This window comes from Neisseria sp. WLZKY-1, from assembly GCF_046546535.1.
GTDB lineage: Bacteria > Pseudomonadota > Gammaproteobacteria > Burkholderiales > Neisseriaceae > Neisseria.
Map to the genome: position 1 here is coordinate 1 of NZ_JBKGTW010000010.1, position 54,863 is coordinate 54,863.

Annotated in this window: 55 protein-coding genes, 1 tRNA gene and 1 pseudogene (1 of these 57 running past the window's edge); 22 read left to right on the forward strand and 35 right to left on the reverse strand. The window is 58.3% G+C overall.

Translation table 11 applies throughout. The annotated features are described in order from the left end of the window. Window positions 1-350 precede the first annotated feature (350 nt). Window positions 351-1,151 (forward strand): annotated as a pseudogene (locus ACLD9W_RS04450) (SDR family NAD(P)-dependent oxidoreductase); the annotation flags it as partial. A 162-nt stretch (window positions 1,152-1,313) separates the two neighbouring features. On the opposite strand, the gene cysS reads toward ACLD9W_RS04450, so the two are convergent. The 6 genes from cysS to purD all read right to left on the reverse strand — a co-directional run bounded on the left by cysS (window position 1,314) and on the right by purD (window position 7,769). Then, window positions 1,314-2,735 (reverse strand): cysteine--tRNA ligase, encoded by a 1,422-nt coding sequence (gene cysS, locus ACLD9W_RS04455; RefSeq protein WP_410840887.1) that lies wholly within the window; start codon window positions 2,733-2,735, stop codon window positions 1,314-1,316. Between the two features lie 26 nt (window positions 2,736-2,761). After that, entirely contained in the window at window positions 2,762-3,382 is a 621-nt protein-coding gene (locus tag ACLD9W_RS04460) for a zeta toxin family protein (protein WP_410840888.1), read from the reverse strand. After that, window positions 3,363-3,578 carry a hypothetical protein gene (locus ACLD9W_RS04465; protein ID WP_410840889.1) on the reverse strand — a complete coding sequence of 72 codons (216 nt, stop codon included), beginning with the start codon at window positions 3,576-3,578 and terminating at the stop codon, window positions 3,363-3,365. The genes ACLD9W_RS04460 and ACLD9W_RS04465 overlap by 20 nt, the downstream gene beginning before the upstream one ends. A 40-nt stretch (window positions 3,579-3,618) precedes the next feature. Continuing rightward, entirely contained in the window at window positions 3,619-4,767 is a 1,149-nt protein-coding gene (obgE, locus tag ACLD9W_RS04470; protein WP_410840890.1) for a GTPase ObgE, read from the reverse strand. A 145-nt stretch (window positions 4,768-4,912) separates the two neighbouring features. Continuing rightward, window positions 4,913-6,367, reverse strand: coding sequence for a pyruvate kinase (gene pyk / locus ACLD9W_RS04475; protein WP_410840891.1), 1,455 nt, complete (start codon window positions 6,365-6,367; stop codon window positions 4,913-4,915). A 130-nt stretch (window positions 6,368-6,497) separates the two neighbouring features. Next, complete coding sequence (purD, locus tag ACLD9W_RS04480) at window positions 6,498-7,769, reverse strand: phosphoribosylamine--glycine ligase (protein ID WP_410840892.1); 1,272 nt, start codon at window positions 7,767-7,769, stop codon at window positions 6,498-6,500. 142 nt (window positions 7,770-7,911) lie between these two features. On the opposite strand from purD, the gene lptB reads away from it, so the two are divergent. From lptB to waaA, 4 genes are all read left to right on the forward strand, one after another. Next, on the forward strand, window positions 7,912-8,646 hold the full coding sequence (gene lptB, locus ACLD9W_RS04485) for an LPS export ABC transporter ATP-binding protein (RefSeq protein ID WP_410840893.1): 735 nt from the start codon (window positions 7,912-7,914) through the stop codon (window positions 8,644-8,646). A 20-nt stretch (window positions 8,647-8,666) separates the two neighbouring features. Beyond that, window positions 8,667-10,019, forward strand: coding sequence for an RNA polymerase factor sigma-54 (rpoN, locus tag ACLD9W_RS04490; RefSeq protein ID WP_410840894.1), 1,353 nt, complete (start codon window positions 8,667-8,669; stop codon window positions 10,017-10,019). Between the two features lie 58 nt (window positions 10,020-10,077). After that, the gene (gene hpf, locus ACLD9W_RS04495; protein ID WP_410840895.1) at window positions 10,078-10,434 is read left to right on the forward strand and encodes a ribosome hibernation-promoting factor, HPF/YfiA family; all 357 of its coding nucleotides are present in this window, start codon (window positions 10,078-10,080) and stop codon (window positions 10,432-10,434) included. A 218-nt stretch (window positions 10,435-10,652) separates the two neighbouring features. Further along, window positions 10,653-11,909, forward strand: a complete 1,257-nt coding sequence (waaA, locus tag ACLD9W_RS04500) for a lipid IV(A) 3-deoxy-D-manno-octulosonic acid transferase (protein WP_410840896.1) — start codon at window positions 10,653-10,655, stop codon at window positions 11,907-11,909. A gap of 163 nt (window positions 11,910-12,072) precedes the next feature. Here waaA and dapD read toward each other — a convergent pair whose 3' ends face one another. The 10 genes from dapD to ACLD9W_RS04550 all read right to left on the reverse strand — a co-directional run bounded on the left by dapD (window position 12,073) and on the right by ACLD9W_RS04550 (window position 20,397). Next, window positions 12,073-12,894, reverse strand: a complete 822-nt coding sequence (dapD, locus tag ACLD9W_RS04505; protein ID WP_410840897.1) for a 2,3,4,5-tetrahydropyridine-2,6-dicarboxylate N-succinyltransferase — start codon at window positions 12,892-12,894, stop codon at window positions 12,073-12,075. Window positions 12,895-12,986: 92 nt separating this feature from the next. After that, a complete protein-coding gene (locus ACLD9W_RS04510; RefSeq protein WP_410840898.1) occupies window positions 12,987-14,183 on the reverse strand; it encodes an acetate kinase in 1,197 nt (398 codons plus the stop codon). A 107-nt stretch (window positions 14,184-14,290) separates the two neighbouring features. Next, the gene (locus ACLD9W_RS04515; protein WP_410840899.1) at window positions 14,291-14,848 is read right to left on the reverse strand and encodes a YhcB family protein; all 558 of its coding nucleotides are present in this window, start codon (window positions 14,846-14,848) and stop codon (window positions 14,291-14,293) included. A 74-nt stretch (window positions 14,849-14,922) separates the two neighbouring features. Further along, window positions 14,923-15,852, reverse strand: coding sequence for an ACP S-malonyltransferase (fabD, locus tag ACLD9W_RS04520; RefSeq protein ID WP_410840900.1), 930 nt, complete (start codon window positions 15,850-15,852; stop codon window positions 14,923-14,925). A gap of 224 nt (window positions 15,853-16,076) precedes the next feature. Beyond that, on the reverse strand, window positions 16,077-16,565 hold the full coding sequence (locus ACLD9W_RS04525; RefSeq protein WP_410840901.1) for a hypothetical protein: 489 nt from the start codon (window positions 16,563-16,565) through the stop codon (window positions 16,077-16,079). Between the two features lie 212 nt (window positions 16,566-16,777). Next, the gene (locus ACLD9W_RS04530) at window positions 16,778-17,737 is read right to left on the reverse strand and encodes a beta-ketoacyl-ACP synthase III (protein ID WP_410840902.1); all 960 of its coding nucleotides are present in this window, start codon (window positions 17,735-17,737) and stop codon (window positions 16,778-16,780) included. Between the two features lie 197 nt (window positions 17,738-17,934). Continuing rightward, a complete protein-coding gene (plsX, locus tag ACLD9W_RS04535; RefSeq protein ID WP_410840903.1) occupies window positions 17,935-18,993 on the reverse strand; it encodes a phosphate acyltransferase PlsX in 1,059 nt (352 codons plus the stop codon). A 74-nt stretch (window positions 18,994-19,067) separates the two neighbouring features. After that, on the reverse strand, window positions 19,068-19,601 hold the full coding sequence (locus tag ACLD9W_RS04540) for a phosphoribosyltransferase (protein WP_410840904.1): 534 nt from the start codon (window positions 19,599-19,601) through the stop codon (window positions 19,068-19,070). A gap of 86 nt (window positions 19,602-19,687) precedes the next feature. Beyond that, window positions 19,688-19,867, reverse strand: coding sequence for a 50S ribosomal protein L32 (rpmF, locus tag ACLD9W_RS04545; RefSeq protein WP_003773931.1), 180 nt, complete (start codon window positions 19,865-19,867; stop codon window positions 19,688-19,690). 29 nt (window positions 19,868-19,896) lie between these two features. Continuing rightward, on the reverse strand, window positions 19,897-20,397 hold the full coding sequence (locus ACLD9W_RS04550) for a YceD family protein (protein ID WP_410840905.1): 501 nt from the start codon (window positions 20,395-20,397) through the stop codon (window positions 19,897-19,899). A 51-nt stretch (window positions 20,398-20,448) separates the two neighbouring features. Between ACLD9W_RS04550 and ACLD9W_RS04555 the strand changes: the two genes are divergently transcribed. The 3 genes from ACLD9W_RS04555 to ACLD9W_RS04565 all read left to right on the forward strand — a co-directional run bounded on the left by ACLD9W_RS04555 (window position 20,449) and on the right by ACLD9W_RS04565 (window position 21,910). Next, window positions 20,449-21,039 carry a Maf family protein gene (locus tag ACLD9W_RS04555; RefSeq protein ID WP_410840906.1) on the forward strand — a complete coding sequence of 197 codons (591 nt, stop codon included), beginning with the start codon at window positions 20,449-20,451 and terminating at the stop codon, window positions 21,037-21,039. A 42-nt stretch (window positions 21,040-21,081) separates the two neighbouring features. Continuing rightward, complete coding sequence (locus ACLD9W_RS04560; protein WP_410840907.1) at window positions 21,082-21,786, forward strand: SAM-dependent methyltransferase; 705 nt, start codon at window positions 21,082-21,084, stop codon at window positions 21,784-21,786. Between the two features lie 47 nt (window positions 21,787-21,833). After that, window positions 21,834-21,910 (forward strand) — tRNA-Pro (locus tag ACLD9W_RS04565). Between the two features lie 103 nt (window positions 21,911-22,013). On the opposite strand, the gene carA is transcribed toward ACLD9W_RS04565, so the two are convergent. The 7 genes from carA to rlmD form a co-directional block, all read right to left on the reverse strand. Next, window positions 22,014-23,147, reverse strand: a complete 1,134-nt coding sequence (gene carA / locus ACLD9W_RS04570; RefSeq protein WP_410840908.1) for a glutamine-hydrolyzing carbamoyl-phosphate synthase small subunit — start codon at window positions 23,145-23,147, stop codon at window positions 22,014-22,016. A gap of 199 nt (window positions 23,148-23,346) precedes the next feature. After that, complete coding sequence (locus ACLD9W_RS04575) at window positions 23,347-23,709, reverse strand: roadblock/LC7 domain-containing protein (protein ID WP_410840909.1); 363 nt, start codon at window positions 23,707-23,709, stop codon at window positions 23,347-23,349. A 116-nt stretch (window positions 23,710-23,825) separates the two neighbouring features. Further along, entirely contained in the window at window positions 23,826-24,461 is a 636-nt protein-coding gene (locus ACLD9W_RS04580) for a peptidase M23 (RefSeq protein WP_410840910.1), read from the reverse strand. Between the two features lies 1 nt (window position 24,462). After that, on the reverse strand, window positions 24,463-24,999 hold the full coding sequence (locus tag ACLD9W_RS04585; RefSeq protein WP_009426309.1) for a GTP-binding protein: 537 nt from the start codon (window positions 24,997-24,999) through the stop codon (window positions 24,463-24,465). Window positions 25,000-25,011: 12 nt separating this feature from the next. After that, window positions 25,012-26,115 (reverse strand): response regulator, encoded by a 1,104-nt coding sequence (locus tag ACLD9W_RS04590; protein ID WP_410840911.1) that lies wholly within the window; start codon window positions 26,113-26,115, stop codon window positions 25,012-25,014. 12 nt (window positions 26,116-26,127) lie between these two features. Continuing rightward, window positions 26,128-27,591 carry a tetratricopeptide repeat protein gene (locus tag ACLD9W_RS04595; protein WP_410840912.1) on the reverse strand — a complete coding sequence of 488 codons (1,464 nt, stop codon included), beginning with the start codon at window positions 27,589-27,591 and terminating at the stop codon, window positions 26,128-26,130. A gap of 167 nt (window positions 27,592-27,758) precedes the next feature. Beyond that, on the reverse strand, window positions 27,759-29,081 hold the full coding sequence (gene rlmD / locus ACLD9W_RS04600) for a 23S rRNA (uracil(1939)-C(5))-methyltransferase RlmD (protein ID WP_410840913.1): 1,323 nt from the start codon (window positions 29,079-29,081) through the stop codon (window positions 27,759-27,761). Window positions 29,082-29,190: 109 nt separating this feature from the next. Between rlmD and ACLD9W_RS04605 the strand changes: the two genes are divergently transcribed. The 4 genes from ACLD9W_RS04605 to ACLD9W_RS04620 all read left to right on the forward strand — a co-directional run bounded on the left by ACLD9W_RS04605 (window position 29,191) and on the right by ACLD9W_RS04620 (window position 31,630). Then, on the forward strand, window positions 29,191-30,162 hold the full coding sequence (locus ACLD9W_RS04605; protein ID WP_410840939.1) for a L,D-transpeptidase: 972 nt from the start codon (window positions 29,191-29,193) through the stop codon (window positions 30,160-30,162). Between the two features lie 89 nt (window positions 30,163-30,251). Next, window positions 30,252-30,707 carry an acyl-CoA thioesterase gene (locus ACLD9W_RS04610; protein ID WP_410840914.1) on the forward strand — a complete coding sequence of 152 codons (456 nt, stop codon included), beginning with the start codon at window positions 30,252-30,254 and terminating at the stop codon, window positions 30,705-30,707. Between the two features lie 12 nt (window positions 30,708-30,719). After that, window positions 30,720-31,316, forward strand: coding sequence for a hypothetical protein (locus ACLD9W_RS04615; RefSeq protein WP_410840915.1), 597 nt, complete (start codon window positions 30,720-30,722; stop codon window positions 31,314-31,316). After that, window positions 31,313-31,630, forward strand: a complete 318-nt coding sequence (locus ACLD9W_RS04620; RefSeq protein WP_410840916.1) for a DMT family transporter — start codon at window positions 31,313-31,315, stop codon at window positions 31,628-31,630. Before ACLD9W_RS04615 ends, ACLD9W_RS04620 begins: the two co-directional genes overlap by 4 nt. A 62-nt stretch (window positions 31,631-31,692) precedes the next feature. On the opposite strand, the gene ACLD9W_RS04625 is transcribed toward ACLD9W_RS04620, so the two are convergent. Continuing rightward, entirely contained in the window at window positions 31,693-32,418 is a 726-nt protein-coding gene (locus ACLD9W_RS04625; RefSeq protein ID WP_410840917.1) for an amino acid ABC transporter ATP-binding protein, read from the reverse strand. A 48-nt stretch (window positions 32,419-32,466) separates the two neighbouring features. Next, complete coding sequence (rsmA, locus tag ACLD9W_RS04630) at window positions 32,467-33,246, reverse strand: 16S rRNA (adenine(1518)-N(6)/adenine(1519)-N(6))-dimethyltransferase RsmA (protein WP_410840918.1); 780 nt, start codon at window positions 33,244-33,246, stop codon at window positions 32,467-32,469. Between the two features lie 107 nt (window positions 33,247-33,353). Here rsmA and ACLD9W_RS04635 point away from each other — a divergent pair, with 107 nt between their 5' ends. After that, complete coding sequence (locus ACLD9W_RS04635) at window positions 33,354-33,482, forward strand: hypothetical protein (RefSeq protein WP_410840919.1); 129 nt, start codon at window positions 33,354-33,356, stop codon at window positions 33,480-33,482. Window positions 33,483-33,563: 81 nt separating this feature from the next. Here the strand turns inward: ACLD9W_RS04635 and ACLD9W_RS04640 are convergent, their stop codons facing one another. Further along, window positions 33,564-33,773 carry a glycine zipper 2TM domain-containing protein gene (locus tag ACLD9W_RS04640; RefSeq protein ID WP_410840920.1) on the reverse strand — a complete coding sequence of 70 codons (210 nt, stop codon included), beginning with the start codon at window positions 33,771-33,773 and terminating at the stop codon, window positions 33,564-33,566. 143 nt (window positions 33,774-33,916) lie between these two features. On the opposite strand from ACLD9W_RS04640, the gene ACLD9W_RS04645 reads away from it, so the two are divergent. Both ACLD9W_RS04645 and ACLD9W_RS04650 read left to right on the forward strand, forming a co-directional pair. Beyond that, entirely contained in the window at window positions 33,917-34,366 is a 450-nt protein-coding gene (locus tag ACLD9W_RS04645; RefSeq protein ID WP_410840921.1) for a CopD family copper resistance protein, read from the forward strand. Window positions 34,367-34,568: 202 nt separating this feature from the next. Then, entirely contained in the window at window positions 34,569-34,742 is a 174-nt protein-coding gene (locus ACLD9W_RS04650; protein ID WP_410840922.1) for an SEL1-like repeat protein, read from the forward strand. A gap of 54 nt (window positions 34,743-34,796) precedes the next feature. Here the strand turns inward: ACLD9W_RS04650 and ACLD9W_RS04655 are convergent, their stop codons facing one another. The 5 genes from ACLD9W_RS04655 to ACLD9W_RS04675 all read right to left on the reverse strand — a co-directional run bounded on the left by ACLD9W_RS04655 (window position 34,797) and on the right by ACLD9W_RS04675 (window position 41,360). After that, a complete protein-coding gene (locus tag ACLD9W_RS04655; protein ID WP_410840923.1) occupies window positions 34,797-35,594 on the reverse strand; it encodes a methyltransferase domain-containing protein in 798 nt (265 codons plus the stop codon). Between the two features lie 119 nt (window positions 35,595-35,713). Next, window positions 35,714-36,349 carry a glutathione S-transferase family protein gene (locus tag ACLD9W_RS04660; protein ID WP_410840924.1) on the reverse strand — a complete coding sequence of 212 codons (636 nt, stop codon included), beginning with the start codon at window positions 36,347-36,349 and terminating at the stop codon, window positions 35,714-35,716. A 346-nt stretch (window positions 36,350-36,695) separates the two neighbouring features. Continuing rightward, window positions 36,696-38,057, reverse strand: coding sequence for a serine hydrolase domain-containing protein (locus tag ACLD9W_RS04665; protein ID WP_410840925.1), 1,362 nt, complete (start codon window positions 38,055-38,057; stop codon window positions 36,696-36,698). A 155-nt stretch (window positions 38,058-38,212) separates the two neighbouring features. Next, a complete protein-coding gene (locus ACLD9W_RS04670) occupies window positions 38,213-39,088 on the reverse strand; it encodes a protein C- splicing region (protein WP_410840926.1) in 876 nt (291 codons plus the stop codon). A 118-nt stretch (window positions 39,089-39,206) separates the two neighbouring features. Then, a complete protein-coding gene (locus ACLD9W_RS04675) occupies window positions 39,207-41,360 on the reverse strand; it encodes a TonB-dependent siderophore receptor (RefSeq protein ID WP_410840927.1) in 2,154 nt (717 codons plus the stop codon). A gap of 59 nt (window positions 41,361-41,419) precedes the next feature. On the opposite strand from ACLD9W_RS04675, the gene ACLD9W_RS04680 reads away from it, so the two are divergent. Next, window positions 41,420-41,761, forward strand: coding sequence for a hypothetical protein (locus tag ACLD9W_RS04680; RefSeq protein ID WP_410840928.1), 342 nt, complete (start codon window positions 41,420-41,422; stop codon window positions 41,759-41,761). 87 nt (window positions 41,762-41,848) lie between these two features. Here ACLD9W_RS04680 and smc read toward each other — a convergent pair whose 3' ends face one another. Together smc and ACLD9W_RS04690 are read right to left on the reverse strand one after the other, a co-directional pair. Beyond that, window positions 41,849-45,337: a chromosome segregation protein SMC gene (smc, locus tag ACLD9W_RS04685; protein WP_410840929.1), complete on the reverse strand. Its 3,489-nt coding sequence runs from the start codon at window positions 45,335-45,337 to the stop codon at window positions 41,849-41,851. A 536-nt stretch (window positions 45,338-45,873) separates the two neighbouring features. Then, window positions 45,874-46,680 (reverse strand): inner membrane protein YpjD, encoded by an 807-nt coding sequence (locus tag ACLD9W_RS04690; protein WP_410840930.1) that lies wholly within the window; start codon window positions 46,678-46,680, stop codon window positions 45,874-45,876. A gap of 108 nt (window positions 46,681-46,788) precedes the next feature. On the opposite strand from ACLD9W_RS04690, the gene ffh reads away from it, so the two are divergent. Then, on the forward strand, window positions 46,789-48,156 hold the full coding sequence (ffh, locus tag ACLD9W_RS04695; RefSeq protein ID WP_410840931.1) for a signal recognition particle protein: 1,368 nt from the start codon (window positions 46,789-46,791) through the stop codon (window positions 48,154-48,156). 272 nt (window positions 48,157-48,428) lie between these two features. Here the strand turns inward: ffh and ACLD9W_RS04700 are convergent, their stop codons facing one another. Together ACLD9W_RS04700 and ACLD9W_RS04705 are read right to left on the reverse strand one after the other, a co-directional pair. Further along, window positions 48,429-49,112: a pseudouridine synthase gene (locus ACLD9W_RS04700; RefSeq protein ID WP_410840932.1), complete on the reverse strand. Its 684-nt coding sequence runs from the start codon at window positions 49,110-49,112 to the stop codon at window positions 48,429-48,431. A gap of 128 nt (window positions 49,113-49,240) precedes the next feature. Further along, complete coding sequence (locus ACLD9W_RS04705; RefSeq protein ID WP_410840933.1) at window positions 49,241-49,927, reverse strand: hypothetical protein; 687 nt, start codon at window positions 49,925-49,927, stop codon at window positions 49,241-49,243. Between the two features lie 70 nt (window positions 49,928-49,997). Between ACLD9W_RS04705 and dnaQ the strand changes: the two genes are divergently transcribed. The 5 genes from dnaQ to ACLD9W_RS04730 all read left to right on the forward strand — a co-directional run. Beyond that, window positions 49,998-50,807 carry a DNA polymerase III subunit epsilon gene (dnaQ, locus tag ACLD9W_RS04710; RefSeq protein WP_410840934.1) on the forward strand — a complete coding sequence of 270 codons (810 nt, stop codon included), beginning with the start codon at window positions 49,998-50,000 and terminating at the stop codon, window positions 50,805-50,807. Beyond that, complete coding sequence (ispD, locus tag ACLD9W_RS04715) at window positions 50,804-51,496, forward strand: 2-C-methyl-D-erythritol 4-phosphate cytidylyltransferase (protein ID WP_410840935.1); 693 nt, start codon at window positions 50,804-50,806, stop codon at window positions 51,494-51,496. The genes dnaQ and ispD overlap by 4 nt, the downstream gene beginning before the upstream one ends. A gap of 138 nt (window positions 51,497-51,634) precedes the next feature. Continuing rightward, window positions 51,635-53,014, forward strand: coding sequence for a Na+/H+ antiporter NhaC (nhaC, locus tag ACLD9W_RS04720; protein WP_094030858.1), 1,380 nt, complete (start codon window positions 51,635-51,637; stop codon window positions 53,012-53,014). 238 nt (window positions 53,015-53,252) lie between these two features. Next, on the forward strand, window positions 53,253-54,683 hold the full coding sequence (locus ACLD9W_RS04725) for an MFS transporter (protein ID WP_410840936.1): 1,431 nt from the start codon (window positions 53,253-53,255) through the stop codon (window positions 54,681-54,683). Window positions 54,684-54,716: 33 nt separating this feature from the next. Then, a protein-coding gene (locus ACLD9W_RS04730) for a hypothetical protein (protein WP_410840937.1) crosses the window boundary here: on the forward strand, window positions 54,717-54,863 show its 5' portion. 228 nt of this gene lie beyond the right edge of the window; only the first 147 of its 375 coding nucleotides appear in the window; its start codon is at window positions 54,717-54,719; its stop codon lies beyond the right edge, outside the window.

A 54,863-nucleotide genomic window follows, 5' to 3' on the forward strand; every position in this document is an offset into this window, starting at 1 on the left:
GTCTATTTCTGCTTCTACCGCCTCGGCCGGATTGACCTGAACGACTTCTGCTAAACTGCCCGAAAAACTGTTACCCATGTCCCCGCACAGGTGTTACCTATGTATCCGGTCTGTACAGCGCCGCGCGGGGGAGGGTCGGGGTGGGGGTGGCAGTTCGCAGAAGTGCTTTGCGTAGAAACCCTGCAAACATTGCCGAAGCGGCATAAGCCCCCACCCTAGCCCTCCCCCGCGAGCGGGAGAGGGAACGCAGTTGCCCGACAAATTTCAGACGGCCTCAAAGGCAGCCTGAAACCCTTTTCAACCCCAACCCCGAAAGGAATCCCCAAAACCCATCCCAAGTCTGGCTCGTAACCGGCGCGTCCGGCGGTCTCGGACTCGCACTCGTCAAAGCCCTGCTCGCCGCAGGACACCGCGTCGCCACCACCACGCGCAATGCCGACAAACTGCGCGCCGAAGTCGGCGACAACGAAAACCTGCTCGCGCTCACCATGGCGCTCACCGATGAAGCCGACATCCGCCGCGGCATCGCCGCCATCACCGAACGCTTCGGGCGCATCGACGTAACCGTCAACAACGCGGGCTACATTCTCGTCGGCGCGATTGAAGAGCTGTCCGATGCCGAAATCCGCGCCAATTTTGACATCAACGTCTTCGGCATGATGAACGTCATCCGCGCCGTGATGCCCGTTTACCGCGCGCAAAAGAGCGGGCGTTTTCTCAATATTTCGTCCATTTCAGGCAGCGTTACCGACCCCGGCCAAGCGATTTACAGCGCCAGCAAAGCCGCCGTCATCATGCTCACCGAAGCCGTGGACGACGAAGGGCGCGATTTCAACGTGCGCGCCACCGCCGTCTGCCACAGCGGACTGCGCACTTCGTTTCTCGGCGGCTCCGCACGCTTCCCGCAACAGCCGATCGCCGACTACACCAGCGTGCGCCAATACGAAGAAAACTACCGCCGCCTGAACCAAAGCGGCGACCCCGCCAAAGCCGCCCGCGCCCTAATCGCGCTCGCCGCCGCCGACAACCCGCCCAAACGCATCTATCTGGGCGCCGACAGCTTCGTGGCGATGGAGCGCAAAATGGGCAAAGTGACAGCGGAAATGGCGGCGTGGGACGAGTGGTCGCATAGTACGAAATATGAGGATTGAGGCCGTCTGAAAACGGGAAAGGCCGTCTGAAAGGCATGGGTTTTTCAGACGGCCTCTGCCGATGATGCAGGCACAAGCGCCCTGCCCCGCATTCTGCTCAACAAAAAGGCCGTCTGAAACCTTAAAAGCAGGTTTCAGACGGCCTTTTTGCCAAACGCTGATTTAACCGCGCCGCCAGCTTGTGCCGCCCGCGCCGTCTTCGAGGATGATGTTTTGCGCGGTGAGCAGGTCGCGGATGCGGTCGGATTCCGCCCAGTTTTTGTCCGCGCGGGCTTGGCGACGTTGGGCGATGAGGGCTTCGACTTCTTCATTTGAGAGGCCGTCTGAAACTGCGCCGCCTTGTAAAAATTCGGTCGGGTCGCGCTGCAACAGGCCGATGATGCCGCCCAAGGCTTTCAGGCAGCCGGCCAGTTCGGCCGATTGGGTTTTGTTCACTTCGCCCGCGAGTTCAAACAATACGGCTACGGCTTCGACCGTGCCGAAGTCGTCGTTCATCGCGGCGTAGAAGCGGCGCGTGTAGTCGTTGGCGTTTTCGCTTAAGGCAAATTCGGCCGACGGCGTGTGTTTGAGCGCGGTGTAAAGGCGGGTGAGTGCGCCTTTGGCATCGTCAAGATGCGCGTCGGAATAGTTCAGCGGGCTGCGGTAGTGGGCGCGCAGGATGAAAAAGCGCACGACTTCGGGGTCGTATTGTTTCAATACGTCGCGGATGGTGAAGAAGTTGCCCAGCGATTTGGACATTTTTTCGCCGTCCACGCGGATAAAACCGTTGTGCAGCCAGTATTTCACATGGCTGGCAACGGGTTTGCCGTGGTGCGTTACCGCATGGTCGTGGCCGCAGGTATGCCCGCTTGCGCCGACGCTTTGGGCGATTTCGTTTTCATGGTGGGGGAACTGCAAATCCGCGCCGCCACCGTGAATGTCGAATGTGTCGCCGAACAGTTTTTCGCTCATGGCCGAGCATTCGATGTGCCAGCCCGGACGGCCCTGCCCCCACGGGCTTTCCCACGCCGGTTCGCCCGCTTTAGCTGCCTTCCACAACACGAAATCCAGCGGGTCGCGTTTGAAACCGTCCACTTCCACGCGTTCGCCCGCGCGCAGATCATCGAGCGATTTGCCCGAAAGCTGGCCGTAGGCGACAAACTCGCGCACGGCGTAATACACGTCGCCGTTGGCCGCCGGATAGGCTTTACCGCGTGCAATCAGGCTTTCAATCATCGCAACCATCTCGGCGATGTTTTCGGTGGCTTTCGGCTCGAGATCGGGGCGCAGCACGCCCAGCGCGTCGGCATCTTCGTGCATCGCCGCGATAAAACGCGCGGTCAAATCGCCGATGGTTTCGCCGTTTTCCGCTGCGCGGGCGATGATTTTGTCGTCGATGTCGGTGATGTTGCGCACATAAGTGAGCGGATAGCCGCACTCGCGCAGCCAGCGGGCAATCATGTCAAACACCACCATCACGCGGGCATGGCCGAGATGGCAGTAGTCGTAAACCGTCATGCCGCACACGTACATGCGCACGTTTTTCGGGTCGATGGGGGAAAAGGCTTCTTTTTGGCGGGTAAGGGTGTTGTAGAGGTTTAGCATGGGTTTTATGTTGGATGATGGAAAATCTAATGTCCGTCGGCAGGCAGAAAATCTTCAAATATCAATTTTCTCGCCAATATGGCTTGTTCTATCGGCCGTATCCATTCAGACGGCCTTTCGCGTTTCAAATAGTGCGTGCCGCTAATCCACAGTTGCAACACCGGCTCAAACCATGTGTTATCAAAGATAAAACATTCGTCGGCATATCCGACAGCGGTTTGCAGATTGCGCAGGCTTTCGCTAAATCGTTTGCGGATCAAACCGGGATCGATCCGGTGGCCGCCGTTGCGGACGCGTTCTTCTACGCGGCAGACGTTCAGTTCGGGAGAAGACAGGCCGATATAGTTCAAAATGATATGGAACCCGGCCGCTTTGGCGGTCTGCATCCTTTTTAGCGACGAAACGCCGACCAAAGTGGATTCCAGTGAAAAAGAGGTGCGGCTTTCGATAGCCTGACGGAACAGACGCAGCGCCTTTTTACCTGCCTCCATATCGGCCGCACGCGGATTGGCGGGATTCAGTTCGGCAGCAATGCGGTCTGAATCGATCACGACGGACACGTCGTCCTGATTCAGACGGCGCAGCGTTGATTTTTCCGCGCCGTTGGTGCCGCAGTAAAACACTGCCTTAGGACGGGTGTTTTGCATATTCGACTATCTTTTCCGTACCGTCCGGCTGTAATTCCACAATATTGCCGTACTCGTCGCCGACATACACCGATGTGTATTTGCGCTTTTCGGCCATCCATGCGCGGTAGAGGCTTTGCAGGGTGTCTTGTTTGCGCTTGAGGGCTTGGATTTGTTCGGGCGTAATCATGTTTGTCCTTGCGTGGCTGTCGGGCATAAGGCCGTCTGAAAACCTTTCAGACGGCCTTTGCCGTTGTTCACTCCGCCTTCAACACCGAAGTATCCGTCTGCGGCTGTGCGGCGGCGATGTCGGCAGCGACTTTTTCGGCGGCTTCGGCTTCGGCGGCAAGGCGTTTTTTTTCGGTGAGGTATTGGCCGATTTGGTGCACCAGGTTTTGCGTACCCTGATGGGTTAAGGCGCTGATTTTAAAGAGGCGCGGGGTAGTCATGTCGAAGCCGAAGCGGTCGTCGGGTTCGGGATAGTCCCAGCCGATGGCTTCGAGAAAGGCGGCGGCGCGTTCTTGGGCTTCTTCTTCGCCCAGCATATCGAGTTTGTTGAGCACCAGCCAGCGCGGTTTGTCGAACAGTTCTTCGTCGTATTTTTTCAGCTCGTGAACGATGGCGAGGGCTTCGGCGGCGGGGTCGGTTGCTTCGTCAAAGGGGGCGAGGTCGACCACGTGCAGCAAAAGGCCGGTGCGCGAGAGGTGTTTGAGGAAACGGTGTCCCAAGCCTGCACCTTCGGCCGCGCCTTCAATCAGGCCGGGGATGTCGGCCATCACGAAGCTGTGGTTTTCGTCGATGCGCACCACGCCAAGATTGGGGTGCAGCGTGGTAAAGGGGTAGTCGGCGATTTTGGGGCGGGCGGCGGATACGGCGGTAATCAGGGTGGATTTGCCGGCGTTGGGCATGCCGAGCAGGCCGACGTCGGCCAGCACTTTGAGTTCGAGCATCAGCGAGCGGGCTTCGCCTTCTTCGCCGGGGGTGGATTGTTTGGGGGCGCGGTTGACGGAGGATTTGAAGTGGATGTTGCCGAGGCCGCCTTTGCCGCCACGCGCGAGGCAGACGCGCTGACCGTGGTGGGTGAGGTCGGCGACGATTTCGTCGGTATCGAGGTCGCGGATAAGGGTGCCGACGGGCATTTTGAGCACGATGTCGTCTGCGCCTGCGCCGTAGCGGTCGGAACCGTGGCCTTTTTCACCGTTTTTGGCCTGGTAGCGTTTGACGAAGCGGTATTCGACGAGGGTGTTGGTGTTTTCGTCGGCTTCGGCGTACACGCTGCCGCCGCGTCCGCCGTCGCCGCCGTCGGGGCCGCCGCGCGGTACGAATTTTTCGCGGCGGAAACTGGTTGCGCCGTTGCCGCCGCGTCCTGCGGCCACTTCGATTTTGGCTTCGTCGATGAATTTCATGTGTCGGATTCCTATGGTTTTCAGACGGACTTCATGGAAGATGGGAGGCCGTCTGAAAAGCGTATGCAAGCGGGCGGGCATTATAAGGGATAGGCCGTCTGAAAGCCGAAACTTTTTCAGACGGCCACCCCCTGCCCCGCCCGCTTTATTTGGCGCACATGATTTGCAGGGTGTCGGTACTGCCCGATTCGCGCATTTTGGTGCCGCTGGTGATGATGTAGCGCTCGCCGCTTTTGAGGATGCCGAGTTTGACGAGTTCGGCTTCGACCTGTTCGAGTGCGGTGTCGCGGTGGAGGCTGGTTTGCAGATGCAGGGGGCGCACGCCGCGGTACATGGCCATGCGGCGCTGGGCGGCGGGGTGCGGTGTGAGGGCATAGATGGGGATTTGGATGCCGTAGCGGCTGATTTGGAAGGCGGTTGTGCCGCTTTCGGTAAGGGTGACGATGGCTTTGGCGTCTACTTCGCGGGCGACGTGCACCGCGCCGCCTGCTATGGCGTGGTCGGTGCGGCGGCTGTCGTCGAAATCGTCTACCGTGCCGATGAGGGAGTCCTGCTCTTTTTCGGCGGCGGCGCAGATGGCGGCCATTTGGCGCACGGTTTCAAAGGGGTAGGCGCCGACGGCGGTTTCGGCGGAACACATCACCGCGTCCGTGCCGTCGAGCACAGCATTGGCGACGTCGCTGACTTCGGCGCGGGTGGGAACGGGGTTGGTAATCATCGATTCCATCATCTGCGTGGCGGTGATGCTGAAACGACGCAGCTCGCGGGCGCGGCGGATCATGCGTTTTTGCAGGGCGGGCACGGCGGCGTTGCCCACTTCCACGGCCAAATCGCCGCGCGCCACCATGATGCCGTCTGAAGCTTCGATGATGCTGTCGAGGTTGCGCACGGCTTCGATGCGCTCGATTTTGGCAACCAGCCCGGGAGGCAGGCCGCCCTTCCCGCCTGCGGCGGCGAGGTCGCGGGCGATTTTCATGTCTTCGGCGTTTTTGACGAAGCTGACGGCCAGATAGTCGCAGCCGATGTCGAGGGCGGTGTTGAGGTCGCGGAAGTCTTTTTCGGTGAACGAACCGGCGCTGAGGCCGCCGCCGCGTTTGTTGATGCCTTTGCCGCTTTTGAGGAAGCGGGCGTTTTCGGCGACGGCGCGGATTTCGCTGCCGGACACGGAATCCACGGTCAGCGCGAGCAGGCCGTCGTCGAGCAGGAGGACGTCACCCGGCTGCACGTCGTCGGGCAGTTCGCGGTAGTCGAGGCCGATGCGTTCGCGGCCGCCTTCGCCTTCATAGGCGGCGTCGAACACCAGCATATCGCCCGTGCGCACGTCGAGGCCGCCGCCCGCGATTTTGCCAATGCGGATTTTCGGCCCCTGCAAATCGGCCATCAGGGCGACTTCCTGCCCGGCCTGCCGCGCGGCTTCGCGCACGGTTTCGGCGGCGGCGCGGTGGCTTTCGGGCGTGCCGTGGCTGAAATTGAGGCGGACGATGTTCAGGCCGCCTGCGGCAATCATGTCGCGCAGCAACTTGACATTGCAACTGGCGGGGCCGAGGGTGGCGATGATTTTGGTGTTGTGGCGGATGCGGGAGAGATCGCGGATATGCATGGCGCTCCTTGCGGGAAAACGGCGCCGCACGTCTTTCAGACGGCCTGCGGCGCGGGAGATGTGGAAAAGAGGCCGTCTGAAAAACGGTGCAGAGCTTGGGCGGCGCTTTCAGACGGCCTTGTACGCTTAATCAGCGTTTGACGGCCTTATCGGCAATGTCTTTGCGGTACTGCATGCCCTCGAAGCGGATTTTTTCCACGGCGCGGTAGGCCGTTTGCTGCGCTTCTTCCACGCTGTCGCCGAGGCCGACGACGCAGAGGACGCGGCCGCCGTTGGTGGCGGTGCGCCCACCTTCGGCAAAGGCCGTGCCCGCGTGGAAGACTTTGCCGGTTTCGTTGGCTTCGTCTATGCCTTCGATGATGTCGCGTTTGCGCGGGCTGTCGGGATAGCCTGCGGCGGCAAGGACGACGCCGACGGCGGTTTGCGGCTTCCATTCGGCCGACGCTTCGTTCAGACGGCCTTCGATGCCCGCCTGCACAAGAGCGGCGAAGTCGCTGTCGAGTCGGCTCATCACCGGCTGGGTTTCGGGGTCGCCGAAGCGGCAGTTGAACTCGATAACAAAGGGCGCGCCGGTTTCGTCGATCATCAGCCCGGCGTATAAAAAGCCGGTAAACGGAATGCCGTCTTCCTTCATGCCGCGCACGGTGGGCAGGATGATTTCGTCCATCACACGGCGGTGCACTTCGGGCGTGACGACGGGCGCGGGGCTGTACGCACCCATGCCGCCGGTGTTCGGGCCGAGGTCGCCGTCGAGCAGGCGTTTGTGGTCTTGGCTGGTGGCCATCGGCAGCACGTTGTCGCCGTCGGCCATCACAATAAAGCTGGCTTCCTCGCCGCGCAGGAAATCTTCAATCACAACCCGCGCGCCCGCGTCGCCCATTTTGTTGCCCAGCAGCATATCGTCCACGGCGGCGTGCGCTTCGTCTTCGTTCATGGCGACAATCACGCCCTTGCCCGCCGCCAAACCGTCGGCCTTAATCACGATGGGCGCGCCTTTTTCGCGGATGTAGGCATGCGCCGCTTCAGCATCGGCAAAGGTTTGGTACTGCGCGGTGGGAATGCCGTGGCGCTGCATAAAGGCTTTGGCAAAGTCTTTCGAGCTTTCGAGCTGCGCGGCGGCGCGGGTGGGGCCGAACACGGGCAGTCCGGCGGCGCGGAAATCGTCGACGATGCCCGCCGCCAGCGGCGCTTCCGGGCCGACAACGGTAAAGGCGATTTTTTCGGCGCGGCAAAAGGCAATCAGCCCCGCGTGCGGCAGGAGCGGCACATTGCGCAGCTTTGGCTCGACGGCCGTACCCGCATTGCCGGGTGCGACGAAAACGGTTTCCACATCGGGCGACTGCGCCAGCTTCCACGCCAGCGCGTGTTCGCGGCCGCCGCCGCCGATAACGAGCAGTTTCATGACAGAATATCCTTGGTAAACGGGGAAAAAACGGAATTATAGACCAATCCGCAGAGGCCGTCTGAAAAGCCGCCGCAGGTTTTCAGACGGCCTGAAAACACAGTACAATAAAGAAACATCATAAAAAAACACCCGTCAAAATATGTCAGCAGAAAACAGCCGCCTGGTTGCCCGCAACCTGCAAAAAACCTTCAAAAAACGCCAAGTCGTCAAAGATTTCTCGCTCGACATCGAAAGCGGCGAAGTCGTCGGCCTGCTCGGCCCCAACGGCGCGGGCAAAACCACCAGTTTCTATATGATCGTCGGCCTGATTGCCGCCGACGCGGGCAGCATCACGCTGGACGGGCGCGAGCTGCGCCATCTGCCGATACACGAACGCGCGCGCATGGGCGTGGGCTACCTGCCGCAGGAAGCGTCGATTTTCCGCAAAATGACCGTGGAACAAAACATCCGCGCCATCCTCGAAATCAGCATCAAAGACAAAAGCCGCATCGACGGCGAACTCGAACGCCTCCTCTCCGACCTCAACATCGAACGCCTGCGCCACAGCCCCGCCCCCGCCCTCTCCGGCGGCGAGCGGCGGCGCGTCGAAATCGCCCGCGTGCTGGCCATGCAGCCGCGCTTCATCCTGCTGGACGAACCCTTTGCCGGCGTCGATCCGATTGCCGTGATCGACATCCAGAAAATCATCGGTTTTCTCAAATCGCGCGGCATCGGCGTGTTGATTACCGACCACAACGTGCGCGAAACCCTGCGCATCTGCGACAGAGCCTTCATCATCAGCGACGGCGCGGTGCTGGCCACCGGCCGTCCGCAAGAACTGGTGGAAAACGAACAGGTGCGCGCCGTCTACCTCGGCGAAAACTTCCATTATTAAAACAACGAAAACAAAGCATTATGGGCGGACAATCCTTCCATCTCAAACTCAAACAGACGCAGCAGCTCAACCAGGGCTTGCAGCAGTCGCTGCGCGTTTTGCAGATGTCGGGGCTCGAACTCGAACGCGAAGTAGACGACTGGTTGCAGGACAACCCCCTGCTCGAAAGGCGCGAACCCGCCGACGATGGCCGTCTCGAACCGCAGCACCTCTCCGCCGCCGTCTCCTCCCGCAACCAAATTGGCGGCGACGAAGCCGAAGACGTATGGGCAACCGTTGCCGACGAAGAAGACTTCAACCGCTACCTGCACAAACAGGTCTGCGAACACCCCCTGTCGGAAGAAGAAGCCGCCCACGTCCACATCGTCATCGACTTTCTCGACGACCAGGGCTACCTCACCGACACCCCCGAAGAAATCGTCGAACACACCCCCCTCGAATGGATGCTCGACGAAGACGACATCCAAACCGCCATCGACCACCTGCAAAACTTCGATCCCCCCGGCGTCGGCGCCGCCGATTTGCGCGAATCCCTCATGCTGCAACTGCAACGCCTGCCCGCCAGCCCCTCGCGCCAGTGCGCCGGACAAATCGTCAGCCGCTTTCTCGACGAACTCAACCGCAGCAGCAGCCGCAACGTCGAAAAATTCAAAAAAGCCCTGCCCGACTACACAAGCGACATCATCGAATCCGCCCTTGACCTCATCGGCAGCCTCAACCCCTATCCCGCCTACGGCTTCGCCGCCGCCGAACCCACCGCCTTCATCCAGCCCGACGTCTTCGTGCGCGAAGGCGAAAACGGCTGGGAAGTAGTCGGTAACGAAGCTGCCTGGCCGCACATCGCCCTCAACGAAGAACTGGCCGACGCCCTCAAAGAAGAAGGCATAGACGAAGTGTGGCGCGAAAAAATCCAGGAAGCCAAACAGAAAATCGACAGCCTCGAATTGCGCAAAAGCACCGTCGTGCGCCTGGCCGAATACATCGTCGCCCATCAGGAAGACTTCTTCGTCTTCGGCGAAATCGGCCTCACTCCCATGCTGCTCAAAGACGCCGCCGCCGATTTGGGGCTGGCCGAAAGCACCGTTTCCCGCGCCGCCGGCAACAAATATCTCGCTTGCCCGCGCGGCCTGTTTGCGTTACGCTATTTCTTCACACAGGCCGTCAACGCCGAAGACGGGCAGGAAGGCACCAGCCAGAGAGCCGTCAAAGCCGTACTGGCGCAACTGATAGAAAACGAAGACAAAACCAACCCCCATTCCGACGAAGCCCTATCCAAACTGCTCAAACTGCAAGGCATAGACATCGCCCGCCGCACCGTCGCCAAATACCGCGAAAGCTTGGGCATCGCACCGGCACACCAGCGCAAGATATAGTTTTTCCGTGCCGCCTGAACCTTTCAGACGGCCTCAACCCCAACGAAGGAGTAAGACTATGAACTTGAAAATCACCGGTTTGAATTTCGACGTCAGCGAAGCCGTCAGAGAACACGTCGCGCTCAAGCTCAACCGTATCAGCCGCCACGCAGGCAACCTGATATCCGTTACCGTCACCCTCTCGCTGGACAAACTCAACAACAAAGCCGAGGCCGACGCCCACCTCTCCGGCAAAACCCTCCACGTCGAAACCGTCGATCAGGAAAACATGTACGCCGCCATCGACGCCATGATGGACAAACTCGACAGAGCCCTCATCAAACACAAAGAGAAAAACAAAAACGTGCGCGGCGCGCCCAAGCCCGCAGCCGAAGCGGGCAACGACGACGAAGCCGACAGCGCGGCACAAGCCTGAGCGGCAGCATCAAGAAGGCCGTCTGAACACCGTTTCAGACGGCCTTTTTCCCGCCCTCCGCCCCACCCTTTTACACACTGCCGAAGCCGCAGACGGATTTGGTCTGCGGCAAAACCGTTTAAGCGAAAGACCGTCTGAAAGCGCAGCTTCAATGAAATTAAAAGCTACAATACGCTTTTTAACTTCGTTGAAACTACACTTTCAGACGGCCTCTTTTTATGTTGCTCCCCTTTCTCTACCGCAGCCTGTGGCGCATCGCGCCGCCGCTGATCCGCCGCTATCTGCGCCGCCGCGCGCGCAAAAATCCCGCCTATCTCGAACACTGGGGCGAACGCTTCGGCGCGCCACATCCCGCGCCCGTGCAGCATCCGATTTGGCTGCACGCGGTGTCGGTCGGCGAAACCCGCGCCGCCGCGCCGCTGCTGGCCGCGCTGCGCCGCCGGTTTCCCGACGCGCCGCTGCTGCTGACACAAATGACGCCCACCGGCCGCGCCGCCGCCGAAAGCCTGTATCCCGACGCGCAGTGCCGCTATCTGCCCTACGACAAGCCCGAATATGTCGCGCGGTTTCTTGCCGAACACCGGCCGCGCTTGGGCATTCTGATGGAAACGGAAATCTGGCCGCATCTGGCCGCCGCCTGCGCCGCGCAAGGCGTTCCGCTGTTTCTCGCCAACGCCCGCCTGTCGGAAAAATCGCTGCGCGGCTACCAAAAAGCCGCCGCCCTCATCCGCCCCGCGCTGCAATCGCTTGCGGGCTGCTACGCGCAGAGCACGGCCGATGCAGGCCGTCTGAAAAACCTCGGCGCGGCCGATCCTGTGGTGTGCGGCAATACCAAATACGACATCGCGCCGCCGCCCGATCAGCTCGCCTTGGGCGCACAGTTCCGCGCACTGGCGGGCGGGCGCAAGGTACTGGTGTGCGGCAGCACGCGTTTTTACCACGGCGAAGACGAAGCGGCTTTGCTGCTGCGCGCGTGGCGGGAATACCGCGGCGATGCGCTGCTGGTTGTCGTGCCGCGCCATCCCGAACGCTTCGATGACGCGTTTCAGACGGCCTTGTCGCTCGGTTTCCGCACACAGCGGCGCAGCAACGGCCAAGCGATAGCCGCCGACACGCAGGTATGGATAGGCGACAGCATGGGCGAGCTTTACGCCTATTACGCGATGGCCGATGCGGTATTTGTCGGCGGCAGTCTGGTGGACAGCGGCTGCCAAAACCCCATCGAGCCGATGGCCTGCGGCAAGCCGGTGATGTTCGGTTTTTCCACCTACAACTTCGCCGCCGTCTGCGCCGAAGCGCAGGCTGCGGGCGCGGCGCATCAGGTGGCGGACGCGGAAGAATGGCTGGACACGGCGCGGCAGTGGCTCGAAAGCGAAGCCGAACGCGCCCGCTTTGCCGCCCGCGCCGCCGACTTTGTCGCGCGGCATCGGGGTGCGAGCGAAAAAATAGCGGAGCTGGTGGCAAAGGCCGTCTGAAAACGAAGTTTCGGCGTAACCGAAACGGGTTTCAGACGGCCTCGAAAGCGCGTGCTCCCCAATGGCAAGGAACGCGTGTAGACACAAAAAGGCCGTCTGAAAGCCTGCAAACAGGTTTTCAGACGGCCTTTGCTTTGTGCAGACAAAATCCGCGCGGTTACGCTCAAATGCCGCGCAAAAGTTCGTTGACGCTGGTTTTGGCGCGGGTTTGCGCGTCGACTTTTTTCACGATAACGGCGCAATAGAGGCTGTGCGAGCCGTCTTTGGAGGGCATCGAGCCGGAGACGACTACCGAGCCTGCGGGCACGCGGCCTTGGTGGATTTCGCCTGTTTCGCGGTCGAGGATTTTGGTGGACTGGCCGATGAACACGCCCATGGAAATCACGCTGCCTTCTTCGACAATCACGCCTTCGACGATTTCCGAGCGCGCACCGATGAAGCAGTTGTCTTCGATGATGGTGGGCGAGGCTTGCAAGGGTTCGAGCACGCCGCCGATGCCGACGCCGCCGCTCAGGTGTACGTTTTTGCCGATTTGGGCGCACGAGCCGACGGTCGCCCAAGTATCGACCATCGCGCCTTCGTCAACGTAGGCGCCGATGTTGACATAAGAGGGCATCAATACGACGTTTTTGCCGACAAAGCTGCCGCGACGGGCAACGGCGCCGGGTACGGCGCGGAAACCCGCAGCGCGGAATTCTTCTTCGCTCCAGTCGGTGAATTTGGTGGGCACTTTGTCGAAATATTTGTTCACGCCGTCATTCAGGATTTCGTTGTCGGCGATGCGGAAGGAGAGCAAGACGGCTTTTTTCGCCCACTCGTTGACTTTCCATTGGCCGACGCCGAGGCGCTCGGCAACGCGCAATTCGCCGGAATCGAGCAGGCGCAGGGTTTCTTCAACGGCCTGTTTCACTTCGGCGGATGCGGTGGCGGGGCTGATGTCGGCGCGGTTTTCAAAGGCGGTTTCGATGGTTTGCTGCAAAGACATGGGATTTCCTTTTTTGCTGTCGGGGATGTGTGAGAGGCCGTCTGAAAGCGGCGGTTCGGGCTTTTCAGACGGCCTCTGTGTGCTTGCGCGGTTTACAGGCCGGAGAGGGCGGCGGTGTCGTGGGCGATCATGAGTTCTTCGTTGGTCGGCACGACGACGACGGCGGGCGTTTGGCCTTGAGGGCTGATAATGCCTTCTTTGCCGAAGCGCACGTCGGTGTTGGCGGCATCGTCGATGTGCAGGCCGAGGAAGCCGAGGTGGGCGACGGTTTTGGCACGGACGACGTCGGAGTTTTCGCCGATGCCGCCGGTGAACACCAGCGCGTCGATGCCGCCGGTGGCAACGGCCATGGAGGCGATGTATTTGGCCAGGCGGTAGGTCATGACGTCCATCGCCAGCTTGGCGCCTTCGTGGCCTTCGGCAGCGGCTTCTTCAACGACGCGGCAGTCGTTGGAGAGTTCGGACAGGCCGAGCAGGCCGGATTTTTTGTTCAGGAGGTCGGCCACTTCTTCGACGCTCATGCCCGCGTTGGCGGCCATAAAGGGGAAGACGCTGGCGTCGACATCGCCGCTGCGTGTACCCATGACGAGGCCTTCGAGGGGGGTGAAACCCATGCTGGTGTCTTGCGATTCGCCGTTTTTGACGGCGGTGATGGACGCGCCGTTGCCGAGATGGGCGATGATGAGGCGGCTGTTTTGGATGTCTTTGCCGATGATGCGGGCGGCTTCGGGGGCGACGAAGCGGAAGCTGGTGCCGTGGAAGCCGTAGCGGCGGAAGGCGTAGTTTTTGTAGAGGGCGCGGGGCACAGCGTAGGTGTAGGCGCGCTCGGGCATGGTTTGGTGGAAGGCGGTGTCGAACACGGCGACGTTGGGCAGGCCGGCGAAGATGGCTTGGGCGGCGCGGATGCCGGTGAGGTTGGCGGGGTTGTGCAGGGGGGCGAGCGGGATGCAGGCTTCGAGCTGGGCAATGACTTCGTCGTCGATCAGGACGGAGGCGCTGTATTTTTCGCCACCGTGGACGACGCGGTGGCCGATGGCTTTCACGTCGGCATCGAGGCCGTATTTTTTCAACTCGTCGAGCAGGGCGCCGACGGCGCCGGTGTGGTCGTGGCGGTCTGCCAGTTCGACTTTGTGTTTTTGACCGTCTTTCTTGAAGGTGATGTAGGCGTCGGGGGTGGTGAGTTTTTCGCCGAGGCAGCTTAAAAGGACGTCGCCGCTTTGGTTGTCGATAACGGCGCCTTTGAGGGAGGAAGAGCCGCAGTTGAGTACGAGGATGAGTTGTTTGGACATTGTGTTTTCCTTGTTGAAAAATGCTTGAAACGGTGGTTTCAGACGGCCTGCATTATACAGGCCGTCTGAACGTTGTGGAAAAGAAGCTCGGAACGGGCGCGCCGGTTTCAGGCGGGGGTTTTACCGTCGTTTTGCGTGCCGTTTTCCTGCGCTGCGGGCGCTTCGGCTCCGCTGTTTTCAGACGGCCTCTCCTGTGCTTCGGCCTGCGCAGTTTCGTCTGCGGGGTTTTGTGCGGGCTGTGTTTGCGGTTCGGTGTCGGCTTCGGGGTTTTCAGACGGCCTCTCTTCTTGGCGGGGCGGCTGCGGCTCGGCCGTTGCGGCATTTTGTCCGCCCTCTTCGGCGAGATAGCCGACGGTGACGGTTTTGCCGCCGCGTCTTTCCAGTTGCTCGCGCAGGGCGGCTTCGCCCATCAGGTTTTGCGCGCCGCCGCTGAGGTGGCGGATAACGTTTTGGTAGCTGCGGTTGAGTTCGTCGACGGCGTCGGCGGTGTCGGCGAAATGGCGGTCGACGCGGCTGCGGTAGGCATCGAATGCCTGCTGCACGGCGTCAAGTTCGGTTTGGAGTTTTTCCTGTTCGCCTTTGCCGCCGCGCAGGGCGAAGCGGGCGGCGATAAAGCCGAAGACGAAACCGACAAGGGCGGTGATGATGATGTGGATGGCGTTCATGGTGCGTTCTCCTGTAATGGTCGGGTGGAAAGCGTGAGGCCATCTGAACGTGTTTCAGACGGCCTTTTGTCTCTTTAAGAATGGGCGGCGATAAAGGCTTCGACTTGGGCGCTGCCGGTGAGGGCGGTGCAGACGGCGTCTTTGTTGATGCGTTTGGCCAAGCCTGCGAGCACTTTGCCCGGCCCGCATTCGGCGGATTCGGCGAGGCCGTCTGAAACGAGCAGGTTGACGGTTTCCGTCCAGCGCACGGGGCTGTAAAGCTGGCGCACGAGGGCGTCTTTGATTTGGGCGGGATCGCTGTGGGCGGCGACATCGGCGTTGTGGATAACGCGGATTTTCGGCGCGGCCACGGAGACGCTTTCAAGGGCTGCGGCCAGCTTTTCCGCAGCGGGCTTCATCAGGCTGCAATGTGAGGGGACGGACACGGGCAGCGGCAGGGCGCGTTTGGCACCCGCTTCTTTGGAGGCGGCCATGGCGCGTTCGACTGCGGCGGCGTGTCCGGCAATCACGATTTGGCCGGGCGAGTTGTAGTTGACGGCTTCGACGACTTCGCCCTGCGCGGCGGCGGCGCAGATTGCTTCGACCTGCGCGTCTTCAAGGCCGAGGATGGCGGCCATCGCGCCGACGCCCTGCGGCACGGCGTTTTGCATAAGCTCGGCACGCAGGCGCACGAGGCGGACGGCGTCGGCAAAATCGAGCGCGCCGGCGGCAACCAGTGCGCTGTATTCGCCGAGGCTGTGTCCGGCTACGGCCTGCGGTGCTTTGCCGCCTGCGGCGAGATAGGCGCGGTAGGCGGCGATGCCTGCGGCGAGCATCAGGGGCTGGGTGTTGACGGTTTGGCCGATGAGTTCGGCATCGCTGCCGTTCATCATCGCCCACAGGTCTTGGCCGAGGGCGGCGGAGGCTTCGTCGAAGGTTTGGCGCACGGCGGGGGCGCCGTCGAAGCCGTCCATCATGTTGAGGCTTTGCGAGCCTTGTCCGGGAAAAAAGAATGCGAAAGACATGGGGTTTCCTTGTGCGAAACGGGTTTTCACTTCGCTTTCAGACGGCCTTTCGCTGCTTGCTCCTGCTGCGGAGGCCGTCTGAAAGCTTTATCTATGTTGTTTGGCGGGCGTGTGCCGACGGTAAAAACGCCACCGCAGGCAGGATGCGATGGCGCGAAGTGTATCAGAAAGGGTTTTGTCCTTCTATCGGCGGATGGTGCTTTTCAGACGGCCGCTCTGCCCTTTTATTGTTCGGTTTCGGGATAGAGGATGTCGATGTCGGTTAAGAGCCATTGGCCGTTGTTGTGGCGTTTCAGACGGCCTTTGAGCACGTCGCCGACCTGCGGCACGCTAAATTGGTTGAGGTGCTGGCCGAGGGCGAAGACGGGGATTTCGGGTTCGCTGGCAAGCATGCCGAAGCCGCCGTTTTTCTTGATGTCCCACATGCCGACTTTGATGCGGACGATGTCGCCTTCCCTGACCAAATCACCTACGCGGGCGGCGGGGTTGGCCTGGACGACGGGCGCAGGCGACAGGGCACAAGGGCGGTTTTTGTCGTCGATGCCGACAATGTAGGTAATTTCGTCGCCTACTTTGGGCTCACGGTAGCCTGCGGGCAGGTCTGCCGCCAAAAGCAGCAGGCGCGAATCAGTGTCGTCTTTGTCGCGCACGACGCCGAGCTGTTTGTCTTGAAACCATGAGATGACGATGCCGTAATGTTGGATTGCCTGCATTTTGAATACTCCGTAATTATGTATGGTTAATTATTATTGCCTGCACCGATTATCCGAAAAAATAACCGCTCGGCTTGGTTGCGCATTATACACGCCAGACGAACGGTTGCAATAGATGTTGAGCGGTATATGTGTTAGGGTTTGTTAAATTTTCCGTCCTCTGCCGCCATCCGCCCGCCTGGCACACAAATGCCGGATATTTCGGTTGGTTTTCAGTAGCGCAGCAGCACCGCGCCCCAGGCGAATCCGCCGCCTATGCCTTCGAGCAGCAGGTTTTGCCCGCGCACGATGCGGCCGCTTCTGATGCCTTCGTCCAGCGCCAGCGGGATGGAGGCGGCGGAGGTGTTGCCGTGATCCTGAACGGTGAGAATCACTTTGTCCATGCCGATGCCCAGATGCTTGGCCGTGCTGTCAATAATGCGTTTGTTGGCCTGGTGCGGCACAATCCAATCGATTTGCTCTGCGGCGTATCCCGCTTCTGCCAGCACGTCTTCGGCGGCTTTGGCCAGGGTTTTGACGGCAAATTTGAACACGCCCGGCCCGTCCATTTCGATATAGGGGTTGCCGCAGATTTGTCCGCCCGCCATCTGCGCGGGCACTTTGAGCAGGTCGAGATAGCTGCCGTCGGCCTGTAATTTGCCGTGGATGATGCCCGGCTCATTGGATGCGCCGAGCACGACCGCGCCCGCGCCGTCGCCGAACAGCACGCAGGTGGTGCGGTCGTTCCAATCGAGGATGCGGCTGAACGTTTCTGCTCCGATCACCAGCACTTTCCGTGCCATGTTGCTTTTGATGTAGGCGTTGGCGGTTACCAGTGCGTACATAAAGCCCGCGCAGACGGCTTGCACGTCAAAAGCGGTGCAGCCTGCGATGCCGAGTTTGTGCTGGACGATGGTGGCGGTGGCGGGAAACTGCATGTCGGGGGTGGCGGTGGCGACGATGATGAGGTCGATTTCGTCCGCACCTACGCCCGCGTCGGCCAATGCACGCTGCGCCGCCACTACGGCAAGGTCGCTGGTTTTTTCGTTTTCGGCGGCGATGTGGCGGAATTTGATGCCGGTGCGGGTGGTAATCCATTCGTCGGAAGTGTCGACGGTTTTGGCGAGATCGTCGTTGCTGAGGCGTTTGGCGGGCAGGTAGCTGCCCGTGCCTAAAATTTTCGCATACTGCATGGTGTGTTCCTTTCGCAATATTGGGAAGGTGGGAACCTGTCGGGATTTCGGCCGCGGCTGCCGTTCGGGGCGTCCGGGCGGATTTTGCAAAGAGGCCGTCTGAAAGCATCTGCGTTTTTCAGACGGCCTCTGTCGTGTCGTTGCCACAAAGGCTTGCGGCGCTGCGCGGCATCATACCTGTTTTTCAGACGGCCTGTTCAGTCGATATTGATGGCTGCCTGTTCGGACTCGAGTTTTTTCTCGGCGAGAAAGGCGAGCTGTCCGGCCACGCCTTCCTGGATGCGCGCCAGACTGTCGGCTTTGGCTTCGTGGAAGGCTTCTTCCAGCGCGTAGCTGAAGCCGACGGCATCGGTGCCGCCATGGCTTTTGACGACGACACCGCGCAAGCCGAGAAAGATTGCGCCGTTGAATTTGCGCGGGTCGAGTTTGTTTTTGAAGCCTTTCAGGGCGGGCATGGCGGCCAGCGCGCCAAGTTTGGTCAGCAGGCTGGTTTGGAATTCCTGCTTGATGGCCGTGCCCATAAAGCGCACCGTGCCTTCGATGGTTTTCAACACGATGTTGCCGACGAAGCCATCGGCCACCACGACATCGACTTCGCCGTCGAAAATGCTGCCGCCTTCGACGTTGCCGATAAAGTTGAGCTTGCTGCTTTGCAGGAGTTTGAAGGTTTGTTTAACGGTGTCCGTGCCTTTGATGTCTTCCGTGCCGACATTGAGCAGGCCGACGCGCGGACTGCCCTTTTCGGGATAGAGGGCGTGGACGAGTTCGCTGCCGATCACGGCAAACTGCACGAGCTGCTCGGGCGTGCAATCAACGTTTGCGCCCAGATCGAGCACCAGCGTCATGTGGCTGTCTTTGGACGGTATGAATTTGGCTATCGCCGGACGCTCGATGCCCTGTATGGTTTTCAGCACGAAACGGGCGGTGGCCATCAGCGCGCCGGTGTTGCCCGCCGATACGGCAGCCTGCGCCAAGCCGTCTTTGACTTGGTTGATGGCAACGCGCATTGAGGAATCTTTTTTGTTTTTCAACGCCAGCTGGGGCTGCTCGTCCATTTCCACCACCTGTGTGGCGGGAATGATGCGGATTCTGTCGGCAAGCGCGCCCGCGCCGTGCAAAGCCTGGCGGATTTGCGTTTCGTCACCGACCATCAACAGGGAAACACCGCTCTGCTGGCGTAAAAAAGACAGGGCGCCGGGAACGGTAACCGCCAGCCCGGCATCGCCGCCCATGGCGTCAACAGCCAAGGTAATCATAGGTTTTCTCCACTTGCCGGCGCCAAGGCCGGTTGTCCGGCGCAGCGGCGGCGCCGTGTTGTTTTCAGACGGCCTCAGTCCGCCTTTTTGCTTTCTGCGGCAAGGATGTTGTGCGCGACGATGTCGTCGGCATCCCACGGGTAGTTGATCCACCAGTCCTCAACGGTGATGCCGCTGAAATAGTGGATGCCTTCGGGCAGCTTGCCTGTTTTCTCTTTGATTTTCGCGTGCAGCACGGCCACGCCGATTTCGCCGAAATCTTCTTTTTTCAATTCGTTCAGCACGAATTCCAATGTGACGCGCGAATCGTCCACTTCGTCGACAACCAGAATGTTTTTGCCTTTCAGCGTTTCCGGCATCGGATCGAGCCATTGGATTTTTTTGATTTCGTCGTTGGTTTCATAGCCGAAATCGTTGGCGTAATAGGCTGTAGTCACCGCATAAATCGGGATATTGAGAAAGCAGCGCAGGATGCGTGCCGGAATGAAGCCGCCGCCGCCGATGGCGATCATCGCATCGTATTGCACGCCGCCCGCGAGGATTTTTTCCGCCAACTGTTTCAATACCTGATGGATTTCGTCGTAGGTATACCAAATTTTTTTGACCATAATCGTCTTTCCGCTGCTTGCTGAAAAATACCGAAAACAAAAACGGAAACCCGCAGACGGATTTCCGTTTTTCATCCGCCTCCGGCTTATTCGCCTTTGGCTTTCATAACTTTGCGGCCGCGGTACATGCCGTTGGGCGAAATGTGGTGAGGGCGGTGCACTTCGCCGGTTGCGCTATCGACAGACAGGGCGGGCGCGGTCAGCGCGTCGTGCGAACGGTGCATACCGCGTTTGGAGGGGGATTTTTTGTTTTGTTGAACGGCCATTTCAAGCTCCTAAAAGAATGATAGAAAAATTATTTGCTGCTTTTGAGCCCGGCCAATACCGCAAAGGGATTGGGCCTGCCCGAATCTGCCGCCCCGGTCGGCACGCCGCAATTTTCGTGGCGCGGGGCATAAGGCATCGCCATCAGAATCTGGTCTTCCACCAACGTACGCACCGATATTTCCCGCTCCGCCACCATGCCTTCCAACTCGTCGTCGGACAACATGGCTTCGTCCAACCTACCTTCGTCGGCAAACAATACGATGTGCGCGTTTTCGTCCAGCTCGAACTCGACAGGTTTCATGCAGCATTGGCACACCAGCGGCATACTGCCGCCCACATGCAAATCCAAAAAGGGACGCTGCCATTTGTCCTTGCTGCCGCGCAGCACAATCTGCAACGGCGCCGTGTTTCCGGCTAAATATTCGTGCGACCTTACGCGCTCGTCCATCTCGGTGGGAGACAGGCTGCCGCGAAGCTCGCGCTTCTCGGCGGCAAACGCCAGGGGGTCAATCAAATCAGGCTCTAACATAGACCGCGCATGATATAATCCAAGCCGTTCAACGTCAATGTTTTTACAAAAATGAATCGCACGCTGCCTATTATTCTCGGTTCGAGTTCCGTTTTCCGCCAAGAGCAGTTGAAAAAGCTGGGGTTGTCATTTCAGACAGCCTCTCCCGATTTTGACGAAACGCCTCTGCCGGACGAAGCGGCAGCCGACACCGCCCTGCGTCTTGCCGTCGGCAAAGCACGCTCGCTGGCGGAGCGTTTTCCTGCCGCGCTGATTATCGGTGCCGACCAAGTCGCCTTCTGCGGCGGCCGGCAGCTCGGCAAACCGATGAACGTCGCAAACGCGCAACAGATGCTGTCGGAGCTGGGCGGAAAACAGATTGAGTTTTACAGCGCGGTCTGCCTGCTCAACACGCTTTCAGACGGCCTTAGGCATCATGTAGACAAAACCATTGTCACCATGCGGGAACTGTCTGCCGGACAAATCGCCCGCTACCTGCAACGCGAGCCCGATGCCGTTTATTGCGCGGGCGCGGCCAAAAGCGAAGGCTTGGGCGCCGCCCTGCTGCAAAAGGTCGAAAGCAGCGATCCGAACGCCCTGATCGGCCTACCCCTCTTCCGCCTGATCGATTTTCTCCAAGCGGAAGGCGTCGATATTCTCTGAGGCAGTCTGAAAACACTCCGCCAACCATTTCCGACCGAAAACATGTCTACGCTCTATCTGATTCCCACCCCGCTGGGCACGCCCGACACGCCCTGTCTGCTGCCGCACGAACAAGCCGCCATTACCAGCCTGACCGATTTTGTCGTGGAAGCGGAAAAAACCGCACGTGCACACCTGAAACATCTCGGCATCATCACCCCTGTCCGCGATTTGAATCTGCAAACCTTAAACGGACATACCGACCGCCAAACCCTTCCAGACCTTCTGCAGCCTTTACGGGAAGGACGCAGCATGGGCCTGCTCAGCGAAGCCGGATGCCCTGCCGTTGCCGATCCGGGCGCCGATTTGGTCGCACTGGCGCACAAGCAGGGTTTTACCGTGCAGCCGCTGGTCGGCCCGTCCAGCATTATGCTGGCGCTGATGGCATCGGGCGCAAACGGCCAGAATTTCGCATTCAAAGGTTATCTGCCCTCTGAAAAAAACGAGCGCATTGCAGCGCTGAAAACTTTGGAACGGCATTCGCGCACGCACAATGAAACAGCGCTGTTTATCGAAACGCCTTATCGGAACGACGCCCTGTTGGCCGACGCCATCTCCTCGCTACACCCCGATACCCGGCTGTGCATCGCCTGCGACCTGACGCTGCCCACCCAGCTGATTGCCAGCCGACAGGTTTCAGAATGGCGCCTGGCCGACGCTTTACCGAATCTGAAAAAACGCCCGACAATTTTCGTCTTGCAGGCATGACGCCCTTGCCAAAACAGAAGTATCTCTCTATAATCCACGCTTCTTTACGGAATGTAGCGCAGCCCGGTAGCGCACTTCGTTCGGGACGAAGGGGTCGGAGGTTCGAATCCTCTCATTCCGACCATTTTAAAAAGCAGCCTGTTTCGGCTGCTTTTTTCTTTCCCTGATGGATTCGTTCATATTGTTTTCAGACGGCCTAAGCTGTGTTAAGGCCGTCTGAAAACCGTTTAACGGCCGACAGCCGCCTTCATGTTGCCGATGAATTTGTCAAACAACGGCGCAACATCGTGCGGCCCGGGACTTGCCTCCGGATGCCCCTGAAAGCTGAACACCGGCCGACCGACCAATTCAATGCCCTGCAACGAACCGTCAAACAGCGAACGATGGGTAATTTTGACACCCTCAGGCAGAGTGTCCGCATCTACCTCGAATCCGTGGTTTTGACTGGTAATCATCACTTTGCCGCTGTCCAAATCCTGAACGGGATGATTGCCGCCGTGATGGCCGAAAGGCATCTTTTTCGTTTTCCCGCCCAAAGCCAAACCCAACAACTGATGGCCGAGGCAAATACCGAAAACAGGCTTGCCGCTGTCCAAAAGCTCTTTCACTGCTGAAACTGCGTAGTCGCACATTTCGGGATCGCCGGGGCCGTTTGATAAAAACACACCGTCAGGATTCATAGCCAGAACCTCTTTTACCGGTGTCTGCGCAGGAACGACAGTCAGCCTGCATCCGCGCGCAGCAAGCATTCTCAGAATATTGGTTTTGACACCGTAGTCGTAGGCGACAACATGATAAGGCTGCTCCTGCGGCGTTACAAAACCTTTACCAAGCACCCATTCTCCTTCCGTCCACTCATACGGTTCGCGACAGCTCACTTCCTTGGCCAAGTCTTTCCCTACCATACTGCCGAATGCGGCAATCAACTCTCCGGCACAAGTTTCGTCAGCCTGATCGCCCGTCAAGATGGCTCCGGCCTGTGCGCCTTTGTCACGCAGAATGCGGGTCAGCCTGCGCGTGTCGATATCTGCAATCGCCACCGTTTTATTACGCACCAAAAATTCTCGCAAACTTTCTGTTGAGCGGAAGTTGCTGTCCAATAAAGGCAAATCCCGAATAATCAAACCGGAGGCGCATACAGTTTTACATTCGACATCTTCAGTATTGATGCCCGTATTGCCGACATGGGGATAGGTCAACGTGACAATTTGTTTGCAGTATGAAGGGTCGGTCAGGATTTCCTGATATCCGGTCATGGATGTATTGAACACAACCTCGCCAGACGCATTACCCTGGTAACCGACAGACCGTCCGTGAAATACGCTGCCGTCGGCAAGAACAAGAAGAGCGGGAATAGTCATTCTAAAAAATCCTAATAATTTCAATCTTCGCGAAAAAGCACGCATATGCCGTATATTATGAGACATATTGCGTGCCTAATCAGATATCCAACCAAGCTAAACCGAGGGCGCAAATTGTAAACGAACGCACTACTCAAATTCAAGCAAAGCTAAACACACATATTATTTCAATCAGCTACCAAGCTTCATGCAAGCGAAATCAAATAATGTCGGCAATATGTTTCGCCGCACGCTTGGCATCCAGCAAAATCAATCCGAGCTTACCGCTTTCGTTGGCAATTAAAGCCAATACGGCATCGGGGCCGGCTTGGTTTAAGAGAATATAGCCGTTTTTGCCTTTAACCATGACCTGATCCAAATCACCGCAATTGAGCTCATTGGCAGCGTGACTTCCCAAAGCCAGCAAGGTTGCCGACATCGCACCGACACGATCCGGATCCAAACCTTGCGGAATCAAAGTCGCAATCGGCAGGCCGTCACTGGAAATTACGGCAGAAGCAGTAATATCCGCAGAAGTTGCATTCAAATCGCTCAATACCGAAATCAAAAGTTGTTCACGCATATCTTGTAATCCAATTAATTTGTATCTTTATATAGGATGCCGATGTTTCAGCATCAAGAATTTACCCGTAATACCAAAAATATTTCTGTTTATCGCATTGAAAATGCAAACGATATTTAAGCATATCTATTGCATAACACTTTAATTAAGGAAACAAATGCTTCCTTATTCAAATCGGGCATACCGGCAACTACCAAGACCAGTTTCACTTTCCCTGCATACAAAGGGAAAAAAGTTAATTCAGTTTGTCCCGAAGGATCGCAAATACCCCATGCATTATGGTGGATATTGAGATTATTTTTTACCAGAAGTTGGTGCTTTTCACCCAAAGTGGCAACCTCGCTGGACATCAAACCAACTTCTTCCGCAGTTTCATGATGAAAGCCCGCATTGGCAAAATACAGACCGTTTGCATCTGCCAACAAAGCTTTACCAACACTTGACAATTGAGCCAGCAATTCGGGAAGCTGATCATCCGTCATACTAAATTCTTGATATACCGGCTGTTCATCTCCATACAAAAACTCAAGTCTTTGCAAACGGTAAAGCAAATTTAGCGCAGAATCGGCATCATCAGTTTCAGCCCATGCCAAAAGATTATCAGTGCTAGCAGTTTCATTGCCGGAGGCACGCAACAAACCATGCAGCAAAGTTCTACTCGCACTCGGTACGTTACTCGAAACAGCATAATAGGCACCCGCAGGTGTTACGCGCGGATATAAATTTGATTGTAAAGAAAGTGTAGAATCCATTTTATGCCTCTAAACCCGGATCAATTGAAAACAACATTGCACTGACCAACTGCTTCACATCTTCTTCTTCGCGTGCATCTACTTCAAACACCGGCACATTAAAATTATGCTGAGCCAAATATTTTTGATAAACGTCAATTCCGGGCAAAGAGCGGACGTCCATCTTGGTAATCCCCACCACCAAAGGGGCAGTTTTCAGCAAGTCTTTAAACGCATCAAGAAAAAAAGTTAAGTCTTTTAAGGGATTGGCGCGCGTATTATCCAACAGCAAAATTAACCCCATGCTGCCTTTACTGAGGATTTCCCACATAAAATTGAAACGCTCCTGACCAGGTGTACCATACAGATGGACTTTTACATCCTCATCCAAACGGATGACGCCATAATCCATTGCCACGGTAGTATGACCTTTACGCACAAGTGTCATATCTGAAGCACGGGCATCCGTTTTAACCGGAGGATCATCAGACAAAGCCGCAATTGCAGTTGTTTTTCCCACTCCGACAGGACCGGTAAAAATAATTTTATTCTCTTTCATTCTATTAAATCCTTATTTACCGCCAGACAATTTGCGCATCAAACGCTGCAATAAACCACGGGGCTGATTTTGCGAAGGAGTAACCGCACTCAACGCATCTTTAGACATCTTATTGTCGGGAACATGAGTATTCACATTCATCGTACCAGATGCCAATTCTTTATTACCTTGAGCCGAGAATTCATTATCCGTTGCCAAGTAGCCAGTAACGTAGGTAGCAGCAAGATAATTGAGAATATCAGCCATATCTAACGGCATAACTTTATAAAGAATATTCAAGTTCACTGATGTCTTAGTTAAGAAAGCCGACAACCGCATAGACTCGGAAACCGGAGCCAAACGTGTCAAATTTGGCCACCTTTTCAAAGTGAATACCGTTTGCGGGGTCATAGGGAATACCAACCTACCCTGAGCAGTCCAAATAGCCATCTGCCACAGACAGGACATAATGGTCACTTTAGCCTTCTCTTTCCACTGAGGATTGTCAGGAACGGATTTGCATACTACGGCCAAATGGTCATCCCGACACATTTTTTCCAATTCTTCAGCACCAACAGTGAGCAAAACACGTTGGATACTTGGGAATACAATCAAAACCGGCTTGCCATCCACTAGAACGGCGGTATCTTGTTGACGCTCGCTGGATGCCCTTAGCGCGCCGAGCAGTCCTCTCTGTGGGTTAAAACGGCGGATGGTTGTTTTTCTGTTTTGTACATTTGCATTAGCTGTAGCGGACTGCGATCCCGCATCAGGCTTAACCTGTTTGGCCTCAACAATGTTTCCCCCTTGCGCTAAACTTCTCAAAATGGGAAACAGCGTATCAAACTTTACCGGCTTGGGCAGATACGGAGCAGTAACGACAGGCTCATGAGCAGAGAAGACAACTACAGGAACGTCTTGATAATTCTTTTTAGCCTCATGCCATGCCAGCATCCCCTTGCTGCCATCAACATCTACCAAAACCATATCAGGCTTGTGAGTCGAACCTTGATCGACAATTTCGTAATTAGTGGTGTTATGCATTTTAAATGCCATTTTAAACACGGCATTCTGTTGCTCACCCATTTCCTGCAGCATCACCCGTACTGTCTTTACTTTCGGTATTAAATTATCCATTATTCAGTACTCTTATTTATTGGAATTGCGATGAATACGTTGTTGCAACTGACTGATCGCCAAAACAACCTCTTCCGGCAAATTAGCCTCTTTTTCCCTTAGCAACCTTAAGAACTGTTCCAGCTTAGCCCAATCCTCGGAACGTTCGTACAGATCAAACAGCATGATGTACAACTGGGACTCTTGAGGATATTTTAAGACGGCCTGTTCCAATGTTCCGATGGCCTGATCCAACTGACCATACATCAACAGAGACTCAACTTCCTTCAAAGCCAATTCGGCAGGAGAAGTGCTTTCATTCAGAATCGAATCGTTACGCTGAACCAATTCGCGGTATTTGACTTTTGACTGACGAGCACTGCCTTGAAGATAACCCTGGCGCAGACCGATTTCACGAACCTGCTGCTCACTGGGAGACTGTTCCAAATTATCAAAGACCTCATGCTGTCCCAAGCTGTACCCCCAGCCTAACATCCGCTCTTTGACCTGACGTCCGTTAGAGCCCAATGAGTAGTACAGCTTCCAAAGGTGTTTGGCAAACTCATTGACATCAGCATGCTGATAGTCAAGTTTCAACGCATCAATAATCAGACCGGCAGGTTTTTCGGCTTTCTGAATAGCCTTATTATATTGGCGGAGTGCAGTTTCGTAATCCACTTGGTTTTTCAAAAGTTTGGCAGATTTCTCCGGCTTAACAAACCCGATTACCGCACTCATCTCCTCCTCCGTCATATCGCCAACTTCTGCTTTGCCGATAATCAGCGGACTGGGTTTACTCAAACGTCTGAATTCCTGACCGCTCTGATTCACGGCCACTTCAACCGACGGAACAGCAGACGCGCTATATGTATCGGAATCGGATGACTCCAAACCAGTCTGCTCGCCGATTTGGCGCGCTACTTCCTGCATACCCCAATTCAGCTTCGACTCGGCCAACACGCGCAAGCCCAAATGGTTCGGATCGATTGCCAACCCTGCCTTGACATATTCAGCTAATTTGTTTTGCGGTAGCACGGATGCATGGCGATCCAAGGTTGCCGACAACAAATCGACATTGCCGACATTCAGACAAAGACCAACCAATTCAACAACCAATTTTTCGGGCGCATCGCCTTTCAGATTATTCAGATAGCCCGCCAGTGAAACCGCGGCCTTGTCTTCATAGCCGAACTGCTTGTAAACCTGATATTCGGTCAGCGGATCGACTTCCTGCGCAGACACGGATGCAGTCGACAAATCCGTATTTTCAGTATTGTCCCAATCCCAACTTTGCAGATTATCATCCGAAGCATTCGACTGAACCGTCCACTCTTCCGGCTCGGCCTGCTCTTCGGCCTGCACGGCAGGACGGGAGGCGGCATGCCTGCTTTTGGCTTTTGCCTGCACGGCCGATTGCGACTCCCTCCCCCTCTGTTTGAGCAGGACGATGACCAGCGCAACGACAGCGACAATCCCAAGTATAAGTATGTAATCCAAGAATATCTCCCAATATCTGGCGTATCCAACAAACGGGCAGTATTTTTAAATTTTCAAGACTGCGTAAAATTTGTTACAGATTCGTTAATCCCTTAGCCGTTTATAATAGCATGACTTACAAAAAACCAAACATTTATCCCAATGTTTTACCAAATTAAACACACCGCTTATCTCTCAAAACAACCGACAGACTCGACATGCGCGGTTTGGGAAAACAAATTCATCACACCTAGCGATTTGAATTTATAACCCTTTTCCACCAACACCGCCGCATCGCGCGCGAAGCTGGCCGGATTGCAGGAAATATACACCACCCTCGCGGGCATTTCAGACGGCCGCAGCGATTTTACCACTTCGTAAGCGCCCGCACGCGGCGGGTCGAGCAGCATTTTGTCGGCACCGCGCCAAAAACGGGACAGGCCGTCGGCACAAAACAGATCTGCCGTTTCAAACGACACATTGCCGCAGCCGTTCAGCGCCGCATTGCGCCGTGCGCGGTCAGTCAGCGCTGCCAAGCCTTCCACGCCCGTCACCTGTGCGCCGCTGCGTGCCAGCGGCAGCGTGAAATTGCCCAATCCGCAAAACAGATCGACCACCCGCTCGCCCCGCTGCAGCGACAGCATGTCCACCGCACGGCGCACCATCACATTGTTCAGTTCCGCGTTGACCTGTGTGAAACTGCCGACAGAAAACGGCATCTCCACGGCAAAATCGTCCAGCCAGTAGCTCAAACCGCCCTGCCCTTCATATAAAGGCTCTTCACGATTGCCCGTTTTCCAACTCAGCAGCCAGCCGCTGCTCAGCGCTTCCGACAATGCCCACAAAGCGCCGCGCTGCTTTTCAGACGGCCTCTTGTCCGTCAGCAGGCAAAGCGCCGTTTTGCCGCCGCCGACGGCAAATTCAATGCCACGCAACACACCCGCAAACGTTTGTAGCGCTTCCTTCAACAAGGGCAACGCTGCCGACAGGCGGCGCGGCAGCACCATACAGGAAGATATGTCGGCAACACGATTGCTCCTTTTTGCGCGGAAACCGATTTTCAGACGGCCTCTTTCATCCGTCTCCGCGCCGAAACGCCCGCGCTCGCGGTAATGCCACGGCAAACCGTATACCGGCGCCAGCATCTGCGCGGGGCTCACCCTGCCGATGCGTTCGCACTGCTCCTCAACCGCGCGCTGCTTCATCGCCACCTGCGCGGCAAACTCCACATGCTGCATCGAACAGCCGCCGCATTCGGCATAATGCGGACACGGCGGCGTGCGGCGGGATTCGGACGGACGGATCACCCGCACCGCCTCCGCTTCGTCGAAACGCTTCCCCGCGCGCGTCACCCGGCAGAGCACCCGTTCGCCCGGCAGCGCGTCGCTCACAAACACCGCCTTGCCGTCGCGGCGCACGATGCCGCGCCCCTCCGAGTCCCAACCCGACACATCCGCCTCAAACAAATCCGCTTGTGCAACCGCATCCTTTTTTACTGCCACTATTGCCATTTCGCCACGCCCGTTGCGCCCAAACGCACAAAAAGGCGGCATTTTCCCACAAATCGCCGGAGTTTGCGGTATGATGCCGCCCCTCATTATCCTCACTGAAAACAACATCATGAAAAAACTAGGATTCAGTCTGCTCGCACTTGCCGCCGCGCCGGCCTTCGCAAACACCCCCGTTCCCGACGTCGCCCCCGCCTCCTCCGGCCACCATGTCGTTATCAATATCCCCCAGCAGCGCCTCTTTCTCTACACTGACGGCAAACTGTCGAAAATCTACCCCGTCGCCGTCGGCAAAGCATTAACGCAAACCACCATCGGCGCACACAAAATCGGCGCCAAAGCCTACAACCCCACCTGGCACATCCCCAAATCCATCCAAAAAGAACTGAACAACGGCGTCACCTCCATTCCGCCCGGCCCGAAAAACCCGCTCGGCCCCGTCTTCGTCCGACTGGGCGACCCGAAACTCGGCCTCGGCATTCACGGCACCAACGCCCCCGCCAGCGTACCCGGCGTGCGCAGCCACGGATGCGTGCGCATGAAATCGCCCGACGCCCTGCAATTTGCCAAAACCGTCTCCTCCGGCTCGCCCGCCGACGTTATTTACCAAATGGCATCGCTGAACGTCGACGGCGCAGGCAATCTCTGGCTGGCCGCCTTCCGAGACCCCTATAACAAGAAAAACCTCGACACCGCCGCCCTGCGCAAAAGCATCGCCGCCTGGTCGAAAGCCAACGGCAAAAACGTGTCCGCCAAACAAATCGACGCCGTGCTGAAAAACCGCACCGGCGCGCCCAGCTGCCTCACCTGCGGCGGCAAAGGCAAAATCAGCGGCAGCCTGCAATCGCTGGCCTGGCTCTCCGGCTCGGGCGCATTGAGCAAACCGAAAGCCGTCAAACCCGCCGCACTCGCCGTCGACCAAACCCTGCCCGAAGGCAGCGAAATCGAAATCGACGCCGGCGACGACACCCCCAACAACGCCGCCCCCGTCCTGCCCACCACGCCCGTCAAACCCCGCGCCGCCGCGCCTGCCGCCTCCGACGTACCCGACGAAAGCACAGACGGCAGCGACAACCTGTTCTGACCCGCCGCATCCCGTCAGGCCGTCTGAAAACCCCGCCCCGCAACGGACGGCTTTTCAGACGGCCTCTTTACCGCTCACGGAAACCCGCCATGCACCGTCCCACCGTTCCCCCGCCCGCCGCCGTCTGTTTCAGCACCCTCGTCACCGTACAGGTCGGCGACCTCAACTACGGCAAGCACCTCGCCAACGACGCCGTTTTGAAAATCGCACACGAAGTCCGCCTGCGCTGGCTCGCCTCAATCGGCCTGAGTGAAACCGACATCGGCGGCTGCGGCCTCATCATGACCGCCGCCGTCGTGCAATACCACAACCAGGCCTTCCACGGCGACGAACTGCGCGCCGACGTCGGCATCGCCGAAACCGCCGCCGCAGGCTTCCGTTTCGACTCCGCCCTCATCCGCACGCGCGACGGACTGCCCGTTGCCGCCGCCCAATGCCACATGGCCGCCTTCGACTACGCCGCAGGCCGAGCCCGCCGCCTGCCGCCCGAGTTCCGCCAATGCCTCGCCGCCCTGCCCCGCGCGGACGGTACTGAGGCCGTCTGAAAACTCCGCGCCATGAAAAAAAGCAAACGCATCAAACCGTCCGTGTTTCTGCAACACGCAACCTTCTTTCCCGACACCCCGCCGCGCCAAGCCTACCGCTTTGTCTGCCGCAAGGCCGACGAGCACTTCGGCGACGGTTTCGTCATGCACTCTTTCCGCCTGCCCGGCTGCCGCGCCGCCTTTGTCGTTGACGAACAGGCGGGACGCATCAGTGCCGAACAAATCGAAATCCGCCGCCCGCAGAAAATCCGCAGCAAAACCCTGCGCGCCGTCCTCAGCCTGAAAAAGCTGGTGCGCGGCAAATACCGCAAAAGCATCGCCGCCCTCTACCGCGCCGACGGTAAAACCGTCGCCTTTCTGAGCAACGGTCTGAATCTCCACTACCACCGCAACGGTAAAAAACACCTGCTGTCGCTTATCATCGGCCCGCACGAAGCCTCGCGCGAGCTGGTTAGGAACACCATGCGGCCGCTGCCCTTGAAACGGGCATTCGGCAAAAACGGCAAGGCCGTCTCAGACGGCCTTGCCGTTTCAGACGGCCTCCCGTTTCAGACGGCCTCAACCCGTTTCTCCGATACGGTCAAACAAAACAACAAGGACACGATATGAGCTGGATTTACCTGATTACCGCCGGTCTGCTAGAAATCGGCTGGCCGCTGGGCTTGAAGCTGGCGCAGCAGGAAGGGCGCGCCCTGATCGGCACGCTGGCCGCCGCCGCATTTATGGCGGGCAGCGGTTTCTGTCTGTTTCTCGCGCAGAAAACGATTCCGATGGGCACGGCCTATGCGGTGTGGACGGGCATCGGCGCGGCGGGCGCGTTTTTGGTCGGCGTGGTGTTTTTTGGCGACGCTTCCACTTTCGGCCGCTGGCTCGGCGCGTTTCTGATTATTTCGGGCGTGGTGGTGATGAAACTGTCGTCGTGAGGCGGCATGAAAAAAGAGGCCATCTGAAACGTTTTCAGACGGCCTTCTTCTTTACTTTCCTGTCAGTGCATCACCTGCGCGAGAAACTGTTTGGCGCGCTCGCTTTTCGGGTTTTGGAAAAATTCTTCCGGCGGCGCGTCTTCGACAATCACGCCATGATCGACAAAGATGATGCGGTCGGCCACTTCGCGGGCGAAGCCCATTTCGTGGGTGACGCACATCATGGTCATGCCGCTTTGCGCGAGGTCTTTCATCACTTTGAGCACTTCGCCGACCATTTCGGGATCGAGGGCGGAGGTGGGTTCGTCAAACAGAAGGACGGCAGGCTCCATCGCCAGGCCGCGGGCGATGGCGACGCGCTGCTGCTGGCCGCCGGAGAGTTCGCCCGGCAGGGCGTCTTTTTTGTGGGCGAGGCCGACGCGTTCGAGCAGGGCGAGGGCTTTGGGCACGGCTTCTTCACGTTTTTGTTTTTTCACCTGCACGGGCGAGAGGATGATGTTTTCCAGCACGGTGAGGTGGGGATAGAGGTTGAAATGCTGGAAGACGAAGCCGACTTCGGCGCGGACTTTGTTGAGGTCGGTTTTCGGGTCGGCGACGTTGATGCCGTCCACCCAAATTTCGCCGCTCTGGATGCTTTCGAGCTGGTTGATGGTGCGTATCAGGGTGGATTTACCGCTGCCGGAGGGGCCGCAGATAACGACGACTTCGCCCTGTTTCACTTCCAGGCTGGCGTTGTTGATAACGTGCAGGTCGCCGAAGTGTTTGTTGACGTTTTTCAGCTTGATCATGATGGTTTCCAATGGTTTTTTGATTTTGGCTGCGTTGGGGCTGCGCTTTCAGACGGCCTTTTGCACCAGATAATTGCTCAATTCGACATATTTTTCCGGCGCGATGTGTTCGGCGCGGTCTTGCGGGTTGATGCCCACGGCCTGCAAGTCTTCGTCGGCCGCCAGCTCTTTGAGGTTGTTGCGGATGGTTTTGCGCCGCTGGTGGAAGGCCAGTTTGACCAGTTTGGCAAAATGCGCGAAATCCTGCGCCCGCCCGATGCGGTGTTTGAGCGGAATCATGCGGACGACTGCGGAATCGACTTTCGGCGCGGGGTCGAACGATTCGGGCGGCACGTCGATGAGTTTTTCCATCTCGAAAAAGTATTGCAGCATCACGCCCAAGCGGCCGTAGTCGTTGGTTTTGGGCGCGGCCACCATGCGTTCGACCACTTCTTTTTGCAGCATGAAGTGCATATCGACGACATCATCGGCAATTTCGCTCAGGCGGAACAAAAGCGGCGTGGAAATGTTGTACGGCAGGTTGCCGACAATTTTCTTTTTGCCCGCGATGCTGTTGAAATCAAACTGCAAAACGTCGCCCTCGTGTATCACGAGTTTGCCGGCAAACGGCAGGGTTTTCAGACGGCCTACGATGTCGCGGTCGATTTCGATCACGTGCAGGCGGTTGAGTTTTTCCGCCAAGGGCTTGGTAATCGCGGCCAAACCGGGGCCGATTTCGATCACGGTATCGAGCGGCTGCGGCCGCACGGCGTTGACGATGTCGGCGATGATGCGCGTATCCTGTAAAAAATTCTGCCCGAAACGCTTTCGGGCTTGGTGTTCTTTCATAGTCGCACGCTTTGGGATAAAGTCGCGCATTGTAGCCCAAACGGCAGAAGGCCGTCTGAAAAGATGGGCTTGCCCCTCCCCCAACCGTTTTACGAAAGGAATCCGCAATGAAAATCCTACTGTCCGCCCTTATCCTGCCGCTGCTGCTGGCCGCCTGCGCCGCCGACCGCCCTTCGGGCGAAAACGGCTTTTACGGCGAAATCAAAGCGGGCGTGGAAACGTCGCACAGGCATTGAGGCGGCTTCGCTTTCCATAACACCAATGCAAAAAGGCCGTCTGAAAACACGTTTTCAGACGGCCTTTCTCTGTGATGGGAATCAGTGGCGGTGAACCTGACTGCCGATAACGCCGCCCAAAGCGGCGCCGCCGAGAGTCGAGCCGGTGTCGCCGCCGATCAGGTTGCCGGCCACGCCGCCGATAACCGCGCCCGCAGCGGTGTTGCGCTGTTTGGGGGTCATGCTGCCGCAGGCGCTGAGGGAAGCGGCGAGGGCGATCAGGGTGGCGGTTTTCACAAATACGGGTTTCATGGAAATCTCCTTACGGTTAGTCGGCGTGCCCGGCGGCACACCGTGGGAAGAAAAAACGCCATTTGTTAAAATGGCGCGGCTAGGATATATGCCCTCCGTGCCAACCGGCGTTTGCCGGCGGTTAAACTTTCAAAAGGTTTGTTATGTCTGCCTATCCGCTGTTTCACATTATTCATTTGTTCTGCGCCGTCGCTTTTGTCGGCGGCGTGTTTTTTGAAGGTCTGGTATTGAGCGTGATGCACACCAAGGCCGTATCACGCGAGGCGCGGCGCGAGGTGGAAAAGGCTTTGTCGCGGCGGGCGGTGAAGGTGATGCCGTGGGTGGTCGGCGGGGTATTTTTGTCGGGGCTGTCGCTGGCCTGGCTGCGTTATCTGCCCAATCTGGCCGCGCCGCTGGCCGCGTCGTTCAATACGCAGCTGACGCTGAAAGTCGTGCTGGCTTTCAGCATCCTGCTGCATTTTCTGATTGCGGTAACCAAGATGCGGCGCGGCACGCTAACGAAAAACTGGTCGCGCTACATCCATGCGGTAGTGCTGGCGCATATGGTTTTGATTGTGCTGCTGGCCAAAACGATGTTCTATTTCGTGTGGTAGGCCGTCTGAAAAGCCAAACGGACTTTCAGACGGCCTGTCGCCCGCTTCCCGTACAATCCGCCCTTGCCGCCTGCGCTCTGCCCGACAGTGCGCCGCAAGATGCGTCTGCCAAGGCGCAAACCGGCAGCGAACGCGAGCAGTCGCGCACCATTCTGAACCAAGCGGTGCCCTATATCAGAACGGCGATTACGCCGCCCCCGCCATGCTGGCGCTGGGCAGAATGTACGAGCAGGACAAAGGCGTGCCCGCTTCCCAAAGCGCCGCCGCCGACTGGTATCAAAAAGCCGCCGCAGCGGGCGACGACGATGTCAAAACCCAAGCGCAGGCCGCGTTGAACCGTCTGAACGCTGCGGCATCCAAGCAGCCTGAAAAATAAGCCGCCCGCGCCGTTTGGGTAATGCAAAGGCCGTCTGAAAAACCAAACGGGGTTTCAGACGGCCTTTGTGTTTTGGTTGGGTTGCGTATTTGGGGTTCCGGCTGCCTGTTCGTCTTTAACAAACGTCATCGCGTAAAACTGCCCGTCCCACAGCAAATGCGTCTGTCTGCCGCTGATGCCATCGGGCAGGGCTTTTTCTATTTCGGACAGATCAAAGCGTCTGCCTTGATACGCATCGCGGGTGAACACGCTTTTTTGGTATTGCTGCTCAATCAAATCCTGCGTTTCGTCGGCAACCATCAGCTTGGTGTGCGGTTTGGCGACGCGCAGCATTTCGGCAAGGGCGCGGCGTTTGTCGGAAAAGAAATTGATACCGCCGACGTGGAACACGATGTCAAAGCTGTTGTCGGCAAAAGGCAAATCTTCGGCGGCGCAATGCACCAGCGACAAATCCAGCCGCCGCTGCCATGTTTTCTGCGCCCGCCGCAGCATGCCCAGTGACAAATCCGCGCCGACGATTTTCAGGCTGCCTGCATCAACCGTGTCGGGGAAATAACGGAAATCCGTGCCCGTGCCGACGGACACATACAGCACGCTCGCGCCGTTTTGCCAGTCAATCAGACGCATCATTTCGCGGCGCATTTTGGCGATGCCGCCGCCGTATTTGAGCCGCGCCAGCCATTCACCGAGGTTGTACAGCGGGGCAAGGCGGTCGTAGAGGCGGTTGTATTTGCCGTTGTCGCCCGCCAAATCGGCGGGGTTGAGATAGCGGAAGATGCTGTCTTCTTCGCCGAGATAGGCGGGGTTGAGGTCGGTACGCAGGAAGGGAGCGAGGGCTTGGGGCGGGGTCATGTTTGTCTCCGGTTGGATAACGATAGGCAGCATGCGATACGCAGCGAGTTGCGAAGCTAAACGCGGATTTTATGCTTTCAGGCTGCTGTTGGGCTTTTGCAAAGGTCTCTGCCTTTGCTTTACTGCGCGATGCCCATTTTCGCCATCTCTTCCCCCGTCCAAGCCATGGTTTCGCCAAATGCAGCGCGGGCGGTGTGCCGCGCGATGTAGGCATCAAACACGTCGCAGGCAATGCCTTCTACGGGCATCGTGCGGGTGAACTGCACCAGCAGCAGGGTGTAGTAAACATCCAGCGCGGAAAACTGCCCGCCGACGATGTAATCATGCTGCGCCAGATGTGCGCGCAATGCGCCGAAGGCGGTGTCAAAATCGCCGTAGCCGATGGATTTTCGCCGCGCTTCGTCGCTTTGCACTTGGTTCCGGCGGTCAAACGCGGCGTATTCCAACTGGATGGCAAAGCACAGCCAGCGGTAATACTCGCCCCGCGCCAAGCTGTCGGCAGCGGGAATCAAGCCGCGCTCGGGGAACTGCTCCGCAAGAAAGCTGATGATGGCGGCAGATTCGGTGATGATGGTGTCGCCTGCTTTGAGCGCGGGTACTTTGCCCATCGGGTTGATGGCGAGATAGTCGGCGGATTTCATCGCTTCGCCGAAGGGAATGACGACGGTGTCAAACGTGGCGCCGCATTCTCTGAGCATCCATGCCACGGTGATGCCGCGCGATTTGGGGTGGGTGTAGAACGTGAGCTGAGTCATTTTCAGGCTGCCTTTCGGTAGGGTGGAAAAGGGGGAATGATACCTGATGGGCGTGTCGGATTGTGGCGGCAGTGTGCGAAGGCAGCCTGAAAATCAGTGCAGCGCGTTTGGGCGGAACTGAAACGGCAATAGTAGGTTGGGCATTGATGCCTGATAAGTTTCGTTTACACAAGGTCGGGCATGAATGCCCGACCTACGCGGCTGTCAATTTCGTCATTCCCGCGCAGGCGGGAATCTTTGCAGAATCCAAGCCATGGATGGTTTCATCGGAAATTGTTTGGAATCGGACAAGATTCCCGCCTGCGCGGGAATGACGCCGTTTAGAAAAGCAAAGTTTTCAGGCTGCCTATTGCCCCTGCGCTTTATCGTCCCCCGTCTCTTCCAACCACAATCTCACCGTTTTTCCCTTAACAAAATCGGCGTTGCCTTCAAAGCTGCGGCGCTCGCAGATAACGCGGTAGTCGCGCTCTTGGATGTCGCCGTTGTTTTGGTGGCGGGTGGGCCGGGCTTGGCACTTGCCTGCGTCGGCGAATTTGGCGTGCAGCTCTTTCAGACGGCCTTTGGGTATGGCGGGGTGCGGTTTGCCTTGTTTGATGCGTTGCAGGACGCGCTCGAAGTCGCGGGTTAGGGCGGGGTGCTGGTCGGCGATGGGGGCGTGGGTTTTTTGGTAGCGCGGGTTGCTGCGCGCGGCGATGCCTTCGATGATGGCTTCGGTATCTACGCCTGCCAAATTGGTTAACACGACAATATCGGTGCCGTCGCCTTCGTAGCGGCGCAGCTCGGTGCTGAAGCCCTGCCATGCGCCGGGGTGGCCGCTCATGGGGCTGCCGTCGGGGGCGGGCACGAGCGACCAGCCGAAGCCGTAGGGGTAGCTGTCGCCGTTGTTGAGGCGGGCGGGGGTGAAGATTTCGCGCCAGGATTCGGGCTTGAGGATTTGGCGTGCTTCTACGGCGGCGAGCCAGCGGCGGTAGTCGTGTAGCGAGAGGTAGAGCGAGCCGTCGGCGGTTTGGTTGTGATAGGGGGCGACCCATTCTTGGTTTTTCAGGCTGCCGTCGGCGTCGTCAAGCTCATAACCTGCGGCGCGGTGGGGGACGATGTCGCGCTCGCTGATCACGCGGGCGGAAGTCATGCCCAGCGGGGCGAACACGCGCTCTTGCAGGATTTCGCCGTAGTGTTTGCCGGAGACGCGGGTGATGACGGCGCCGAGGACGGCGTAGCCGTTGTTGCTGTATGCCCAGCGGCTGCCTGGTTTGAATTGCAGCGGGGCGGCGTAGATGCGGCGCAGCATTTGTTTTTCGCTGCTGTTTTGCTGCCAGTCGGTTTCGGTGTTGCCGATGCCGCCGGTGTGGTTGAGCAGGTGGCGGATGGTGATGGGCTGCCAGCTTTTGGGCGCTTCGGGCAGGTAGGCGCGCACGGATTGGTCGAGGAGGATTTTACCGTCTTCCACCAGCAGCATCACGGCGGCGGCGGCGAACATTTTGCCGATGGAGGCCGTCTGAAACACGGTGTCGGCAGAGACGGGGATTTGGTGTTCTACGTTTGCCAGCCCGTAGCCCTGTTGTTTGACAATGTTGCCATTGCGGTAGATGCCGACGGCAAGGCCGGGGATTTTTTGCCGCTCAAGCTCGGCTTGGGCGAAGTCGTCGACGGGGTCGGCAAGGGCGGGGAGGGATAGGGCGAGCAGGAGGGGGAGGAGGGTTTTTTTCATGGGAGATTGCCTTTGGGGAAGGTGGGGTGGGGTTTCAGGCTGGCTTTTGGGCTTTTTCAGACGGCATCAGGGCAGCCTGAAAGCGGGGTGCGGCAGATACCATCTCCCCCATCAGACCGCAAGCATCACTTGAGCCTGATGGGGGGAGATGGTATCTACGCTTGCTGGCCGCAGGTGTTGTGTACCAAGATACCAGAACGCGACACCAAATAAGTGTGGGTATCTTCCACCTCGATGTTGTAAACCGTGGTGCGGTAAGGGCGGTAATGCAGCCTACCGTCTTCATCTTTGCCTAACAGCATGGCCGGATTCTCGACATCGTATGCCAAAGCCCTTGGATACATATAGTTGTTTGCCTGATCCAGCGTTAAATCGTAAATATGCCCTATCGATTGCCGCTCCCAGCCATACTTATTTGTATAACCTTGCACCCAGGCATGGTTGGGGTTATCGCTATCGACGGCAAAATAAGGGCGGGACATTTCAACCACGCGATATTTATCAAGGGCATCCAACACCACATCGCCGCGCTCAAGCTGATCCACCCGCTTCCAGACGGGTGTTTCATATAGCGCGATTTCATACGGGGTTTGACTGAAGCGTTCCAAGGCTTGGAATTTCTCATGCCAGTCTTCGTCGTTCTCGACATCAATATTGTCGTAATAGATGCTGTCTTCCCGCCCCAATACGCCGAACGGGCTGTCCATAAACAGGTTGGTCACCACGCCGTAGACGCAGAACGGGTGGTCGGGGGTGGCGGAAAGCCGTGCTCCCCCCCCTTCCCTTCGCGGAAAGGTGGAAAAGGCAAGATCCCATACCTCCTTGCCCTCAAAACAGAAGGTGTTCACCACCCGCTTGGGCACGGCCTCGCCGATGCCGTTTTCGGGGCGAGACATCACCCAATCACCCACCTTCAGTTCGTCTATCGGCGTCCAGCCTTCTTCCGTTTCCACCAAGGTGCCCTTGATAAAGCAGCCCATGCCGGAGGACAGGGCGTTTTCTGCAGCGCACTGGTCATTCAATTCGTTCATGTTGTCTCCCGAAATTGGGGTTTTAAAGTTTCTGATTGGAGAAGATGGCTATGATAGATACCCCATTACCACTTATCAGGCCGTCTGAAAGGTTTTTCAGACGGCCTTTTGCCGCTTTTTAGAAGCGGTATTTGAAGCCCAACACCGCGCTGCGCGCTTCGCCGTAGGCTAAGAATGTGGAGAGCGTGCGGTAGCGGGTGTTGAAGACGTTGTTGACGTTTAAGGTGGCTTCGGCGTTTTTGCCGATGCGGTAGGCGGCCATCAGGTCAACCAGGGTGTAGGCTTTCTGGGTGGCAGACTTGCGGGCGCGTTCGAGCGAGGGAGCGTCGTTTTCGTCGGCCAGTGCGCTTTTGTTGATGTTGCTGGTTTTGCTCTGCCAGCGCAGGCTGCCGCCGAGGGTGAGGCGTTCGTTCACATCGTAGGTGGTGGCGAGTTTGATTTGGTGTTTGGGCAAATCGGCTTCGTAGGAGTCTTCGCCGCCTTTGCGGTTTTGCACGGTGTAGCCTGCGCTGACGAACCAGTTGTCGTTAATGCGGCCGGCGGCTTCGGTTTCAAAGCCGCGTGTGCGGATGTTGTCTTCGGAAACGTAGTAGTCGCCGCTTTCTACGTATTTGGCCATGCCGTTTTTGCGGGTGTCAAAGAGGGCGGCGGAGACGTTGAGGCGTTGGTCGAAAAATTCGCCTTTGAGGCCGATTTCGATGTTGCGGCCGGTGGTGGGTTTGAGGAATTTGCCGTCTTTGCCGCGCTCGAACACGGGCTCGAAGGAGGTGCCGTAGCTGGTGTAGGCGGAGAGGTTTTCGCTCAGGTCGAACACGGCGCCGATGTAGGGGGTGGCTTTGCTGCGGGTTACTTTTTCGTTTGTGCCTGCGACGTGTTCGGCTTTTTGCATGGTGATGCGGCTGTAGCGCGCGCCGCCGATCAGGGCGAGGCGTTCGACGGGGCGGAAGCGGGTGGCGAAGTAACCACCGAACTGGCGGGCGCGGATGTCGTCGTCGGCGGTGTATTCCGCGTCGGGTACGGGGTTGGCCGGGCGCAGGCTGCGGTTGTTTAGAAAGTCGTGCAGGCCGAAGGCGTTGTCGTAACGGGCAAAGCGGCTGGGGGCGCGGTTTTTGGTGTTGAAGCCGCTGATGCCGAACAGGATGTCGTGTTTGCGGCCGAGAAGGTTGTATTTGCCGTCCACCGAGGCGGCGAAGCTGTGGGTAGTGCTTTTTTCGCTCGAATCGGTTTCGAGCAGGTCGATTTGGCGGGTGTCGTGGTCGGTTTTCATCGCCGCGTAGCCTTGGCGGTCGTGTATGGTGTTGCGCGTCCAGTTGTATTCGAGCTTGGTTTTCCAGTCGGGCGAAAAGCGGTGGCGCACTTCGGCGAACACGTTGCGGCTGCTGTATTTGTAGGATGTGCCTTTGGGCGAATTGTTGGCGTGGCGGCTGATTTCGTTTTTCAGCGGGTAGCCTTCGCTGTCGTAGGCGGTGGGCAGGAAGATGGGGGTGTCGGTTTCGCGGCGGTTTTGCAGCTGGGTGCCGACGGAGAGGGTGGTGGCGGGGGCGGCATCCCATTCGGCCACGGCATAGAGGCTGCTGTTGCGCATTTTCGCGTCTTCAATTTGATAGCCGCTGCGGTCATGCCCCGCCACGATGCGAGCGCGCAGGCTGCCCTCGGCGTTCAGGCTGCCTGAAACGTCGCCGTTTACGCCCCAACGGCTGTGGTTGCCGATTTCGGTGCCGATTTCGGCTTTGAAGTCTTTGGTGGGACGTTTGCGCACGAGGCTCACTTGTGCGGAGGGATCGCCCGTGCCGCCCAAGAGGGCGGACGCGCCGCGCAGCACTTCCACGCGGTCGAGCGCGCGGGTGTCCACGCCGCCCCAGCCAGCCCACGAGTCTTTGCTGAAACCGGAGCTGCGGTAGGGCACGCCGTCCATCTGGAAGTTTTTCACTTCCATGCCGCGCGAGTGCAGCCCGGCATAGCGGTCGCTGCCGCCGCTGCCGCTTTTGACGGTGACGCCGTTGGTCTGCTCCATCACTTTGCGCAGGCTGTCGAGTTTCCAGTCTTCCATCTGTTTGGAGGTGGTTACGCTCACGCTTTGCGGCGTTTCGCGCAGGGTCATGCCGATGCCTAAGGGCGCGTAAGTGCCGTCGGTGGAGTAGCCTTGGTTGAGGGAGACGGATTTCGTACCGGTGACGGTAACGGTGTCCAACACGGCTTCGTCTTCGGCAAAGGCAAACAGCGGCATCAGTGCCAGCGCAAGCAGGGTGGGACGGCTTTTCGGGTATTTCATAGGAGCATCCTTGATGGTTGGTAAGGTTGGAAAACAATAGAGATTATACTTGCTCTGCATTGTTTTCGCTAAGTTTTGTTCAGATTTGTTTACAAAATACGCATGCCAAGGCCTACCCGGGCGAAATCGCCATCACCGAAAACCTCGCCGCCTTCGGCGCAAAAGTCGCCCGCGCCGACGATTGGGACGCGCAATGGCCGGTCGACAAGTTTCAGACGGCCTTCGACAAAATCGCCGCGCAAAACGCCAATGTGAATTTCGTCGCCTTTGCCAAAGGTACGGTGTTCAAAACCGCCGCCGAAGCCAACGCGGGCGGCGCGTCGGGACACACTTCGACATGGAAATACGCCTACAACATCGCGCCGGTGTTGGATTGGGTTTTTAGGCAGAGTAAGGCGTAAGGCCGTCTGAAAGCATAGTCAGATAAAGAAAGGCCGTCTGAAAAACCGAAACGGGGGTTTCAGACGGCCTTTTTGCGTCCATGCGCCCTACGCGCTCTCGGCCATTTTCAGGGCTTCTTGGATATTGACGGCCACGATGCGCGACACGCCTTTTTCCTGCATGGTGACGCCGACGAGCTGTTCGGCCATTTCCATGGTGAGGCGGTTGTGTGAGATGTAGAGGAACTGGGTTTGCGCGCTCATTTCTTTGACGAGCTTGCAGAAACGCGAGGTGTTGGCGTCGTCCAGCGGGGCATCAACTTCGTCCAACAGGCAGAAGGGGGCGGGGTTGAGGCTGAACAGGGCGAACACGAGGCTCATGGCGGTGAGGGCTTTTTCGCCGCCGGAGAGCAGATGAATGGTGGAGTTTTTCTTGCCGGGCGGCCGCGCCATGATGGAGACGCCTGCGGTGAGCAAATCGTCGCCTATCATGTGTAATGTGGCTTCGCCGCCGCCGAAGAGCGTGGGGAAGAAGGTTTGCACTTTTTCGTTGACGGCGTCGAAGGTGGCTTTGAAGCGTTCTTTGGTTTTGCTGTCGATTTGGGCGATGGCTTCTTCCAACAGGGCGATGGCGTTTTGCACGTCTTCGCTCTGGCTGCGGTAGTAGCCGTCGCGCTCGCGGGCTTCTTCGAGCTCTTGCAGGGCGGCGAGGTTGACTGCGCCGAGGGCTTCGATTTGGCGGGCGGTGTCGGCGATTTGGCTGTTTTGGATGTTCAGACGGCCTGCTTCTTTGGCCGACGCTTCGAGTGCGTCCAAATCTGCGCCGCGTTCGGTGAGGTTTTGGTGGAAGCGTTTGGCGTTGAGCAGGGCTTCCTGCTGCTGCAACAGGGCGGTTTGGGTGGCGGCTTGCAGCTGCGGCAGCTTGGTTTGCGCGGCTTGCAGCTGCGCGTATTGTTCGCGGCCTTGTGCCTGCGTGTCGGCCAAGGCGCTTTGCAACTCGGCGTATTCTTCGTCGAGCGTGTGCACGGCTTCGCCCAAGTGTTCGAGCTGAATGTGCTGCTCGTCGCCCTGCATTTCGGTTTCGTAGGCAAGGGCAAGTTCCTGCTGGCGCTCCTGCCATTCTTCGGCCTGCTCTTGCAGGCGCAGGATTTGCGTTTGGTGGTTTTGCTGCTGCTGTTGGATTTTGTGTACGGCCACTTCGGCCAGGCCGTAGCGGCGGTTGGCTTCGTAAAGGGCAAGCTGCGCCTGTTTCAGACGGCCTTGCTGCGCTTGGCGCTCGGTGGCGGCGTGCTGCTGCTGCGTTTCGAGTTCGGCGGCGGCTTCGGCCAGCGTGGCGATGTCGTCTTCGAGGCCGTCTGAACTGTGCGCCAACACGGTGGCTTCTTCTTCGATTTGGGCAAGCTCGCGCTCGATGTGTTCGCGGCGGATTTGGCCTTGGTTGGTGCGGGCGAGCAGCTCGGCGGCGCGTTGTTGGGCGCGGCTGTGTTCGCGGCTGTGCTGTTGCTGTTGCTGCATCAGGCTGCGGTGTTGCGACTCGGCCTCTTCGGCTTCGGTTTGGGCTTGGTTTTGCGCGGTGCGGGCGTGTTCCAACTCGGGCGCGAGGGTGTCCAGCGAGGCGGCGATGTCGTCCAAACGCGCTTTCTGCGCCATCAGGTTTTCCTGTGTGTTGGGGGCGTAAAGCAGCACGCTGACTTTGTCGATTTGGTGGCCTTCGGGCGTGAGCCAGATTTGGCCGCCGCCCAAATCGGATTGGTGCGCGAGGGCGTAATCGAGGCTGGGGGCGCACAACACGCCGTCGAGCCAGTGGTGCAAGGCCGTCTGAAACGGCGGCTGCGCTTGGATTTGGTTGAGCAGGGCTTGCGCGGGCAGGGATTTTTTCACACCGCCGCTGAGGCCGTCTGAAAACCAGGCGGCTGCGCCCTGCGGCAGCGGCGCAGGCGGCGCGAAGCTGTCGGGTACGGCGCGGGCGTGCAGGCGTTCGGCCAACACCGCGCCCAGCGCGTGCTGCCATTCGGGCGGGGCTTGGATGTGCTGCCAAAGCTGCGGCGCGTCGGCGTGGGCGGTGTGCGGCCAGAAGTCGGCGGTTTCCTGCTGCGCCAAAAGCTGCGAGATGGCCTGCTGCTGCGCCTGTAGTGTAATGGACTGCTGTTGCAGGGCTTGGAAACGGGTTGAGGCCGTCTGAAACGCCTGCCGCGCGGTGGTAAGACGTTGTTCGGCATCGGCAATCTGTTCTTCGTAATACTCCTGCTGGCTTTGCAGCAGCGCGGCGGCCTCCTGCGCGGCGGCGGTGTCGGCTTCGTCGGGCAGGTTGAGCGCTTGGCTTTCGGCATTCAGACGGCCTTTGCGCTCCTCATGGCGGCGCAGGGTTTGCTGCGCGTGGGCAAGCTGCTGCTGTTTCAAGGCCAGCTCGCGTTTGAGCCGCGCGGCTTCGTCGTGTTGCGACTGGTAGGCGGCGTTGAGCGCGGCTTGGGCTTCTTCCAGCGCGGGCAGGCTTTCTTCGTGTTCGGCCACCTGCATCGCCAGTTCGGCCAACTCGGTTTGCCGCTCTTCAAACGCCATGTCGTTTTCTTCCATCAAAGCGCGAATCTGCTGCTCTTCCTGGCGGATACGCTGCATCTGCGCCTGCGCCGCCTGCTTGTCGCGCTCGATGCGCTGGTGCAGGTTTTGCCGGTGGCGGATTTGTTCTTCGAGGCGGGCAATCTGTTCGCGCAACACGCCGCGCCGGTTGGCCAAATCGTGTGCGCTCTGCTGCTGCGCCTGCTCGGTTTGCTGCAAATCGCGGATGCCGTCTGAAAGCGTTTGGATTTGTGCGGCGGCCTCGTCCTGCTGCGCCTGCAAAGCCTGATGCTGCGCGGTGGCTTTGTCGGCGGCGGCGAGCGACTGCCGCCATTGGCTGTAATCGAGCAAATCCTGCTGGCGGTTGAGCTGCTCGGTGAGAAAGCGGTAGCGTTCGGCCGTTTCGGCCTGTTTTTCCAGCTTTTCCACCTGCCGCGCCAACTCGTTTTGCAAATCACCCAAGCGTTGCAGATGCTCGCGCGTGTCTTTCAGACGGCCTTCGGTTTCCTTACGCCGCTCCTTATATTTGGACACGCCGGCCGCCTCTTCGATATAGGCGCGAAGTTCCTCCGGCCGCGCTTCGATGATGCGCGAAATCATGCCCTGCTCAATCACCGCATAGCCGCGCGCGCCCACGCCCGTACCCAAAAACAAATCGGTAATATCACGGCGGCGCACGACCTGGTTGTTAATAAAATAAGTCGATTCGCCCTGGCGCGTAAGCTGGCGTTTGATGCTCACCTCGGCATACTGCCCCCACGCGCCCTGCAAGGAGTGGTCGGCGTTGTCAAACACCAATTCCACTGAAGCCCTCGGCGCTGGTCGGCGGGTGGCCGCTCCGTTGAAAATCACGTCCTGCATACTCTCGCCGCGCAGCTGCTTGGCCGAAGCCTCGCCCAATACCCAGCGCACCGCGTCGATTACATTGGATTTGCCGCAGCCGTTGGGCCCGATCACGGCCACCAGCTGGCCGGGCACATGGATTGTGGTCGGGTCGGTAAAAGATTTGAAGCCGGAGAGTTTGATGTGGGTGAGGCGCATGGCGTGAGGCTGTCCCCGCCTGCGCGGGGATAATGTTTCTGAAAAAAGGCGGCATTCTAATGGAAAACGGAAAACGGCGTCATGCGGTTTGCCCGAGGCCGCAGGGCGGGGATTCGCGGCTTTGAAGCTTTGTTTTCAGACGGCCTTCGCGCGAGAAAATCGCAACTACATCCGGTTAGACAGGGTATGGAGCGCACACCGAAAGGCAGACGCAAATCCCGTTTCTTGAAGCATAATCCGCTGAAAAAAATCAAAATACGGCAATTTTCCGCCTTTATTAAAATATCAACGATAAGCGCTCTTGCCATAAAGGTCTTTTATAGATTACATTGCGCTACACAAAGCCAAGTTAACAAAGGCAATAAACAGAAATAGAGAAAACAGGGCACGACCCGATAAAAATCAGGAAGTTTGACCGGCAGGCCGTTTCACAAGAACGGCCTGTTTTATGTGCAGGCCGTCTGAAAAAGACGAAATGAAACGAAGAGGCCGTCTGAAAAGTATTTTTCAGACGGCCTCTTCCGCAACAGGGCATTTCAGCGGTGCAACAGCACTTCCAACACAAACTTGCTGCCCGCGTAGGCCAGCATCAGACTGGCAAAACCGACTATCGTCCACACCGCCGGCCGTTTGCCGCGCCAGGCGGTCATGGCGCGTTTGAGCAGCAGCGCCGCATAGATAAACCACGACAACACGCCGAACAGGTTTTTATGGGTGAAGGTAAACGGCCGCCCGAACACGACCTCGGAAAAAAACGTGCCGCTCACCACCGACGCTGTCAACAGTGCAAAACCCGCCCACATCGCCTGAAACATCATTTTCTCCAAACTCAAAAGCGGCGGCAGAAAAGAACGGGCGGGCGAGAGCGTGTGTTTGTGCAGATCGCGGCTGAGCCACAGAATCAGCACCGCAATCAGCGTGGTGATGCCGAATAGGCTGTATGCCAGCAGCGACGACACAATGTGGAGCATAAACGGCCAGTCGGTCAGGCGGTAAGCCGCCGAGTGGCCGGGAAACAAAACGGCCGCCAGCAAGAGCGCGGCCGACAGGGGATAAAGCAGCAGCTGCAAGCCGCGCAGGCGGTAGAAAAAGCTGCCCGCCAGATACAGCATCAGCATCAGCCACACAATCACCGCCGTAGCATAGCCGAAACCCAAAATCAGCACGCGGTCGTGCAAAACCGGCAGCAGCAGCACCGCGCCGTGCGGCAGCAGGGCGGCGGCCAAAACGGCCAGCTCCCTGCCCAGCGGATAGCCGTCCGCGTTTTTCTTCAGCCGCCAAAACCACACAAAAGCGGCCAAAGCGGCGTAAACAAGCATCAGACAAATCAGCATAATCGGCATGGCGCTCTTTCGGCTGGGCGCGTATCCATCAAACGCGCGGGTTGGTGTAAAATGCGCCGATTTTATCAAACTACACTGTCCGCGTGGCAGCTTACTCAAAGGAAGTCCATGTTAGACAATCTGACCGGCCGCTTTTATTCGGTCTTTAAAAACGTTCGCGGCATCGCCACGCTCAACGAAGAAAACATCAAACCCGCCCTGCGCGAAGTGCGCCTCGCCCTGTTGGAAGCCGACGTCGCCCTGCCCGTGGTGCGCGATTTCGTCGCTTCCGTGAAAGAAAAAGCCGTCGGCCGCGAAATTTCCGACAACCTCACCGCCGAACAGGCCTTCATTACCGTCGTCAACCAGGCGCTCATCGAGCTGATGGGCAAAGAAAACAGCAGGCTGGATTTGTCCGTCGCACCGCCCGCCGTAGTGCTGATGGCCGGTTTGCAGGGCGCGGGCAAAACCACCACCGTCGGCAAACTTGCCCGCCTGATCAAGTCGCAGGACAAAAAGAAAAAAATCCTGCTGGTGTCTGCCGACGTTTACCGCCCCGCAGCCATCGAACAGCTCCGCCTGCTGGCCGAACAGGTGCAGGTCGACTTTTTCCCTTCCGACACCACGCAGCAGCCCGTCGAAATCGCGCAGGCCGCGCTGAACCAAGCCAAGCGCGGTTTCTACGACGTGCTGATGGTAGACACCGCCGGCCGTCTCGCCATCGATCAGGAAATGATGGACGAAATCAAAGCCCTGCACGCCGCGCTTCATCCGACGGAAACGCTGTTTGTCGTTGACGCCATGCTCGGCCAAGACGCCGTCAACACCGCGCAGGCGTTTAACGAAGCCCTGCCGCTGACAGGCGTCGTCCTCACCAAAATGGACGGTGATTCGCGCGGCGGTGCGGCACTTTCCGTGCGCCAGGTGACCGGCAAGCCGATCAAATTCATCGGCGTCGGCGAAAAAATCGACGGCCTCGAAGCCTTCCACCCCGACCGCATCGCCAGCCGCATTTTGGGCATGGGCGACGTGCTCACTTTGGTTGAGGACGTGCAAAAAGGCATAGACGAAGCCGCAGCCGCAGAGATGGCGAAGAAGCTGCGCAAAGGCAAAAGCTTCGACCTCAACGATTTCAAACTGCAAATCCAGCAGATGCGCAATATGGGCGGCTTGGAAAACCTGATGTCGAAAATGCCGGGCGAAATCGGCCGCCTGTCCCAGCAGATTCCCGAAGGCACGGCGGAAAAAGCGATGGGACATGTCGAAGCCATCATCAATTCGATGACGCCGAAAGAGCGCGCCAATCCTGCCCTCATTAAAACCAGCCGCAAGCGCCGCATCGCCGCAGGCGCGGGCACGACTGTTCAGGAAGTGAACAAAATGCTCAACCAATTCGAGCAGTCGCAAAAAATGATGAAAATGTTCAGCGGTAACAATATGCGCAAGCTGATGAGTATGGCCAAAGGCATGAAAGGCGTATTTCCCGGCATGAAATAAGCTGCCTGCCACAGCAAAACCCCGAAGCGGACACGCGCTTCGGGGTTTTGTCTGTCCTATCGGCCAAAACGGCAGGCAAAAAAATACCATCTATACCAAGGGGAAGTATAGATGGCCAAACACATTACGGGGAAAACGTCTTACTCACATGTCTGCCAAAAAGCAAACGTCTGTCAGACGCTTCGCATACTAGCGGCAGCAGCGAGGAGCGCAAACCGCAGATGTACGAGCGGTTGCCGGATGCGGACAAGCGGCAGTCGGCGCAACCGCTGTCACAGAGTAACAAAACGCCATTCCCCTGCCGCTAAATCCTCCGCCGACCATTCGCCGAATTGCAGGCGGTGCAGGCTTTCCACTCTGTTGCCCGCAGCGGCGGCCATGCGTTTGACCTGATGGTATTTGCCTTCGGTAATCGTCAGCAGCAGCGTGTGCGGATCTTCGAGCACGGCGTCGGCAGCCGAAACTGTTTCATTGTCGTCGTGCAGCAGCACGCCGTTTTTCAGCGTTTGGCAGAACGCTTCGTCCGCCGCGTGTTTCAAAACGGCTCGGTACAACTTGGGGACTTTGTGCTTCGGCGAAGTCAGGCGGTGGTTGAATTGTCCGTCGTTGGTAATCAGCAGAACGCCCGTCGTATCCGCATCCAAACGCCCGACAGCCTGCATATCGGTATTGCGCAGCTGGTCGGGAAACAGGGAAAACACGCTCGGATAATCGCGCGGTTTGTGCGAGGTTTCGTAACCGGCGGGCTTGTTGAGCACGATATAGAAATAAGGCAGGGGGATCACCGTTGCCGCTTCGCCGTCAACCGCCAGCGAAGAGACTTCGGCGGGCGAAATTTCGGTTTTTGCGCCGTTGAGAATTTCGCCGTTCACCGCGACGCAGCCGTTTTCAATCAACCAAAGACACTGCTTGCGGCTGCCCAGCCCCTGCGCCTGCAAATATTTGATCAGTTGCATATTCGGATAAGCTTTTTCAGACGGCTTGATTGTGACAGATAAGGCCGTCTGAAAAAAGCCGTACAAAAAAAATCGCCCCTGAGAACAGGGGCGCAAAAGGAACACAAACCACTACCAAAACTTTTACATCAGGCTGCCACCGGAACACGTTGGGCGGCAGGATAAAGGGCGCGTTGCAGAAGATTGGGAGACAGCGCGGAATCGTATTTGCCGCTGATGCTCAAATGACCCTGTTCGGGATCAAGCTCCAACAGACGGCAGTTTTCGTCGAAGTCTGCCTCTCCTCCGCAGCGCCGCTGCAATACGGCGCAGGCTTCGCGGTAAACACATTCTTTGCAGGAAACTTCCCGCGTGCGGCCGACCCAGCTCAGGCGGATATCGGCCTTTTCGTTTTCAATCAGTACAATACCGTTTTGCCTGTCGAGGGCGGGGCACTGTTCGGGCAGAGCGAAATAATAATGGCCGTCGATATGGGCGTACACGCTACTGAATACGGCCGGTTCGCCTTTATCTTTTGCCGGGGATACAGCTAGCCATGAAGAAAAAATCTGCCGGTGCAGCTGTAAAATATCCGGGGCAAAGAGCTTGAACATCGTTTCGGACATTTCCTCCTCCCTGCTTGTCATTACTTGCTTGCGGCAACATCCGTCTGCTTCGATGGGGCGCATATTATCCCAACTCTCTATCAGAATCAAACGATAATTATTGTTGTTATAAAATATATTTCCATTCGATTGAAAAAAAAGGGAATAAAGTTTGTCTGAAAATCCTTTTTTTGTTCGGTTTTCGGGCATTCCAGCCGTCCTGACAGCCAAACAGGCGCCCTTGCGGTAAAATGCGCGGCCGCAGCCGCACCGGCTGCCTGTTTATTTTGAAGGAACAAGCATGGCACGCGAACGCCAAATCATCCTCGACACCGAAACCACCGGCCTCTACCCCGACCGCGGCGACCGCATTCTCGAATTTGCCGGCATCGAAATGCGCAAACGCCAGCTCACCGACAGCACCCTCCATCTCTACATCCACCCCGACCGCGACATCCCCGCCGAAGCGGCGGCGGTGCACGGCATCACCCTCGACGTGCTCGAAGAAAAAAACGCGCCCAAATTCTCCGCCGTCGGCACGCAAATCGCCGATTTTCTGCGCGGCGCCGAACTCATCATCCACAACGCCCGCTTCGATGTCGGCTTTCTCGACATGGAATTCGAGCGCATGGGCTTGCCCACCATCAAAGAACTCGGCTGCGAAGTGACAGACACCCTCGCCATGGCACGCGAAAAATACCCCGGCCAGAAAGCCAGCCTCGACGCCCTGTGTAACCGCCTCGACATCGACCGCAGCAAACGCGTCTACCACGGCGCACTCATCGACTGCGAACTGCTCGCCGAAGTCTACCTTGCCATGACCCGCGAACAGTTCGACCTGGTCGGCGAAAGCAGCGAAACACCGAACGAACAGGCCGCTTCCGCCGCCACACGGCAAGCCGCCAAAACCGAACGTACAGGCCGTCTGAAAGTCATTGCCGCCGACGCTGGCGAACTGGCTGCCCACGCCGCCATCCTCGACGACCTCAACCAAGCCACCGGCGGCCGCTGCATCTGGCAGCCCGCCGCCGAAGCCGCGCAGGAAGCGCCGCCCGAACCCGAAGAGCCGGAAGAAGCCGACCCGGCCGAAGCGCAGGATGAAAGCGCATGAGCCGCCACATCGCCCTCATCCCCGCCGCCGGCGTCGGCGCACGCTTCGGCGCGGGCAAACCCAAACAATATGTCGAAATCAACGGCAAAACCGTGCTGCGCCACACCGTCGACATCTTTCTAAACCACCCGCAAATCGACTACACCGCCGTTATCCTCGCCACCGACGACACCGTTTTTCAGACGGCCTCCGACGACAACCCCGCCAAACTCGGTGTCTTCCGCGTCGGCGGGCAAACCCGCGCCGAAACCGTGCGCAACGGCCTTCACGAACTGGTCTCGCAAGGCATCGCGGCGGCAGACGACAACATCCTCGTCCACGACGCCGCCCGCTGCTGCCTGCCCGCCGCCGCCCTCAGCCGCCTCATCGAACAGGCAGGCGCGGCGGAGCAGGGCGGCATCCTCGCCGTGCCCGTGGCCGACACCCTCAAACGCGCCGACGACGCCAACCGCATCGCCGCCACCATCTCCCGCGCCGCCCTGTGGCAGGCGCAAACCCCCCAGCTTTTTCAGACGGCCTTATTGCAGCGTGCCCTGTCCGCCGCCGATTTGGGCGGCATCACCGACGAAGCCTCCGCCGTCGAAGCCATCGGCATCCGCCCGCTGCTGGTCGAAGGCGACACGCGCAACCTCAAACTCACCCTGCCGCAAGACGAATACCTCGTCCGCCTGCTGTTGCAGGCCGTCTGAACGCCGTCCGCCGCGCAGAAAGGCCGTCTGAAAAAACACAAACCGTGTTTTCAGACGGCCTTTCTTTAAATCATGTAAACATTGCGTCAATACGCTACAATGCGCCGCTGTTCACACTGAAACAAACGGAGCCAAACCGTGTTCGCCTTCAAACCCCTGATCGACATGCCGCGCAAAGAAGCCGCCGCCGTTGCTGCCGTCCTCGTCGCCGCCATGGGCTACAGCATCATCTCCCTGAGCTGGCTGCCGCACATGACCATCATCGCCGCCATCACCGCCTTGGTTGCCTACGGCCTGGCGCGCGGCCTCAAATACGACGACATGCAGCGCGGCATGATTGCCGCCCTCAGCCAGAGCATGGGCGCGGTCTACCTCTTCTTCTTCATCGGCCTGATGGTCAGCGCCCTGATGATGTCCGGCTCGATACCCACCCTGATGTACTACGGCTTCGGTCTTATCTCACCGCAATACTTCTACCTCTCCGCCTTCGTCCTCTCCTCCCTGATCGGCATCAGCATCGGCAGCAGCCTCACCACCTGCGCCACCGTCGGAGTCGCCTTTATCGGCATGGGCGAAGCCTTCCACGCCGATTTGGCCATGACCGCCGGCGCCGTCGTCTCCGGCGCATTCTTCGGCGACAAAATGTCCCCCCTCTCCGACACCACCGGCATCGCCGCCTCCATCGTCGGCATCGACCTCTTCGAACACATCAAAAACATGGCCTACACCACCGTGCCCGCCTGGCTGCTCACCGCCCTCGCCACCGGTTGGCTGCTGCCCGCCGTCGCCGCCGAAAACCTCAACAGCACCGCCATCTTCCGCCAGCAGCTCGAAGCCTCCGGCCTCGTTCACGCCTACGCCCTCATCCCCTTCGCCCTGCTCGTCGTCCTTGCCGTGCGCCGCGTCAACGCCATCGTCGCCATGCTCGCCACCATCCTCGCCGCCCTCGCCCTCACCTACCTGCACAGCAGCCCCGACCTCGCCAAACTCGGCAGCTGGTTCTACGGCGGCTTCAAACTCGAAGGCGACGGCTTCGACCGCATCGCCCGCCTCGTCTCGCGCGGCGGCTTGGAGAGCATGTTCTTCACCCAAACCATCGTCATTCTCGGCCTGAGCCTCGGCGGCCTCCTCTTCACCCTCGGCATCATCCCCAGCCTGCTCGAAGGCATCCGCCGCTTCCTCACCGGCGCCGGCCGCGCCACTGCCTGCGTCGCCGCCACCTCCGTCGGCGTCAACGTCCTGATCGGCGAACAATACCTGAGCATCCTGCTGGCGGGCGAAACCTTCAAACCCGTTTACGACAAACTCGGCCTGCACCCGCGCAACCTGTCGCGCACGCTGGAAGACGCGGGCACCGTTATCAACCCCCTCGTGCCGTGGAGCGTCTGCGGCGTCTTCATCGCCCAAGCCCTCGGCGTGCCCGTCCTCGACTACCTGCCCTACGCCTTCTTCTGCTACCTCAGCCTCGCGCTCACCCTCCTCTTCGGCTGGACGGGGCTGACACTGAGCAAAAAATAAAACGCGCCGCCGCAGGCAGAGCATTGCCGACAACGGCAGCGGAAAAACCGAAGGCCGTCTGAAACCCGAAACAGGGTTTCAGACGGCCTTCCCCCATATAACCGTCGGTTAAACTACCCGCTGCCCAAACGTAGGTTGTGAACGGAGGCCGTCTGAAAATGCGGTATCGGCGGGGTGAGTCAGCCATCCTTCTCCCCATGTTAAAATCCCCGCCTTTTCAAATTCTTAGTCAACCGCCATGCACGTTTCAGATTCAGACGGCCGACAAACCGACGCCGAATACCTTGCCGACCACCCCGACTTCCCCGCCAAAACCATCGTTGCCACATTATTTATCGGCGCGTTTTTCGGTTATCTCAACGACACGCTGCTCAATGTCGCGCTCACGCCGATTATGCGCGACTTCGGCGTGGACAAAACCACGGTGCAGTGGCTGACCACCGGTTTTCTGCTGGTGATGGGCGCGTTTACGCCGATTACGGCGGGGGTGATCCAATGGCTGGACACGCGCCGCATGGTGCTTTTGACGCAGGCGGTGTTTTTAACCGGCTCGCTGGTATGCGCCTTTGCGCCGACTTTCGGCGTATTGGTGGCAGGACGGATGGTGCAGGCGGTGTCGGCGGCGTTTTTCGTGCCGCTCCTATTTAACGGCATTTTGTCGATTTACCCGCCCGCGCGGCGCGGCACGGCGATGGGCGTGATTACCATGATGTTCACCGCCGCGCCCGCGATGGGGCCGACGCTCTCGGGCATCATCATCGACCACACCCATTGGCGCGTGCTGTTTGGCTTTACCGCGCCGTTTATGCTGGCGGCGATGGCGCTGGTGGCGAAGTTTTTAACCGTAAACTTAAGCCGCGTTACCCGCCCGAAAATCGACGCGCTCTCGGCGGTGCTGTCCGTCGCCGGTTTCGGCGGGCTGGTGTACGCCAGCAGCAGCTTTTCCACGCTGCCGATGGCCGAGTTTGTATTGATTAGCGCCGGCTCGGTGTTGCTGGTGGGCTGGTTTGCCCGCAGGCAGTTCCAGCTGGCCACGCCGCTGTTAAACCTGCGCGCTTTCGGCTACGCGCAGTTCCGCTACAGCGTGGTGATACTGGCGGGCGCGGTGTTTCTGTTTTTGGGGCTGGAACTGATGATGCCGATGTACACCCAGCAAGTGCTGCTGCTCACCGGCACCGTCACCGGCCTGATTCTGCTGCCCGCCAGCATCGCGCAGGCCGCCGCCGCGCCGCTGTTCGGCCGTCTGCTCGACAAAAAAGGCGGGCGTTTTGTCGTGTTGCCCGCCACCGTGATGATGGTGGTGTCGCTGGCGGTAATGTGGCTGTTTTTGCGGCTCGACACGCAAACCGCCGCGCTTTCGGCAATGTTTGCCCTGATGGCCGTATCCGTATCCGCCTGCGTTACCGGCGAAACCCACGGCTTAAACGCCCTGCCCAAGCAGCTCAACCCGCACGGCGCGGCGATTATGACCACCATCAACCCGATTGCCGGCGCGCTGGGCGCGGCGTTTTTCGTCGGCGCCACCAATATCGGCGAACAGCTCTCATCCGCCGCCACGCCGCAGGCCAAAATGCTCGACGGCATCCACCTGGCCATGGGCTGCGCCCTGCTGCTGGCGGCGGCGCTGGTGTTTTTCGCTGCCAAGCTACGGGCGCATAAGGCCGTCTGAAACTGCCATTCAAATACTCACAAAGGAAACGATATGGGTAAACTGTGGAAAACCGCCAAATGGCTTTTGGGCACATCCGCCATGTTCGGTGCCTTTGTTTTTGCCGAATGGCTGCGCGACAGCCGGGTGAGCCCGCGTGAATACCTGAACGCCGCCATGATGACGGGTTTTTTCGCAATC

What these genes read in the sequence shown, in the direction of transcription:
- cysS (WP_410840887.1), bottom strand. Translation starts at nt 2,735, where the DNA reads ATGCTAAACCTCTACAACACCCTTACCCGCCAAAAAGAAGCCTTTTCC.
- ACLD9W_RS04460 (WP_410840888.1), bottom strand. Translation starts at nt 3,382, where the DNA reads ATGCAAAACACCCGTCCTAAGGCAGTGTTTTACTGCGGCACCAACGGC.
- ACLD9W_RS04465 (WP_410840889.1), bottom strand. Translation starts at nt 3,578, where the DNA reads ATGCCCGACAGCCACGCAAGGACAAACATGATTACGCCCGAACAAATC.
- obgE (WP_410840890.1), bottom strand. Translation starts at nt 4,767, where the DNA reads ATGAAATTCATCGACGAAGCCAAAATCGAAGTGGCCGCAGGACGCGGC.
- pyk (WP_410840891.1), bottom strand. Translation starts at nt 6,367, where the DNA reads ATGCATATCCGCGATCTCTCCCGCATCCGCCACAACACCAAAATCATC.
- purD (WP_410840892.1), bottom strand. Translation starts at nt 7,769, where the DNA reads ATGAAACTGCTCGTTATCGGCGGCGGCGGCCGCGAACACGCGCTGGCG.
- lptB (WP_410840893.1), top strand. Translation starts at nt 7,912, where the DNA reads ATGTCAGCAGAAAACAGCCGCCTGGTTGCCCGCAACCTGCAAAAAACC.
- rpoN (WP_410840894.1), top strand. Translation starts at nt 8,667, where the DNA reads ATGGGCGGACAATCCTTCCATCTCAAACTCAAACAGACGCAGCAGCTC.
- hpf (WP_410840895.1), top strand. Translation starts at nt 10,078, where the DNA reads ATGAACTTGAAAATCACCGGTTTGAATTTCGACGTCAGCGAAGCCGTC.
- waaA (WP_410840896.1), top strand. Translation starts at nt 10,653, where the DNA reads ATGTTGCTCCCCTTTCTCTACCGCAGCCTGTGGCGCATCGCGCCGCCG.
- dapD (WP_410840897.1), bottom strand. Translation starts at nt 12,894, where the DNA reads ATGTCTTTGCAGCAAACCATCGAAACCGCCTTTGAAAACCGCGCCGAC.
- ACLD9W_RS04510 (WP_410840898.1), bottom strand. Translation starts at nt 14,183, where the DNA reads ATGTCCAAACAACTCATCCTCGTACTCAACTGCGGCTCTTCCTCCCTC.
- ACLD9W_RS04515 (WP_410840899.1), bottom strand. Translation starts at nt 14,848, where the DNA reads ATGAACGCCATCCACATCATCATCACCGCCCTTGTCGGTTTCGTCTTC.
- fabD (WP_410840900.1), bottom strand. Translation starts at nt 15,852, where the DNA reads ATGTCTTTCGCATTCTTTTTTCCCGGACAAGGCTCGCAAAGCCTCAAC.
- ACLD9W_RS04525 (WP_410840901.1), bottom strand. Translation starts at nt 16,565, where the DNA reads ATGCAGGCAATCCAACATTACGGCATCGTCATCTCATGGTTTCAAGAC.
- ACLD9W_RS04530 (WP_410840902.1), bottom strand. Translation starts at nt 17,737, where the DNA reads ATGCAGTATGCGAAAATTTTAGGCACGGGCAGCTACCTGCCCGCCAAA.
- plsX (WP_410840903.1), bottom strand. Translation starts at nt 18,993, where the DNA reads ATGATTACCTTGGCTGTTGACGCCATGGGCGGCGATGCCGGGCTGGCG.
- ACLD9W_RS04540 (WP_410840904.1), bottom strand. Translation starts at nt 19,601, where the DNA reads ATGGTCAAAAAAATTTGGTATACCTACGACGAAATCCATCAGGTATTG.
- rpmF (WP_003773931.1), bottom strand. Translation starts at nt 19,867, where the DNA reads ATGGCCGTTCAACAAAACAAAAAATCCCCCTCCAAACGCGGTATGCAC.
- ACLD9W_RS04550 (WP_410840905.1), bottom strand. Translation starts at nt 20,397, where the DNA reads ATGTTAGAGCCTGATTTGATTGACCCCCTGGCGTTTGCCGCCGAGAAG.
- ACLD9W_RS04555 (WP_410840906.1), top strand. Translation starts at nt 20,449, where the DNA reads ATGAATCGCACGCTGCCTATTATTCTCGGTTCGAGTTCCGTTTTCCGC.
- ACLD9W_RS04560 (WP_410840907.1), top strand. Translation starts at nt 21,082, where the DNA reads ATGTCTACGCTCTATCTGATTCCCACCCCGCTGGGCACGCCCGACACG.
- carA (WP_410840908.1), bottom strand. Translation starts at nt 23,147, where the DNA reads ATGACTATTCCCGCTCTTCTTGTTCTTGCCGACGGCAGCGTATTTCAC.
- ACLD9W_RS04575 (WP_410840909.1), bottom strand. Translation starts at nt 23,709, where the DNA reads ATGCGTGAACAACTTTTGATTTCGGTATTGAGCGATTTGAATGCAACT.
- ACLD9W_RS04580 (WP_410840910.1), bottom strand. Translation starts at nt 24,461, where the DNA reads ATGGATTCTACACTTTCTTTACAATCAAATTTATATCCGCGCGTAACA.
- ACLD9W_RS04585 (WP_009426309.1), bottom strand. Translation starts at nt 24,999, where the DNA reads ATGAAAGAGAATAAAATTATTTTTACCGGTCCTGTCGGAGTGGGAAAA.
- ACLD9W_RS04590 (WP_410840911.1), bottom strand. Translation starts at nt 26,115, where the DNA reads ATGGATAATTTAATACCGAAAGTAAAGACAGTACGGGTGATGCTGCAG.
- rlmD (WP_410840913.1), bottom strand. Translation starts at nt 29,081, where the DNA reads ATGGCAATAGTGGCAGTAAAAAAGGATGCGGTTGCACAAGCGGATTTG.
- ACLD9W_RS04605 (WP_410840939.1), top strand. Translation starts at nt 29,191, where the DNA reads ATGAAAAAACTAGGATTCAGTCTGCTCGCACTTGCCGCCGCGCCGGCC.
- ACLD9W_RS04610 (WP_410840914.1), top strand. Translation starts at nt 30,252, where the DNA reads ATGCACCGTCCCACCGTTCCCCCGCCCGCCGCCGTCTGTTTCAGCACC.
- ACLD9W_RS04615 (WP_410840915.1), top strand. Translation starts at nt 30,720, where the DNA reads ATGAAAAAAAGCAAACGCATCAAACCGTCCGTGTTTCTGCAACACGCA.
- ACLD9W_RS04620 (WP_410840916.1), top strand. Translation starts at nt 31,313, where the DNA reads ATGAGCTGGATTTACCTGATTACCGCCGGTCTGCTAGAAATCGGCTGG.
- ACLD9W_RS04625 (WP_410840917.1), bottom strand. Translation starts at nt 32,418, where the DNA reads ATGATCAAGCTGAAAAACGTCAACAAACACTTCGGCGACCTGCACGTT.
- rsmA (WP_410840918.1), bottom strand. Translation starts at nt 33,246, where the DNA reads ATGAAAGAACACCAAGCCCGAAAGCGTTTCGGGCAGAATTTTTTACAG.
- ACLD9W_RS04635 (WP_410840919.1), top strand. Translation starts at nt 33,354, where the DNA reads ATGAAAATCCTACTGTCCGCCCTTATCCTGCCGCTGCTGCTGGCCGCC.
- ACLD9W_RS04640 (WP_410840920.1), bottom strand. Translation starts at nt 33,773, where the DNA reads ATGAAACCCGTATTTGTGAAAACCGCCACCCTGATCGCCCTCGCCGCT.
- ACLD9W_RS04645 (WP_410840921.1), top strand. Translation starts at nt 33,917, where the DNA reads ATGTCTGCCTATCCGCTGTTTCACATTATTCATTTGTTCTGCGCCGTC.
- ACLD9W_RS04650 (WP_410840922.1), top strand. Translation starts at nt 34,569, where the DNA reads ATGCTGGCGCTGGGCAGAATGTACGAGCAGGACAAAGGCGTGCCCGCT.
- ACLD9W_RS04655 (WP_410840923.1), bottom strand. Translation starts at nt 35,594, where the DNA reads ATGACCCCGCCCCAAGCCCTCGCTCCCTTCCTGCGTACCGACCTCAAC.
- ACLD9W_RS04660 (WP_410840924.1), bottom strand. Translation starts at nt 36,349, where the DNA reads ATGACTCAGCTCACGTTCTACACCCACCCCAAATCGCGCGGCATCACC.
- ACLD9W_RS04665 (WP_410840925.1), bottom strand. Translation starts at nt 38,057, where the DNA reads ATGAAAAAAACCCTCCTCCCCCTCCTGCTCGCCCTATCCCTCCCCGCC.
- ACLD9W_RS04670 (WP_410840926.1), bottom strand. Translation starts at nt 39,088, where the DNA reads ATGAACGAATTGAATGACCAGTGCGCTGCAGAAAACGCCCTGTCCTCC.
- ACLD9W_RS04675 (WP_410840927.1), bottom strand. Translation starts at nt 41,360, where the DNA reads ATGAAATACCCGAAAAGCCGTCCCACCCTGCTTGCGCTGGCACTGATG.
- smc (WP_410840929.1), bottom strand. Translation starts at nt 45,337, where the DNA reads ATGCGCCTCACCCACATCAAACTCTCCGGCTTCAAATCTTTTACCGAC.
- ACLD9W_RS04690 (WP_410840930.1), bottom strand. Translation starts at nt 46,680, where the DNA reads ATGCCGATTATGCTGATTTGTCTGATGCTTGTTTACGCCGCTTTGGCC.
- ffh (WP_410840931.1), top strand. Translation starts at nt 46,789, where the DNA reads ATGTTAGACAATCTGACCGGCCGCTTTTATTCGGTCTTTAAAAACGTT.
- ACLD9W_RS04700 (WP_410840932.1), bottom strand. Translation starts at nt 49,112, where the DNA reads ATGCAACTGATCAAATATTTGCAGGCGCAGGGGCTGGGCAGCCGCAAG.
- dnaQ (WP_410840934.1), top strand. Translation starts at nt 49,998, where the DNA reads ATGGCACGCGAACGCCAAATCATCCTCGACACCGAAACCACCGGCCTC.
- ispD (WP_410840935.1), top strand. Translation starts at nt 50,804, where the DNA reads ATGAGCCGCCACATCGCCCTCATCCCCGCCGCCGGCGTCGGCGCACGC.
- ACLD9W_RS04725 (WP_410840936.1), top strand. Translation starts at nt 53,253, where the DNA reads ATGCACGTTTCAGATTCAGACGGCCGACAAACCGACGCCGAATACCTT.